The organism is Priestia sp. YIM B13491 (assembly GCF_042787605.1).
GTDB lineage: Bacteria > Bacillota > Bacilli > Bacillales > Bacillaceae_H > Priestia > Priestia megaterium_E.
In genome coordinates this window covers 1-57,671 of sequence record NZ_JBHZOR010000002.1, presented here as the reverse complement: position 1 = coordinate 57,671, position 57,671 = coordinate 1, and the positions used below count along the sequence as shown (strand labels likewise).

The 57,671-nt window shown below is 37.5% G+C and carries 59 protein-coding genes and 2 pseudogenes (1 of these 61 running past the window's edge); 45 read left to right on the top strand and 16 right to left on the bottom strand.

The features are described 5' to 3' along the window. Window positions 1–660 carry the 5' portion of a purine/pyrimidine permease gene (locus tag ACFX4E_RS06475; RefSeq protein WP_034275595.1) on the bottom strand. The gene continues 636 nt to the left of window position 1, outside the view, so 660 of the gene's 1,296 nt are visible here — the first part of the coding sequence; the start codon lies at window positions 658–660; its stop codon lies beyond the left edge, outside the window. 252 nt (window positions 661–912) lie between these two features. On the opposite strand from ACFX4E_RS06475, the gene ACFX4E_RS06470 reads away from it, so the two are divergent. The 12 genes from ACFX4E_RS06470 to ACFX4E_RS06415 all read left to right on the top strand — a co-directional run bounded on the left by ACFX4E_RS06470 (window position 913) and on the right by ACFX4E_RS06415 (window position 14,442). Further along, on the top strand, window positions 913–1,737 hold the full coding sequence (locus ACFX4E_RS06470; RefSeq protein WP_377237749.1) for a M55 family metallopeptidase: 825 nt from the start codon (window positions 913–915) through the stop codon (window positions 1,735–1,737). Between the two features lie 14 nt (window positions 1,738–1,751). After that, window positions 1,752–2,681 carry an ABC transporter permease gene (locus ACFX4E_RS06465; protein WP_028408015.1) on the top strand — a complete coding sequence of 310 codons (930 nt, stop codon included), beginning with the start codon at window positions 1,752–1,754 and terminating at the stop codon, window positions 2,679–2,681. Between the two features lies 1 nt (window position 2,682). Beyond that, complete coding sequence (locus tag ACFX4E_RS06460; protein WP_028408016.1) at window positions 2,683–3,621, top strand: ABC transporter permease; 939 nt, start codon at window positions 2,683–2,685, stop codon at window positions 3,619–3,621. A 4-nt stretch (window positions 3,622–3,625) separates the two neighbouring features. After that, window positions 3,626–4,624, top strand: a complete 999-nt coding sequence (locus ACFX4E_RS06455; protein WP_028408017.1) for an ABC transporter ATP-binding protein — start codon at window positions 3,626–3,628, stop codon at window positions 4,622–4,624. Between the two features lie 23 nt (window positions 4,625–4,647). After that, the gene (locus ACFX4E_RS06450; protein WP_098248325.1) at window positions 4,648–6,291 is read left to right on the top strand and encodes a peptide ABC transporter substrate-binding protein; all 1,644 of its coding nucleotides are present in this window, start codon (window positions 4,648–4,650) and stop codon (window positions 6,289–6,291) included. A gap of 88 nt (window positions 6,292–6,379) precedes the next feature. Further along, the gene (locus ACFX4E_RS06445; RefSeq protein ID WP_377237752.1) at window positions 6,380–7,324 is read left to right on the top strand and encodes a S66 peptidase family protein; all 945 of its coding nucleotides are present in this window, start codon (window positions 6,380–6,382) and stop codon (window positions 7,322–7,324) included. A gap of 31 nt (window positions 7,325–7,355) precedes the next feature. Beyond that, a complete protein-coding gene (locus ACFX4E_RS06440; protein WP_028408020.1) occupies window positions 7,356–8,261 on the top strand; it encodes a C40 family peptidase in 906 nt (301 codons plus the stop codon). Window positions 8,262–8,273: 12 nt separating this feature from the next. Beyond that, window positions 8,274–9,281 carry an ABC transporter ATP-binding protein gene (locus ACFX4E_RS06435; protein ID WP_098333568.1) on the top strand — a complete coding sequence of 336 codons (1,008 nt, stop codon included), beginning with the start codon at window positions 8,274–8,276 and terminating at the stop codon, window positions 9,279–9,281. Window positions 9,282–9,295: 14 nt separating this feature from the next. Continuing rightward, complete coding sequence (locus tag ACFX4E_RS06430; protein WP_377257857.1) at window positions 9,296–10,057, top strand: serine hydrolase; 762 nt, start codon at window positions 9,296–9,298, stop codon at window positions 10,055–10,057. Between the two features lie 341 nt (window positions 10,058–10,398). Further along, window positions 10,399–10,950 carry a hypothetical protein gene (locus ACFX4E_RS06425; RefSeq protein ID WP_013056190.1) on the top strand — a complete coding sequence of 184 codons (552 nt, stop codon included), beginning with the start codon at window positions 10,399–10,401 and terminating at the stop codon, window positions 10,948–10,950. A gap of 109 nt (window positions 10,951–11,059) precedes the next feature. Next, window positions 11,060–11,587 carry a GNAT family N-acetyltransferase gene (locus ACFX4E_RS06420; RefSeq protein ID WP_028408023.1) on the top strand — a complete coding sequence of 176 codons (528 nt, stop codon included), beginning with the start codon at window positions 11,060–11,062 and terminating at the stop codon, window positions 11,585–11,587. A gap of 86 nt (window positions 11,588–11,673) precedes the next feature. Next, the gene (locus ACFX4E_RS06415) at window positions 11,674–14,442 is read left to right on the top strand and encodes a bifunctional diguanylate cyclase/phosphodiesterase (RefSeq protein WP_377238900.1); all 2,769 of its coding nucleotides are present in this window, start codon (window positions 11,674–11,676) and stop codon (window positions 14,440–14,442) included. Between the two features lie 15 nt (window positions 14,443–14,457). Here ACFX4E_RS06415 and ACFX4E_RS06410 read toward each other — a convergent pair whose 3' ends face one another. Further along, window positions 14,458–14,760, bottom strand: a complete 303-nt coding sequence (locus ACFX4E_RS06410; protein WP_153253493.1) for a transposase — start codon at window positions 14,758–14,760, stop codon at window positions 14,458–14,460. 88 nt (window positions 14,761–14,848) lie between these two features. After that, entirely contained in the window at window positions 14,849–15,400 is a 552-nt protein-coding gene (locus ACFX4E_RS06405; RefSeq protein ID WP_377238899.1) for a TVP38/TMEM64 family protein, read from the bottom strand. Window positions 15,401–15,894: 494 nt separating this feature from the next. Between ACFX4E_RS06405 and ACFX4E_RS06400 the strand changes: the two genes are divergently transcribed. The 3 genes from ACFX4E_RS06400 (at window position 15,895) to ACFX4E_RS06390 (ending at window position 17,075) form a co-directional block, all read left to right on the top strand. Continuing rightward, a complete protein-coding gene (locus tag ACFX4E_RS06400; RefSeq protein WP_013056195.1) occupies window positions 15,895–16,212 on the top strand; it encodes a hypothetical protein in 318 nt (105 codons plus the stop codon). A 29-nt stretch (window positions 16,213–16,241) separates the two neighbouring features. Next, on the top strand, window positions 16,242–16,424 hold the full coding sequence (locus ACFX4E_RS06395; RefSeq protein ID WP_060746030.1) for a hypothetical protein: 183 nt from the start codon (window positions 16,242–16,244) through the stop codon (window positions 16,422–16,424). 126 nt (window positions 16,425–16,550) lie between these two features. Continuing rightward, window positions 16,551–17,075 carry a cupin domain-containing protein gene (locus ACFX4E_RS06390; RefSeq protein WP_013056196.1) on the top strand — a complete coding sequence of 175 codons (525 nt, stop codon included), beginning with the start codon at window positions 16,551–16,553 and terminating at the stop codon, window positions 17,073–17,075. A gap of 33 nt (window positions 17,076–17,108) precedes the next feature. Here ACFX4E_RS06390 and ACFX4E_RS06385 read toward each other — a convergent pair whose 3' ends face one another. The 3 genes from ACFX4E_RS06385 to desA form a co-directional block, all read right to left on the bottom strand. Further along, window positions 17,109–17,711, bottom strand: a complete 603-nt coding sequence (locus tag ACFX4E_RS06385; protein WP_013056197.1) for a response regulator transcription factor — start codon at window positions 17,709–17,711, stop codon at window positions 17,109–17,111. After that, entirely contained in the window at window positions 17,708–18,850 is a 1,143-nt protein-coding gene (locus tag ACFX4E_RS06380; protein WP_028408034.1) for a sensor histidine kinase, read from the bottom strand. Before ACFX4E_RS06380 ends, ACFX4E_RS06385 begins: the two co-directional genes overlap by 4 nt. Before the next feature lie 117 nt (window positions 18,851–18,967). Beyond that, entirely contained in the window at window positions 18,968–20,011 is a 1,044-nt protein-coding gene (desA, locus tag ACFX4E_RS06375) for a Delta(5) desaturase DesA (protein ID WP_013082402.1), read from the bottom strand. A 223-nt stretch (window positions 20,012–20,234) separates the two neighbouring features. On the opposite strand from desA, the gene ACFX4E_RS06370 reads away from it, so the two are divergent. The 9 genes from ACFX4E_RS06370 (at window position 20,235) to ACFX4E_RS06330 (ending at window position 29,727) form a co-directional block, all read left to right on the top strand. Further along, on the top strand, window positions 20,235–20,630 hold the full coding sequence (locus ACFX4E_RS06370; RefSeq protein ID WP_377238897.1) for a ribosomal maturation YjgA family protein: 396 nt from the start codon (window positions 20,235–20,237) through the stop codon (window positions 20,628–20,630). A 158-nt stretch (window positions 20,631–20,788) separates the two neighbouring features. Next, window positions 20,789–21,343, top strand: coding sequence for a hypothetical protein (locus ACFX4E_RS06365; RefSeq protein WP_098332317.1), 555 nt, complete (start codon window positions 20,789–20,791; stop codon window positions 21,341–21,343). Window positions 21,344–21,605: 262 nt separating this feature from the next. Then, the gene (gene cls, locus ACFX4E_RS06360) at window positions 21,606–23,108 is read left to right on the top strand and encodes a cardiolipin synthase (RefSeq protein ID WP_060746028.1); all 1,503 of its coding nucleotides are present in this window, start codon (window positions 21,606–21,608) and stop codon (window positions 23,106–23,108) included. A 35-nt stretch (window positions 23,109–23,143) separates the two neighbouring features. Next, window positions 23,144–23,998 (top strand): DUF1206 domain-containing protein, encoded by an 855-nt coding sequence (locus ACFX4E_RS06355; RefSeq protein WP_014460878.1) that lies wholly within the window; start codon window positions 23,144–23,146, stop codon window positions 23,996–23,998. Between the two features lie 84 nt (window positions 23,999–24,082). After that, the gene (locus tag ACFX4E_RS06350; RefSeq protein ID WP_028408039.1) at window positions 24,083–24,304 is read left to right on the top strand and encodes a spore germination protein; all 222 of its coding nucleotides are present in this window, start codon (window positions 24,083–24,085) and stop codon (window positions 24,302–24,304) included. 157 nt (window positions 24,305–24,461) lie between these two features. Further along, window positions 24,462–25,967 (top strand): glycosyl hydrolase family 18 protein, encoded by a 1,506-nt coding sequence (locus ACFX4E_RS06345; protein WP_377238896.1) that lies wholly within the window; start codon window positions 24,462–24,464, stop codon window positions 25,965–25,967. Window positions 25,968–26,255: 288 nt separating this feature from the next. Then, window positions 26,256–27,458, top strand: a complete 1,203-nt coding sequence (locus ACFX4E_RS06340; protein WP_098248315.1) for a macrolide family glycosyltransferase — start codon at window positions 26,256–26,258, stop codon at window positions 27,456–27,458. A gap of 45 nt (window positions 27,459–27,503) precedes the next feature. Continuing rightward, entirely contained in the window at window positions 27,504–28,412 is a 909-nt protein-coding gene (galU, locus tag ACFX4E_RS06335) for a UTP--glucose-1-phosphate uridylyltransferase GalU (protein ID WP_253352506.1), read from the top strand. Window positions 28,413–28,515: 103 nt separating this feature from the next. After that, window positions 28,516–29,727, top strand: a complete 1,212-nt coding sequence (locus ACFX4E_RS06330) for a sugar efflux transporter (protein WP_114324261.1) — start codon at window positions 28,516–28,518, stop codon at window positions 29,725–29,727. Window positions 29,728–29,837: 110 nt separating this feature from the next. On the opposite strand, the gene ACFX4E_RS06325 is transcribed toward ACFX4E_RS06330, so the two are convergent. Next, on the bottom strand, window positions 29,838–31,061 hold the full coding sequence (locus ACFX4E_RS06325; protein WP_252124337.1) for an MFS transporter: 1,224 nt from the start codon (window positions 31,059–31,061) through the stop codon (window positions 29,838–29,840). A gap of 419 nt (window positions 31,062–31,480) precedes the next feature. On the opposite strand from ACFX4E_RS06325, the gene ACFX4E_RS06320 reads away from it, so the two are divergent. Continuing rightward, window positions 31,481–31,852, top strand: coding sequence for a thiol-disulfide oxidoreductase DCC family protein (locus ACFX4E_RS06320; RefSeq protein WP_098791570.1), 372 nt, complete (start codon window positions 31,481–31,483; stop codon window positions 31,850–31,852). A 150-nt stretch (window positions 31,853–32,002) separates the two neighbouring features. Further along, complete coding sequence (locus tag ACFX4E_RS06315) at window positions 32,003–32,923, top strand: oxidoreductase (protein ID WP_377238893.1); 921 nt, start codon at window positions 32,003–32,005, stop codon at window positions 32,921–32,923. On the opposite strand, the gene ACFX4E_RS06310 is transcribed toward ACFX4E_RS06315, so the two are convergent. After that, window positions 32,870–33,136, bottom strand: coding sequence for a hypothetical protein (locus tag ACFX4E_RS06310; RefSeq protein WP_225049654.1), 267 nt, complete (start codon window positions 33,134–33,136; stop codon window positions 32,870–32,872). The genes ACFX4E_RS06315 and ACFX4E_RS06310 overlap by 54 nt on opposite strands. A gap of 274 nt (window positions 33,137–33,410) precedes the next feature. On the opposite strand from ACFX4E_RS06310, the gene ACFX4E_RS06305 reads away from it, so the two are divergent. From ACFX4E_RS06305 to ACFX4E_RS06285, 5 genes are all read left to right on the top strand, one after another. Then, the gene (locus ACFX4E_RS06305; protein ID WP_060746746.1) at window positions 33,411–34,391 is read left to right on the top strand and encodes a DUF3231 family protein; all 981 of its coding nucleotides are present in this window, start codon (window positions 33,411–33,413) and stop codon (window positions 34,389–34,391) included. A gap of 140 nt (window positions 34,392–34,531) precedes the next feature. Further along, window positions 34,532–35,788, top strand: coding sequence for an alkaline phosphatase (locus tag ACFX4E_RS06300; protein WP_377238892.1), 1,257 nt, complete (start codon window positions 34,532–34,534; stop codon window positions 35,786–35,788). 142 nt (window positions 35,789–35,930) lie between these two features. Next, entirely contained in the window at window positions 35,931–36,671 is a 741-nt protein-coding gene (locus ACFX4E_RS06295; RefSeq protein WP_377238891.1) for a DsbA family oxidoreductase, read from the top strand. A 201-nt stretch (window positions 36,672–36,872) separates the two neighbouring features. Further along, entirely contained in the window at window positions 36,873–37,832 is a 960-nt protein-coding gene (locus ACFX4E_RS06290; protein ID WP_028408050.1) for a S8 family peptidase, read from the top strand. Then, the gene (locus ACFX4E_RS06285; RefSeq protein WP_060746750.1) at window positions 37,829–38,632 is read left to right on the top strand and encodes an endonuclease I family protein; all 804 of its coding nucleotides are present in this window, start codon (window positions 37,829–37,831) and stop codon (window positions 38,630–38,632) included. The genes ACFX4E_RS06290 and ACFX4E_RS06285 overlap by 4 nt, the downstream gene beginning before the upstream one ends. A 49-nt stretch (window positions 38,633–38,681) precedes the next feature. Here ACFX4E_RS06285 and ACFX4E_RS06280 read toward each other — a convergent pair whose 3' ends face one another. After that, complete coding sequence (locus ACFX4E_RS06280; protein WP_050690712.1) at window positions 38,682–39,143, bottom strand: MarR family winged helix-turn-helix transcriptional regulator; 462 nt, start codon at window positions 39,141–39,143, stop codon at window positions 38,682–38,684. Between the two features lie 279 nt (window positions 39,144–39,422). Between ACFX4E_RS06280 and ACFX4E_RS06275 the strand changes: the two genes are divergently transcribed. From ACFX4E_RS06275 to ACFX4E_RS06260, 4 genes are all read left to right on the top strand, one after another. Then, complete coding sequence (locus tag ACFX4E_RS06275) at window positions 39,423–40,061, top strand: biotin/lipoyl-containing protein (RefSeq protein WP_013082429.1); 639 nt, start codon at window positions 39,423–39,425, stop codon at window positions 40,059–40,061. Between the two features lie 33 nt (window positions 40,062–40,094). Continuing rightward, window positions 40,095–41,720 (top strand): DHA2 family efflux MFS transporter permease subunit, encoded by a 1,626-nt coding sequence (locus ACFX4E_RS06270; RefSeq protein WP_034275603.1) that lies wholly within the window; start codon window positions 40,095–40,097, stop codon window positions 41,718–41,720. Between the two features lie 61 nt (window positions 41,721–41,781). Then, a complete protein-coding gene (locus ACFX4E_RS06265; protein WP_098333551.1) occupies window positions 41,782–42,210 on the top strand; it encodes a MarR family winged helix-turn-helix transcriptional regulator in 429 nt (142 codons plus the stop codon). A 45-nt stretch (window positions 42,211–42,255) separates the two neighbouring features. Further along, on the top strand, window positions 42,256–42,453 hold the full coding sequence (locus ACFX4E_RS06260) for an XRE family transcriptional regulator (RefSeq protein ID WP_377238890.1): 198 nt from the start codon (window positions 42,256–42,258) through the stop codon (window positions 42,451–42,453). A gap of 29 nt (window positions 42,454–42,482) precedes the next feature. Here the strand turns inward: ACFX4E_RS06260 and ytzI are convergent, their stop codons facing one another. After that, on the bottom strand, window positions 42,483–42,617 hold the full coding sequence (gene ytzI, locus ACFX4E_RS06255; RefSeq protein ID WP_016763550.1) for a YtzI protein: 135 nt from the start codon (window positions 42,615–42,617) through the stop codon (window positions 42,483–42,485). A gap of 128 nt (window positions 42,618–42,745) precedes the next feature. Between ytzI and ACFX4E_RS06250 the strand changes: the two genes are divergently transcribed. Beyond that, complete coding sequence (locus ACFX4E_RS06250) at window positions 42,746–42,913, top strand: YfhD family protein (RefSeq protein ID WP_081085297.1); 168 nt, start codon at window positions 42,746–42,748, stop codon at window positions 42,911–42,913. Between the two features lie 165 nt (window positions 42,914–43,078). On the opposite strand, the gene ACFX4E_RS06245 is transcribed toward ACFX4E_RS06250, so the two are convergent. The 4 genes from ACFX4E_RS06245 to ACFX4E_RS06230 all read right to left on the bottom strand — a co-directional run bounded on the left by ACFX4E_RS06245 (window position 43,079) and on the right by ACFX4E_RS06230 (window position 46,890). Beyond that, the gene (locus tag ACFX4E_RS06245; protein WP_098333550.1) at window positions 43,079–44,086 is read right to left on the bottom strand and encodes a FecCD family ABC transporter permease; all 1,008 of its coding nucleotides are present in this window, start codon (window positions 44,084–44,086) and stop codon (window positions 43,079–43,081) included. Then, window positions 44,083–45,093, bottom strand: coding sequence for a FecCD family ABC transporter permease (locus tag ACFX4E_RS06240; protein WP_098333549.1), 1,011 nt, complete (start codon window positions 45,091–45,093; stop codon window positions 44,083–44,085). Before ACFX4E_RS06240 ends, ACFX4E_RS06245 begins: the two co-directional genes overlap by 4 nt. Before the next feature lie 81 nt (window positions 45,094–45,174). After that, complete coding sequence (locus ACFX4E_RS06235) at window positions 45,175–46,095, bottom strand: iron-hydroxamate ABC transporter substrate-binding protein (protein ID WP_377238889.1); 921 nt, start codon at window positions 46,093–46,095, stop codon at window positions 45,175–45,177. Further along, a complete protein-coding gene (locus ACFX4E_RS06230) occupies window positions 46,096–46,890 on the bottom strand; it encodes an ABC transporter ATP-binding protein (RefSeq protein WP_098332329.1) in 795 nt (264 codons plus the stop codon). Between the two features lie 189 nt (window positions 46,891–47,079). On the opposite strand from ACFX4E_RS06230, the gene ACFX4E_RS06225 reads away from it, so the two are divergent. The 4 genes and pseudogenes from ACFX4E_RS06225 to ACFX4E_RS06210 form a co-directional block, all read left to right on the top strand. After that, window positions 47,080–48,129: an NAD(P)/FAD-dependent oxidoreductase gene (locus ACFX4E_RS06225; protein ID WP_098333547.1), complete on the top strand. Its 1,050-nt coding sequence runs from the start codon at window positions 47,080–47,082 to the stop codon at window positions 48,127–48,129. 155 nt (window positions 48,130–48,284) lie between these two features. Further along, on the top strand, window positions 48,285–49,472 hold the full coding sequence (megL, locus tag ACFX4E_RS06220) for a methionine gamma-lyase (protein ID WP_098333546.1): 1,188 nt from the start codon (window positions 48,285–48,287) through the stop codon (window positions 49,470–49,472). A 213-nt stretch (window positions 49,473–49,685) separates the two neighbouring features. Beyond that, the gene (locus ACFX4E_RS06215; protein WP_043979293.1) at window positions 49,686–50,930 is read left to right on the top strand and encodes a Bcr/CflA family efflux MFS transporter; all 1,245 of its coding nucleotides are present in this window, start codon (window positions 49,686–49,688) and stop codon (window positions 50,928–50,930) included. A 117-nt stretch (window positions 50,931–51,047) separates the two neighbouring features. After that, window positions 51,048–51,167: pseudogene (locus tag ACFX4E_RS06210) on the top strand (aldo/keto reductase); the annotation flags it as partial. Window positions 51,168–51,171: 4 nt separating this feature from the next. Here ACFX4E_RS06210 and ACFX4E_RS06205 read toward each other — a convergent pair. Beyond that, window positions 51,172–51,741: pseudogene (locus tag ACFX4E_RS06205) on the bottom strand (Y-family DNA polymerase); the annotation flags it as partial. A 147-nt stretch (window positions 51,742–51,888) separates the two neighbouring features. Between ACFX4E_RS06205 and ACFX4E_RS06200 the strand changes: the two are divergent. The 3 genes from ACFX4E_RS06200 (at window position 51,889) to ACFX4E_RS06190 (ending at window position 54,166) form a co-directional block, all read left to right on the top strand. Next, a complete protein-coding gene (locus ACFX4E_RS06200) occupies window positions 51,889–52,449 on the top strand; it encodes a hypothetical protein (protein WP_098964589.1) in 561 nt (186 codons plus the stop codon). A 998-nt stretch (window positions 52,450–53,447) separates the two neighbouring features. After that, entirely contained in the window at window positions 53,448–53,804 is a 357-nt protein-coding gene (locus ACFX4E_RS06195) for a DUF4181 domain-containing protein (RefSeq protein WP_060746757.1), read from the top strand. A 167-nt stretch (window positions 53,805–53,971) separates the two neighbouring features. Beyond that, window positions 53,972–54,166, top strand: a complete 195-nt coding sequence (locus tag ACFX4E_RS06190) for a DUF4181 domain-containing protein (protein ID WP_377238901.1) — start codon at window positions 53,972–53,974, stop codon at window positions 54,164–54,166. Window positions 54,167–54,788: 622 nt separating this feature from the next. Here the strand turns inward: ACFX4E_RS06190 and ACFX4E_RS06185 are convergent. Next, window positions 54,789–55,655 (bottom strand): LysR family transcriptional regulator, encoded by an 867-nt coding sequence (locus ACFX4E_RS06185; protein WP_377238887.1) that lies wholly within the window; start codon window positions 55,653–55,655, stop codon window positions 54,789–54,791. Between the two features lie 141 nt (window positions 55,656–55,796). Here ACFX4E_RS06185 and ACFX4E_RS06180 point away from each other — a divergent pair, with 141 nt between their 5' ends. Both ACFX4E_RS06180 and ACFX4E_RS06175 read left to right on the top strand, forming a co-directional pair. Next, a complete protein-coding gene (locus tag ACFX4E_RS06180; RefSeq protein ID WP_114895513.1) occupies window positions 55,797–56,621 on the top strand; it encodes an ATP-grasp domain-containing protein in 825 nt (274 codons plus the stop codon). A gap of 563 nt (window positions 56,622–57,184) precedes the next feature. Then, window positions 57,185–57,559 (top strand): DUF5412 family protein, encoded by a 375-nt coding sequence (locus ACFX4E_RS06175; protein ID WP_377238886.1) that lies wholly within the window; start codon window positions 57,185–57,187, stop codon window positions 57,557–57,559. Window positions 57,560–57,671: the final 112 nt, after the last annotated feature.

Sequence of the window (57,671 nt, the reverse complement as noted above, 5' to 3'; positions counted from 1 at the left end):
GAACACTTTAGGTATGTAAAATAACTGCGCCTGAAACTCGATAGGTTTAGCTAATCCTAGCATTGCAAATACTCCCCAGCCTACACCAATACTAATAATAATGCTGAGCTTATTTAACGTCCGGTGCGATAATAAATAAAAAGTCAGCAGCAAAATCGCAGCTGAAGCCAGCGCAATTGGAAGTTTAATAGCTGAATTCGTTTCTGTAATGCCAAACATTCCTTTTAAAAAGGAACCGCTGAGCTGCGTCACTAATAAAATTAAATATGTACCGGTAACTGTCGGGGTAAAGTATTTTGCTAGTTTATCAATGAGACCAAGCAGGCTCATCAAAATAGCAACTATCCCGCTTATAAGGAGGGTAAACTGCAGCACGCGGAGCGTTTCAGAGTGAGAACCAAACAGAACGGTTCCAAGACTCGCATACAGAGAAAAGACGCCCCACCAAACGCCAGCTGGCCCTTCCATGATTGGGTATTTATGCCCTATAAATACCTGCAAGAGCCCGGATAAAGCTAAAATAAATAACGTTCGCTGTAAAAATTGAATAGAATCCGCTGCGTTTAAATGAAACTGAGAAGCAATTACAATAGGAACAATCATACTATTAGAAATCATAAATAAAAACCATTGTAGTGAAGCAATGGAAACTCGAAACATTCTTAACACCTCAATTAATGCCGACGAGCGGCTGAATGAACCAACAGGCTGCTCTATTATTTTACCATGGGATTTCCAATTTGTAAGCGATATCTTGTTAAAAGGAAGATGAGTAAGGTGTCAAAAAATTCAATATATTGTTGTAAAAAGAAGAAAGATAATTTATAATTTTCTTACAATTATAAATTATAAACATAAGAATAATTTATAATGAACTGACTAACAGTCAAGGAAGGAGGAGGAATAAGACAAATGAAACTATATCTGTCGGTTGATATGGAAGGAATTACGGGACTCGTCGATCACACAAATGTTCTGCGACAGAAAGAAGATTATGAAAGAAGCCGCAAAATAATGACGGATGAAGCAAATGCAGTAATTTATGCAGGATTTAAAAAACAGTGCTCAGAAGTTGTGGTAAATGACAGCCATTCGAGTATGAATAATCTCCTTGTTGAACGGCTTCATCCAGAAACTCAGCTTATTTCAGGAAGTGTAAAACCATATTCAATGGTACAGGGATTAGATCAGACTTTTGATGGTGCTATGTTTCTAGGGTATCATGCTAAAGCATCCATGCCTGGTGTCATGTCTCATTCGATGATATTTGGTGCCCGCAATATGTACATAGACGATACGAATATTGGAGAGTTAGGCTTCAACGCATACGTCGCAGGCTATTACGGCGTGCCAGTTTTAATGGTAGCCGGCGATGACCAAACGGCGCTGGAAGCACAGCAGCTTATTCCAAACGTAACGACTGCTATCGTCAAACAGGCCATTTCACGTTCTGCAGCCAAAACATTAACCCCTAAGAAAGCAGAACAATTACTTCAAGAAAAAACAGCCGCAGCTATTCAACACAAACACCTTGTTAAACCTTTAATTCCACCTAAACATCCAACCTTACGAATAGAATTTGCAAATTACGGTCAAGCAGAGTGGGCGCATTTAATGCCGGGAACAGAAATCGAGCCTGGAACGACGACCGTTCGGTTTCAAGCAAAAGATATTTTAGAAGCTTATCAGGCCATGCTTGTGATGACTGAATTAGCTACACGCACAACATTCTGTTAGAAGGTGGGATAAAGGTGAAAAGTTATATTTTGAAACGATTTTTATCCATGCTTGTCACGCTGTGGGTAATTGTGACCTTAACCTTCTTTTTAATGCATTCGATTCCTGGATCTCCATTTAATGAAGAACGAGCGACAAGCGATGCAGTTCAAAAAAACCTGGAATCATTCTATCACTTAGATGAGCCGCTAGCTGTGCAATATATTCTTTATTTAAAATCCATTGTTACCTTTGACTTTGGTCCTTCCATTAAACAGCCCTCTCAAACGGTTAACGACCTTTTAGGAAGAGGATTTCCTGTGTCATTTGAACTTGGAATAGTGACGTTAATTCTTGCGGTGATTTCCGGTATTACACTAGGCATTATTGCTGCTCTTAGAAGGAATGGAATAATTGATTACATGGCGATGAGCATAGCAGTTATCGGATTGTCGGTTCCAAATTTTGTTATGGCCACGTTGTTAATTCAACAGCTTTCTGTTAATTTGAAAATTTTACCTGCCGCTACGTGGACGAGCCCTTTACATATGATTCTTCCGACTCTAGCTCTTGCCACAGGTCCTATGGCTATTATTGCACGTTTGACTCGTTCCAGCATGATAGAAGTACTAACTCAAGATTATATTCGAACAGCGCGTGCAAAAGGGCTTTCGCCAGTAAAAATTGTATTTAAGCATGCGCTTAGAAATGCTTTAATGCCCGTTATAACAGTTCTTGGAACGATTGCAGCCAGCGTATTAACCGGCACATTTGTTATTGAACAAATCTTTGCTATTCCTGGCATGGGAAAATATTTTGTGGACAGTATTAATACGAGAGACTACCCGGTAATTATGGGCACGACGGTCTTTTACAGTTCGATTCTCATCATTATGCTTTTTTTGGTAGACATTGCTTACGGAATACTTGATCCACGAATCAAACTGTACAAGAAGGAGGGATAATGTGCTGGAAAAACAGGAGTATAAGCAAATTCCTGATGAGTGGTTTGTGCCAAAGAAAAAAAAGAAATCTGAAGCTGAAGCAGTTGTAAGGCCGAGTCTTTCTTATTGGCATGATGCTTGGCGCAGGCTTGTAAAAAACAAGTTAGCCATGCTGGGCCTCTTTTTTTTAGTCATTCTCGTTGTGATGGCTATATTCGGCCCTATGTTTTCACCCTACAGTGTAACGAAAGCTTCTTTTACAGAGCAAAACCTTCCTCCTTCAGCTAGTCATTGGTTTGGAACGGATGACTTAGGAAGAGATATGTACACTCGGACATGGTACGGGGCTAGAATTTCTTTATTTGTAGGGCTGATGGCAGCGCTTATTGATTTTATCATCGGTGTCATTTACGGGGGATTCTCCGGCTACAAAGGCGGAAAAACAGATAATGCCATGATGCGCGTAATTGAAATTTTATACGGTCTTCCTTATTTATTAGTGGTGATTTTACTAATGGTAGTGATGGGCCCTGGGCTTTCTACGATTATTGTGGCACTTTCCGTTACAGGTTGGATTGGGATGGCGAGAATTGTACGGGGGCAAGTATTGCAAATAAAAAACTATGAATACGTGCTTGCATCCAAAACCTTTGGAACAAAAACTAGTCGTATCATTAAGCGAAACCTGCTTCCAAATACGATGGGACCGATTATCGTTCAAATGACACTAACCGTGCCAACTGCCATTTTTGCTGAAGCTTTTTTAAGCTTTTTAGGGCTGGGTGTACAGGCTCCTTATGCCAGCTGGGGAGTAATGGCAAACGATGGTTTATCAACGATTCTATCAGGCTATTGGTGGCGTTTATTTTTCCCTGCGTTTTTTATTTCTCTAACCATGTTTGCTTTTAATGTCCTTGGAGACGGACTGCAAGATGCACTTGATCCGAAATTAAGGAGGTAAGCAAATGGAAAAAATGATCCAAATCAAAAACTTACACGTACAGTTTTCAACTTACGGAGGGCGAGTTCAAGCTGTAAGAGGCGTTAGTTTTGATTTACATAAAGGAGAAACACTAGCGATTGTCGGAGAGTCAGGGTGCGGAAAAAGCGTAACATCTCAAAGTATTATGAGGTTAATTCCGACACCTCCGGGCAGGATCACAAGCGGATCTATTTTATTTAAAGGCCAGGATTTAACGAAACTACCAGAAAAGAAAATGCGAGACATTCGAGGCGCTGATATTTCGATGATTTTTCAGGATCCTATGACTGCGCTTAATCCAACTCTTCGCGTAGGTGAGCAAATTTCAGAAAATATTATGCAACATGAAAACATCTCGAAAGAAAAAGCCAAAGAAAAAGCATTTGAAATGCTGGAGCTAGTCGGAATCCCAAATCCTAAAGAACGCTTAAAGCAATATCCTCATGAATTTAGCGGGGGAATGAGACAGCGTATTGTCATTGCAATGGCTCTTGTGTGCAATCCCGAAGTGCTAATTGCTGATGAACCTACCACAGCTCTTGACGTCACGATACAAGCGCAGATTTTAGAATTGTTTAAGGATATTCAGCAGAAAACGGATGTCTCCATTGTTTTAATTACCCATGATTTAGGGGTAGTGGCTCAGGTAGCTGACCGAGTGGCCGTAATGTATGCAGGAAAAATTGTAGAAATTGGAACAAGAAGAGATATCTTTTATACGCCGCAGCATCCGTATACAAAAGGATTGCTGCGTTCAGTTCCTCGGTTAGATTTATACGAAAGTGAGCTTGTGCCTATTGCAGGATCGCCTCCCGATTTATTTGCACCTCCATCCGGATGTTCGTTCGCACCTCGCTGTCCTTACGTAATGGAAGTGTGTGATCGCATGTATCCTGTATCGACAAAGCTGAAAGAAAGTCACCAAGTGCACTGCTGGCTTCAAGATGAGAGAGCCCAAAAATTTGTAACAACTATAAGCTAGATTTATAGATGAATAGAGAACTTATGAAAGAGGGGGAAATGATGAAAAAAATAGGGTCTTTACTAATGATGTGTGTACTTATATTTGCACTTGCTGCCTGTACGGCCACAAAAGATTCCGGCGCGGAGCCAGAAAAGAAGAGCAGTACAGCAAAAGATGAGGGTAAGGTCCTTTATATGAATAATGGCGCAGAACCTACGTCTTTTGATCCACCTATTGGATTTGATTCATATTCATGGAATATGCTTAATAACTTAATGGAAGGGCTGACTCGTTTAGGAAAAAGCGATGAGCCTGAAGGAGCAATGGCCGAGAAATGGGATATCTCTGATGACAAAAAGGTCTATACGTTTCATTTACGAAAAAATGCTAAATGGTCAAATGGAGATGACGTGAAAGCAAGTGATTTCGTATTTGCTTGGAAGAGGCTGTTAGATCCTAAGACGGGTTCACCAGCGGCATTTTTAGGTTATTTCATCCAAGGTGGAGAAGAATTTAATACGGGTAAAGGCAGTGCTGATCAAGTAGGGGTAAAAGCGCTAGATGACAAAACCTTTGAAGTTACGCTTAAAAGCCCTCAAGCCTATTTCTTAAGCGTAGTTTCCAATCCAGCGTTCTTCCCAATTAATGAAAAAGTAGCAACAAAAAATCCGAAATGGTTTGCAGAAGCAGATTCGTTTGTTGCTAATGGTCCCTTCAAATTAACTCAATGGAAGCATAACAGTAATCTAGTCATGGAAAGAAACGATCAGTACTGGGATGCTGAAAATGTAAAGCTCGACAAGGTAAAATGGGCAATTGTTGAAAATACAAACACAGAATATCAAATGTATCAAAATGGAGAACTAGATGTTTCTGAAATTCCATCGGATTTAAGTGAAAAGCTGCTGAAAGATGGAGATGTTCATATCGAAGACCAAGCGGGAACTTACTTCTATCGCTTTAACTTAAATAAAGAGCCCTTTCAAAACAAAAATATCCGTAAAGCATTTGCGATGGCTGTAGATCAAGATCAAATTGTTAATTTTGTTACAAAGAATAAAGAAAAGCCAGCTCGCGGGTTCGTGTCTTACGGATTTAAAGATGCAGATGAAAAGGATTTCCGGAAAACGGGCGGCGACTTATTAAAAACAGATGGCAAAGAAGCAAAAGCACTTCTGAAAAAAGGAATGAAAGAAGAAGGATATAAAAAGCTGCCAGCTATTACGCTAACATACAGTACAGACGATACGCATAAAAAAATAGCAGAAGCACTGCAGCAAATGTTCAAAGAAAATCTAGGCGTAGATGTGAAGCTTGCCAATATGGAGTGGAATGTTTTCCAAGAAGAACAAAAAGCGTTAAAGTTTCAGCTGTCACGAAGTTCATTTTTAGCTGATTATGCAGATCCAATTAACTTTTTAGAAAGCTTCCAGACGGGTCATTCAATGAACCGTACAGCTTGGAGCAATAAAGAATATGATGAGTTAATTAAACAAGCTATGAACGAAACGGATAATAAAAAACGTTTTGAGCTTATGTATAAAGCAGAAGGTATTTTATTTGATGAGATGCCGATCATTCCTATCCATTTCTACAACTATGTGTTTTTAATCAAAGATAACGTATCTGGAATTGTTCGTCATCCTGTTGGCTATTTAGATTTGAAGTGGGCAGATAAACAATAAAGTGGAACTTTTTGTCAGAGGGGATTTCAATTCCCTTCTGACCCAAGTTTCACTTTCTTCATTTCTTTACCCAAAAGGAGTGTAACAAATGATAAAACCACAACGATTACAAAAAGGTGATACAGTAGCTGTTATTGCACCTGCTAGTCCGCCTAATCAGCACAATCTAAAAAAAGGAATAGAATATTTAAAGGAAATAGGGTTAAACGTAGTAACAGGCGCGCATTTATATAAAAAAAACGGGTACTTGGCAGGGACTGATGAACAGCGGGCAGCGGATATACATGCGATGTTTGCTAATAAGCAAGTAAAGGCAATTATTTGTGCATGCGGAGGGTACGGGACTGCTAGGCTTGCCTCGCAACTAAACTACGATTTAATTAAACGAAATCCAAAGATTTTTTGGGGGTATAGTGATATTACGTTTTTACATACGGCTATTCATCAGCGCACAGGTTTGGTTACCTTTCACGGGCCAATGCTTTCGTCGGATCTCGGAAAAGAAGATGTTCATATAGAGACGAAGCAAGCTTTTTATCAATTGTTTTCTCACCGTTCTTTGTGCTATACGGATCAAATTAGTATGCTCGACACTATTTGTGAAGGAGAAGCAACTGGTCAGCTGATAGGAGGAAATCTTACTTTGCTGGTAAGCACGCTGGGCACACCATTTGAACTAGATACAAAAAATCGAATTTTATTTATTGAAGATATTGATGAAGAACCGTATGAAATTGACCGCATGATGACACAGCTGTATATGGCCAATAAACTGCAGGATGCAGCAGGAATTATTATCGGAGATTTTCATAACTGCTATCCTAAAAAACGTACGGAGTCGCTTTCATTAGAAATGGCATTAACAAGTTACCTGACTTCTTTAAAAAAGCCTGTTATGAAAGGGTTTCGCATCGGACATTGTTCTTCTCAAACAGCTGTGGCGATTGGAAGTTATGCCACGATGTCTACTCATCAACGAACCGTGGAGTTTGAATCAGGTATCGCATTACCAAAAGATAAAATCGAACGCTGAAGGTTAAACCTGAGAGGAGGATAAATAAGTGGTGGATAAAAAAACGTATTACGTTTGCGTAGCTGTGGCGACTGTTTGGACTTCCTATGACTCTAGCAGAGAAATAGATGACAATGCAACAAGTGTCCCAGTAAAACTGGATAAATGGTTAGAACAATTAACGTATACACGCCGGTTGGACCTTTGTGAGAAAAATTTAGTTCAAACGCAGCTGTTACTAGGAGAAGAAGTATATGTAACAGAAATCAAAGGTAAATGGGCAAAAATCGTTATTCCTTCTCAGTTTTCTTCTAAAGATGAAAGAGGATATCCCGGTTGGGTTCCTTTCCACCAACTGATTTCTCAAGCTGAATATTTTCCATTGAATAAACCAACGGCAGTGGTATCAGCAACGATTGCGACCCTGCACCTAGCGGAAGAAGCCTTGCAAATTAGTTATCAAACGCAGCTGCCTCTTTTAAAAGAAGATAAAGAATGGCTAGAAGTTCAAACGCCGGTTGGCAGGGGGAGAATAAAACGTCAAGATGCTGTTGTAATGGAGGATAGAAACCGTAAAGTAAAAGGAACTGGCGATATGATTATTGCAGCAGGAGAACAGTTTTTGAATCTTCCATATTTATGGGGCGGCATGAGTGCCTGGGGATATGATTGTTCAGGGTTTGCCTATGCTACTCATAAAGCAAACGGATATCTTATTCCAAGAGATGCAACCGATCAAGCAAGGCAAGGAAAAGAAGTAGGGTTAGCCTCTATTCAACCTGGAGATTTGCTGTTTTTTGCTCATGAAAAAGGTGAAGGGTCTATCCACCATGTTGGTATTTATTATGGTAAAGGAAAAATGCTTCATTCACCTAAAACAGGTAAAACCGTTGAACTGATTGAATTAAAAGGAACGCTTTATGAAGAAGAGCTGTGCGCAGCCCGGCGCTATTATTAGGAGGTGGCAGTTATGGCAACGAAGCATTTGTTAGAAGTAAAGCAGCTGAGCAAATATTTTTCGATTACGAATAAGCAGGTTTTGAAAGCAGTAGACGGCGTGTCTTTTCATATTTCAAAAGGAGAAACCTTTGGACTTGTTGGTGAATCCGGCTGCGGAAAATCAACTGCCGGACGAACAATCATTGGGTTGTATAACCGTACATCAGGAGAGGTGCTTTATAAAGGGAAAAACGTGCATGAGCTATCAGAGAAAGAAAAATTTGCTTTTCATCGTAATATGCAAATGATTTTTCAAGATCCATATGCTTCACTAAACCCTCGTTCTACCGTGAAGGAGATTATCTCAGAACCAATGGAGGTTCACGGACTTTATTCGAATAAAAAAGAGATGCTGAACCGCGTGTATGAGCTGCTAGAAGATGTCGGGCTAAACCGTGATCATGCCAATCGCTATCCTCATGAATTCAGCGGCGGGCAGCGCCAGCGTATAGGGATTGCGAGAGCTTTAGCACTAAATCCAGAATGCATTATTGCAGACGAACCTATTTCTGCTTTAGATGTGTCTGTACAGGCTCAAGTAGTTAATTTATTAAAAAAACTCCAAAAAGAAAAAGGGTTAACTTATTTATTTATTGCACATGACTTATCGATGGTAAAGCATATAAGCAATCGTATTGGAGTTATGTATTTAGGACATTTAGTAGAATTAACAACAAGTTCGGAGCTGTATCAAAAACCGCTTCACCCTTACACTCAAGCTCTACTGTCAGCTATTCCTATCCCTGATCCTGACGTTGAGGATAATCGGAAGCGGATTGTTCTTAAAGGAGAATTACCGAGTCCAATTAACCCGCCCTCTGGCTGCGTGTTTAATACGCGCTGTCCTCTTGCAGTAGCAGCCTGTAAGACTCAAAAGCCGGAGTGGCAGGAAGTTGAAGACAATCACTTTGTAGCCTGTCACTTATACAATCAAAAGATAATGAGTAACAACTATATGGAAACAGCTGCGACAAAATGATGGAAAGAGCGAGAATGAAAATCGAAGATGCAGTTACTACATGGAAGCGGAGTAATAATGGACTTATACGTATTCATATTGAAGGAAAAGAATCCATACAGATTAATTCTTTTATCCAACAACGAGCAGCAAGTACAATCAAGCTGCTGCTTGCAATAGAAGCGTTTCGTCAAATTGATGCGGGCATCTTGGCTTTGACATCTGTCATTCAAAGAACGGAAAAAAACACGGTTGGCGGAGCAGGCGTACTTAGAGCTCTTCCGCGGTTAACATATATTAAAGTGGAGGAGCTGCTTACCCTTATGATAGTTGTTTCTGACAACACAGCTACAAATGAGCTCATTTCTTTAGTAGGATTTGAAAAAATTAACGAATGTGCTAAAAATCTAGGATTAAAGAAAACCGTTTTAAACCGCTATATGATGGACGAAATCGCTGTTGAAAAAGGGATTGATAATTATACGTGTGCCTCTGACGTAGTAAAGTGTCTAAGGGAAATATATGAAGGAAACCTTTTGCAAAAATCCAGTCGCGAAAAAATAATGAGAATGTTAAAAATACAGCAGTTTCAGCATAAGCTTCCAGCACGTATAGGGTCAGCGTTTCAAGGTGCGAATAAGACTGGAGAACTACAGGGAGCAGAACATGATAGTGCTATTCTCATGCGAGGTAACGAAACGTATTATGCTGTTGTTTTGATAGATGGACTAAGTGACAATGAACAGGGAAGGAGATTAATTGCTGATATTGGATACCTTCTGTCATCTAACATCTAAAAATCTTTTGACCATATACTTCAATAAGCGGGATTGGTTTGGTCTCTTTTATTTAATGTCTTCTATCAAAGAAAAACTCACATTTACTAATAATAAATGCTTGTCTTCTCAGATTTTGGCGAGACCGTTATTTGCTGTGCTGGATTTATGCTAGTAATAGATAAACATGTTCTTTTTCATAAAATTTTATGAAAAAATAATGATAAATCATTCATCCTATACCAACTTATTCATATTTTTTATATAATAGAATAATAGTATATATTTTAAACGAATAGTGAATGTCTATGCAAAGCAGCAAGAAGCATGAAATTATTCGATTCATAAATGGTGGTGTATGTATGGCAAACGAACATGTAATGATAGATATTATAAAAGCATTTAAACGCAATTCAACTGAATCCATTGCCATGGATTTAATTAAGGAAGTGCGAGGGACATTTAGTCCATTACCTAAATATATAGCGGATTTAATTGATGAGCTGAGAAAATTAAATTTAAAAGACGAAGTGATCAGTGTAATCTTGTATCAATCTGTATATGTGGCAGATCATCAATTTAATATTAAAGATACCATTACCAATCGTCAGTTTGTAAAAGATACAATTGAAATGGGCAGAAGATGGGTGCATCAGTACGGCCGAATTGAAACAGTAGAAGAAGCAATCCATATTGCAGAGCAAGTGTCTACAAAAGAGGACTTGCCTCACCATTTGCAAACAGCAACAATTGACGAAAAAATTACGCTTGAGGTGCAGCTTGATCATCAAACGTATGAAATGTTAAAAAACATAGCGGTTTATTATGATCATCATTCCTATGAACAGTCAATGACTGTAGCAATTAATCGTTTATATACGCAGCTGCGTGATGCACAATCAAAAAATAGTTAAATGTCAAATCTCACATGTTCCGTGCACCATGTGAGATTTTTTAAAATGTGAAAGAGGCGCAGATGAAAATGTCTTGCTCCATCATTCACCAAAGGGAGGGAGAACATAGATGAGGGTATATTTATCTCCTCTTCAAAAAAAAGATGCTTCTAAAGTTTTTGCATATTGGTCGGATGAAGAGGTTACTAGATATATGAATATTGAGCCCTTTACGACGCTTTATCAAGCGGAAAGCATGATTGCACTTCTCCAGAGTTTGACGAAAGAAGGCAAAGCAACACGCTATGCTATTCGATTAAAGACTTCCGATGAAATCATTGGAACCTGCGGTCTAAACCGTATTGATTATGTTAAAAAGCAAGCAGAGATTGGGTATGATTTAGGCAGACCTTTTTGGAAAAAAGGTCTCATGACAGAAGCGCTCTGCCTTTTGCTAGAAAAAGCTTTTGAAGAGTTTCATATACAAGAAATTGAAGCAAAAGTTGATCCTAATAATAAAGATTCAATTACTCTTTTAAAAAAATTTTCGTTTCAACTAGAAGAGGCGTATGAGTCAGATGATTGCACTTGTTTATACACCGTCAACAAGGAAAAAGTGAGCGCGATATTGTCAGGACGTTCAAAAGGTAAGAAGTAAATCAAGCATAAGTTCTTTTGAAATAGTAAATATTTTTAGGCCTTAACCGATAACAAAGAAAAGAACGAATTGAAGGAAGGTCATGAATGAATCATCATACACATTTACTAGAAGGGACGTACAATGAGTTACTCGTTACACTCTCTTTCCTTATCGCTATTACTGCGGCGTACGCTTCTTTTGGGTTAGCTAATCGTGTGAAAATTTCCCGGGCAAAATTTATTCAGTTTTGGTTAATCAGCGGGGCATTTACATTGGGAATAGGCATTTGGTCAATGCATTTTATCGCCATGCTTGCTTTTCACTTGCCCGTAGATGTTTCATATAATTTATGGTTTGTTCTTCTCTCAATCTTGGGAGCGATAACGGGATGTTATATAGGCCTCTACCTCATTCACAAACAAAAGAAAAGTATAAAAGCACTTATCATTGCAGGGAGCTTTATGGGAGCTGGAATTGTTTTTATGCACTATTTGGGCATGATGGCTATGGAGCCAATTATGATTTCATATGATCCATTTATCGTTTTTCTCTCTATTCTTATTGCTGTTGCTGCTTCTAATACAGCTTTGTGGCTTGGTTTTTATTCAAAGCTAAATGAAGGCAAGCTTACCGTTTTTGCTAAGGTTATTTGTTCTACTATTATGGGCATTGCTATTGCAGGTATGCACTATACGGGCATGCAGGCAGCTTCTTTTTCAGGAATGTCAATGTCTGAACACTCAAACGGTTTTGCCTTAAATCCAATATATTTATCCGTCGTTATTGTTTTTTTTATTGTCTGCCTATTTACGGCTGTGTTTTTAACCATTTTTATGGATCGACGCGTACAAAAACAAGAAGTTTTAAAATGGGCTTTTTTTGAATCCGCCCTGGATGCTATTTTGGTGATCGATGAAAAAAGACATGTTTTATCGCTCAATTATGCAGCGGAAACGCTTTTCTCTCTTAAAGCATCAGATGTAATCGGGAGTAATGTTGTTAAGCTGCTCCCCTTCTATGAATTTTCTTCTCTACAAGATGGACGAACTGAGCACTCCCTTTTGATAAGTAATAGAGAAGTTACGGTTGAGATAACGGTGATGGCGGTAGCGATTGAAGAGACGGTTGAGTATATGCTGTATATCCGCAATATGACGCAAGAGCGCGAAGCGGAAAAAACGTTGATTGAAGCAAAAAATCGCTATGAAAACTTGTTTTACTCCTCTCCATTGGCCATTATGGTCCATCGAGAAGAAGAGGTCGTGTCTGTGAATGATGCTATGATTCAGCTTTTAGGAGTAACGGAAGACCAGCTCGTTGGTAAATCGTTATATGATTTCTTTTCATCTGAACAAGTTCCTGATATTAAAAAAGGATTGAAGGCAGTAAAGGATAGAAAAGATGAGCCAAGATCTCCATTAGCTCAGTTGAAAATGTTTAATGCGTTAGGTAAGGAACTCTTCTTAGAAGTAAAATCTACGCTCATTCAAATTAATGGAGAGACGCTTTTTCAGACAGTAACTAGAGATGTAACGGAACAGAAAAAAGCTCAAGAATCGCTTCAATATATGGCTTTTCACGATATGCTAACAGATTTACCAAATCGAAGTATGTTTTCAAGCATTGTAGAGAAATCCATTGATTCAGCAGCTGATTCAGGAAAAAAACTTCATTTCTTATTTTTAGATCTCGATCGTTTCAAACAGGTAAATGACACGCTTGGTCATCATGCTGGAGATCAGCTTATGCTTCAGGTTGTTGATCGAATGAAGAGCTGCCTAAGAAACCAAGATGTGCTTTCGCGTTTTGGAGGAGATGAGTTTTTAATTTTACTGCATGAGAGGACGGATGAAGAAGTGGAAAAAATCTGTCAATCATTAAATGACTGCTTATCCACTCCTTTTGTAGTGCTATCGAGAGATGTTTATTTAGGGGTAAGTATCGGAGTTAGTTTGTTTCCTAAAGATGGAAATTCACTTGAAGTGCTCGTTCGCCATGCTGATTTAGCGATGTATGAAGTCAAAAAACAAGGGCGTAATCATTATCTGTTTTATCAAAAAGAAATGCAGGTTCATACTACGCGACGAATGAGAATTGAAGATGGGTTACGCAAGGCTTTTGAGCTGGGCGAAATGGAGCTTCACTATCAGCCGAAAGTCAATATTCAAAGTGGCCATATTGTTGGAGTGGAGGCTTTAATCCGGTGGACTCATGCCGAGATGGGCGTCATTTCTCCCGCAGAATTTATTCCGATTGCTGAAGAAACAGGGGTTATTGTTACACTGACGAAATGGGTATTAAAAAAAGCGTGCCATCAAAATAAGTATTGGCAGCTTCAAGGACTTCCTCCCTTAAAAATGAGTGTGAACATATCAAGCGTGGATTTTGGTACAACTGATTTTGTTGATTATGTGTTAGGTGTCTTGCGTGAAGTAGAGTTAGAACCACGATATTTAGAACTTGAAATTACAGAAAGTGTAACGATGAAGCATGTTGAGCAAACAATCGAAAAGCTACAAATCTTAAAAGATGCAGGAGTATTTATATCGATTGATGATTTTGGCTCAGGATACTCCTCGTTCAGCTATATTCAGAAGCTACCTATTCATACGCTGAAAATTGACCGGTCTTTTATTAAAGATTTAGATCCTAATACAACGGAAGTATCGATTGTCAGAGCCATTATTACACTAGCCAAAAGTTTGCAGCTATCCGTCGTAGCAGAAGGTGTAGAAGAAGTTGAACAAGTAGAACTTCTTCATAAAGAAAAATGTGATGAAGTGCAGGGATACTATTTTTCCAAACCGATTTCAGCGGAGGAATTTTATGAGAAATTTCATAAAATCGAAGAAAAAATGGAATTTGTTCATTAATGTAAAAAGCCGTTCTTATTTAAAAGAACGGCTTTTTACATTTAAGGTCAGAGCTAACAGTCTATACAATACATAGATTCCAAGGTATGCACCGGTTAATAAAAAAGCTGAATTTAAAAAGATTGCATGGATGCTCGTCATAAAAACAGTATGGTTTTTTAAGATACGATAGATAGAAGCAGCAGCTATATTTCCAAATACTAGCGCTGAAAGAAGGGCTAGCGTATTAAAAACTAGCTCTGCTCCTTTCCATTTGAGTGAGAAAAAGAGCATGATAATAGGAACAATAATACTTCCAGAAACCAGCAGGAAAATCAATGGACCATCTCCAATACGTTAGCTTATTACAGTTACATAAGATAATGTTTTTGCTTATTTTTAGATAGTCTTCCCTTTTTATAATCCGTTAAGCTTTTTTCTTCCATTTTTTACTTATATAAAAAAGTAAAATAATAGATAAAGCCACTAAAATGATTTTGCCTTGCATAGATCCTTGCGTAATATGATAAACGGAATAAACTTCAATAAAAAGCGCTGGAATTTTTCCAAGTGCGCTAGCAGAAATGAATACCGCAAAGGAGCCTTTTCCTACAGCGCTGAAGAATGCAACGAGGCCTGATGGAACAAAGGGCAGTAATCGCAAAGAAAGAATCAATATAAAACTTTCTTTCCCTTGTACGCGCAGCAGCTTTAGCCACTTGGAGTGAGAAGGTGTTTTGGTATGAACAAGTGTACGGAACCCTTTTCGATACAGCCAAAAAGAGAGAGCTGCACCTAAAACTTCTCCAATAAAAGAAAGTAAAAATCCGTTCCAAAAACCAAATAACTTTACGTTTACGAACGTAAGGGGTGCGCTTGGAAATACGCCCGTAATGCTAATAAGAATGTTCAAAAGAATGCTGATAAACCCAGCTGCTTCTAAATGTTCAAGCAGAAATGTTTGAAGATAGTCAGTCATGGTTATACTCCTATTTATGTTTTACCTGTAGGGCTATTTTAGATGATTTTCTACTATTATATAATTTTTGGCATGAAATAAGTAGGTAGGCAGTTTATAAAAAACGAAACAGGGTAACTACTTACTAATGAAAGATGACTCACTGATTTGAAGGGATGGACAACTCATGTTGAAATTTTTGCTTGTTATTGTAGTTATATTATTAATTATTATGATTTTTAAACGCTTTATCCGAAAATAAAAATGCTAACTAAGCAGCTCGTGAGATCTTTCTCACGAGCTCTTTTGCGGAGCTATTCAGTAGCTCAACAATACATTTTTTACCTGTGATGAATATCACTGCAGCTAGAAAAATGAAGGGGTAAGATAGAAATGGGAGGGAGGTATATGGAATTATTATTCTATCTCAGCACTTATTTATCAGGGGGAGCTATCGCATTATGGCTAATTAATGCAGCATTTAATGGATTATTAAAATAATAGAGGGAGAGAAAATGAACGATTCTAAAGGTATATTTAACGATAAAGAAAGAAAGCTTGCTCGCTATTTGGAGACGTACACAACTGAGCAGATTTTAACTGAAGCAGGCATGTCTTCGTCTGCTGCGCTATATGAGTTGAAAAAAATAAGATTACCGCGGGCAGTTGCTAATACGATTGTTTATTACGTACTGGCAACAAATAATCAAAAGCTGGTTATGTACAAACTGCTCATGTTAGCTGGCGTTTGTAAAAAGCTTGGCATTCAAGATGCACAGGCAGCCCTCACTTTTATCAAAAAATATTACGTTTGTCATCAGCATTTACACTAAAAAGTACATCTGTCTGAGGGGGAAAAGAGATGAATATTGTCCCGTTTAAGCAGCGTTCATCTGCAAAAAATGTTCAAGGCAAAGAACAGCCGTTTCAATGTTTCATTGAGGGAGATCGATTTCAGTTAGATTTGTATATGACATATTTATTTCATCGCTGCCATTCTAGCAGGTATAGATATAGCCCTGCTAACAGAAAGGGTAGGATGTAATGATAAGATACGGGTGGTAAGCGGCTTCATTTTTCCTGATGGAATAATGAAGCCGTTTGTTGTGTTAGAAAGAATGATTTACTATGATGTAGTTAATGATAAAAGAAAAAGAAGGGAAGGAACGTAATGGATTTACATAAGTGGGAATATTGGATTTCAAAGCTCGAGCTTCAGCCTCATCCAGAAGGAGGGTTTTATAAACAAACCTATCGCTCCAATGATGAAATTTCTGATAAAGAAGTGTCATCGCAGTTTGATGATAAACGATTTCTATACACGAGTATTTACTTTTTATTAAGATCTCAAGATGTATCGCATTTCCACCGGCTGCAATCAGATGAACTATGGTACTATCATGGGGGAAGCCCTTTAACCATTCATATTATTTACCGCGACGGAACCTATCAAGAAGTAAAACTAGGTACAAACTTAGAAAATGGAGAAGTTCCTCAATTTTTAGTTCCAAGAGATACGATTTTTGGTTCCTCTGTGGCAAATGAGAATACATTTTCTCTCGTTGGATGCATGGTCGCACCAGGTTTTGATTTCCGTGACTTTGAATTATTCACAAAACAGCAGCTGCTTGATGAATTCCCTGAGCATGTTGTGATCATCGACAAATTAGGGTACGATAAATTGCCAAATGATTAAAAAGCATGCATCTCGGTTTGATGCATGCTTTTTTTATTTGAACCAGCCTTTTTCCTTAAAGCGAGTAATGGCTTCAATGCGGTTCTTTACTTCGAGTTTGTCCAGAATGGTAGAAATATAATTGCGCACCGTTCCAGTCTTAATAGATAGTTCGTCAGCAATTTCTTTTGTGTTTTTTCCATCAGCTACTAGAGCTAATACTTCTTTCTCTCTAGCTGTAAGAGGACTAGTAGATTCACTATATAAGTCATCCACTAACTCTGGAGCGTAGAGGCGTCTGCCTGCCATCACGCTTCGAATGGAATTTGCGAGTTCTTCACTCGGACTATCTTTTAGCAAGTATCCGCTTACGCCGGCTTTCAAAGCTCTTTGAAAATAGCCGGAGCGAGCGAACGTTGTCAAAATGATGACTTTGCAGTTTAAATCTTTCAGTTCCTCTGCAGCTTCAAGCCCAGTTTTAAGAGGCATCTCGATATCCATTACGCATATATCTGGCTGGTGCTGCTTAGCAAGTGATACCGCTTGTTCCCCATTTGAAGCTTTTCCGACAACTTCCATGTCATCTTCTAAATTTAACAAAGAGCCTAAAGCCCCTAACATCATTTGCTGATCTTCGGCAATAACAATTCGAATCATAATTGTTCCTCCTTAATATGTTTAACGATGTTTGGAACTGTAATATGAATAATCGTCCCCCCTTGACTGGAGATATCAAGATGGCCGTTTACAAACTCCAGCCGTTCTTTCATTCCTAAAAGACCGTTTCCTTTCCAGCAGGTTTTCTTCGTATTAATACCAACTCCATTGTCTTCTACCCTTATGCCTACTTCTTTTGCAGACTGATGTAAAGTAATCGTGCAAACGGTGGCTTGACTATGTTTGACCACATTGGTTACGGCTTCTTTTAAGCACATGCTAAGAATATTTTCAATTAGCAACGACACATTCTCTAATGAAATGGCCTCTTCTCCTACAAACTTAATTTCGGCAGCTTCTAAAAGCTCTTGAACGCGTTTTAGTTCTTCACTAAGGCGGATTCCACGCATTTGAGAAACCATGTTTCTCACTTCATTAAGAGCCGTGCGCGCTGTTTGCTGGACATCTTTTAATTCTGATTTTGCTTTTTCAGGATCTTTTGTAATAAGTTTTCTTGCTAAATCACTTTTTAGACCGATAAGAGACAGCTTTTGTCCTAACGTATCGTGCAGATCGCGAGCTATCCGCTGGCGTTCTTCCTGTTTTACAAGCTCAGAAATACGTTTGTTTGCATCTTCAAGCTGTTCTTCCAGCCGGTCTCGCTTCTTTCGATTATAAATGCTGAATGGCAGTACAATCACACTGATGGAAATTACAAAAATGAAAGGCAGCTGTTTTAAAAAGATCTCTTCTTGCATAACAACGTTAAAGTTTACCGAAATAACGGTGCTAATTAAATGAACAGCATACAAAGTGAAGAAAGCGAGTCGTTTTTGGATATTTCCAATAAAATAAGCGATAAAAAAAGCAAAGTAAAAGGCAAAGTAAATATAATTAAAAATAGTTGTCAGGGCTAAGGAAATAACGATTAACAAAGCTGTCCATACGTAAACGGACTTGCCTGTTGAAACAAACGCAAAACGATAGAAAATAAAAAATAAGATGGTGAGTAACGAACCAACAATAATGTGATTCATGGATGAAGACTGTAAAATAAAATAAAATGGTAGAATGACAAATACCGTCCATATGTACGGAGATAGCCCAGTGATTTTTTGGAAAAACGTATATTTTTTCATAAAGAACCTCGTTTACTTGTTAAAATACACTATTAGTTTACCACAAAGTAGAACGAAATAAGTTTAGAGAGATAGATAAAACAGTCAAGCTTCTGAAAGCTTGACTGTTTTGTTTTATTAAAGTTCTGCTTTTGTTTGAGATGAAATTCTGCTTGCTTTTGGTGCAGCTGAGCGTGTTTTTATTTCTTTAAAGCTCACAAACATTTTGTTTTCTTCATCCCATAGACGGAACCGAAGAGAGCGAAGACTTGTTGCGAGTGTAATGGTTGGTACATTTTGAAGAGGCTGTGTGTGTTGATGAACAGCTTCAAGCTTATAGTTGGGCACTCTTGGGCTTAAATGATGTACATGGTGAAACCCAATATTGCCTGTTAGCCATTGCAATAGTTTTGGAAGCTTGTAAAATGAACTTCCTTCAACGGCTGCTTTTACATAATCCCAGTGCTCATCTTCTTCAAAATAGGAATCTTCAAACTGATGCTGTACATAAAACAGCCAAATTCCAATGGAACCTGAAATGAAGAAAATCGGTCCTTGAATTAATAAGAATGCCTGCCAACCTACCAACCAGCAGGTCGCTGCTGCTAATGCAACGATCAATACATTTGTAAGATACGTATTCATTCTTTCTTGTTTCTTCGCATTTTTTTGATTGAATCGGTTTGTAATCAAAAATACATATATAGGTCCCACGCCGAACATAATGAACGGGTTACGATAGATACGGTAAGCAATTTTTTTCCAAATAGAAGCTTCTTTATATTCTGTTACGGTTAAGACCCAAATGTCACCCGTACCTCTTTTATCTAAGTTGCTGCTTGTTGCATGGTGAATTGCATGGCTATGTCCCCATTGACTGTAAGGGAACATCGTTAAGACACCGGTAATGGTTCCGAGAATTTTATTGTGTTGTCTACTTTTAAAGAAAGAGTAGTGACAACAGTCATGAAAAATAATGAATATTCTTACTAAAAATCCTGCTGCGATAACAGTTAGCGGAAATGCTAAAAAATAAGAAATTGAAAGGCTCTCATAAGCGAGAAACCACAGTGTGAAAAAAGGTAAAAAAGTATTAATCAATTGTCTTATGCTGTCTTTCATTACTGCTTTTTCAAAAGGTGCAACTTGTTTTCGTAAATTCTTTTGTTTTTGTATAGTCATATGAAATTCCTTTCATCACCGTATATTACCCTCAGTATAAAGAGATTTTTCTGACTATTTAAGACATACGTGTCATATAGAAACTATGACACTTGTCATATATACGTAGGGGGAAGCTGTAAAAAATGAAAAAAAGCGGTATTTAACAGTCTGCGGTTCTGATAAAATTATACAGTGAAGGCTTAGTGCTACGGAGTATTTAAGAAGAAAAAAGGAGTTTGAAATGAATAAAAGAAATAGATGGGTATATCTTCTTCTAGCTTTTGTGATCATGGGAGCAGGCCTTTTATCAAGAAAACTTACCGCGTATCTTCCTCACATCGTAAATATATATGCGGGAGATTCGTTATGGGCCTTAATGATTTTTGTCAGCGCGGGTTTTTTGTTTCCTGCATGGAAGACAAAAATGATTGGTATGTTTGCTATAGTGTTTTGTTACTTTATTGAATTTACACAGCTGTATCACGCTCCGTGGATTGATGACATAAGAAAGACTGCGCTAGGAGCGCTCATTCTGGGGTATGGCTTCTTATGGAGCGATATACTGGCTTATTCGATTGGAGTCGGAGTAGGAATGAGCTGGGAATATTGTAGATATCGATTTAAAAGATCCGTCTAGCAAATACGGTTCAACGAATCTTAGAACTCAGCTGAGGATGGAATAAGCCGTAAGGTTATGAAGCAGGATGTATATACATAAAAATAAACTTATGCATAAAAATTTTTTACTTAAAACCAATTGTTTATTCGTTGAACGAGAGGAAGAGAGGGGATTATTTGAACTTAATAGCCTGGATGATTATTGCATGTGAAATCGCTTTTTGGATAGTCATCGTTTTAGGATTAGCAACAAGGTATATGTTTAAAAAACAAAAGCTCAGTTTTTTTATTTTAGCTCTAACACCTGTTGTTGATTTTTTTCTTCTGATTGTGACGAGCGTAGACCTTTACGGAGGTGCTACAGCGACGTATGCTCACGCTATTGCAGCCGTGTATATTGGAATTTCGATCGCTTTTGGAAAAAGTATGATTCAATGGGCAGACGAACGCTTTCAATATTATGTGATGAAAAACGGAGAAAAACCTCGTAGACGCTATGGAAAAGAATATGCAAAGCATTATTTTAAGTCATGGATACAGCATCTTGTTGCTTACGCCATTGGAGCAACTCTTTTAGCGGCGATGATGTATATAGTACCAAATGGAAAAACCAACGTGCTGCAAAATGTAGTGGAATTTTGGACAGTTATTGTAGGAATTGATTTCTTATTATCTCTTTCTAATTTCGTTTGGCCTAAAAAAGAAAAAGAGTCCGGTTATACCAACTCATAAAAAGGCATCTTCATGTGTGAAAAATCAGCGAAAAAACCTCCCCGCAAGGAGGTTTTTTGTTTTACCATCCAGGGTATAGGTATATGAATGATGCTTGTCTGAGGTAGTTCAGTTTAGTTGCTTAAGCGGCTAAACTGCTTTTTGTGCAAATATATGTACATTTTATGTAGCATGCATGATAAGAATTCTGTGTATTCCATATACTACCTCATATGAAAGATAGACAAGTGATACAATACAGTTTGTTTTTAGGAGAGCTTTTATGAAAAAACGCCGGTTGGACTTTATTTTTTTATTTATTATTTTACTTTCAATTTATGCTTTCTTTTTTACCTCTATTGATGTTCATTGGAAGTATGCCTTAGTTGGATTATATGGTGTGATCATTTTCATTTGTATGTATTCACTTATGCTTGAAAATCGAACGCCTGAAAGTACGTTGGTTTGGATGTATGTCCTCTTTTTCTTTCCTGTTGCAGGCTTTTTCTTTTATTTGTATTCAGGACAGCTCTATTTAAAGGGGCATATGTTCAAAAAAAAGCGTATGCATAACCGAGAGATGCTTAGAAAGATGGCAGACAAAGAAACGACGCCTGATCTATCGCCGCTTCAATCTCATCAGCGTTACTTTGCTCAGTATCTTCAATGTGTATCTTTGACGAAGATGAATGTTCATACAAAAACCTACGTCCTTAAGAACGGGCAAGAAACGTTTAATGAAATCAAAAAGCATTTGCAATCAGCAAAACAGTTTATTCATATGGAATACTATATGTTTCACTCGGATTCTCTAGGAAAAGAAATCATTGATATTCTAATAAAAAAAGCAAGCGAAGGTATAGAAGTGCGCTTTACATTCGACACAATGGGAAGTTTTACACTATCGGGTTCAGATATTAAACGAATGAAAAAAGCGAATATTAAAGTGCATCCTTTCTTACCTATTAAGTATGGATTTTTCAACCAAAAATTTAACTTTCGAAACCACCGTAAAATAGTCGTAATTGACGGGGAAGTAGGTTTTGTAGGGGGATTGAATGTTGGGGATGAGTATCTAGGAAAAAACAAAAAAATTGGTTTTTGGAGAGATACTCATCTGATGCTAAAAGGAGAATCTGTTCAAACCTTGCATTCGATCTTTATGTTCGATTGGGAATACGTTTCTGGAGAATGCTTAATTAACAATGAAGCATATACAAAGCCTCATCCTGTCGAAGGAGAAGGCTTTGTGCAAGTGGTGGCGACGGGGCCGGATACGCAGGAAAATATGAGTGATTATTACTATACTATGATTACAAGCGCGACGAAATCAATCTGGATTTCAACCCCTTATTTTGTTCCAAATGAAGCCATAAGAACCGCCCTTCGTATTGCAGCTAGAAAAGGCGTAGAGGTACGAATTATGGTACCAGAAATTAATGATGGCTTTCTGACTCAATATGGAACGAGGTCATATTTTGCTGAACTTCTTCGATGTGGAATTGAAGTATATTCGTATAAAAAAGGGTTTTTGCATCAAAAAATTGTGATTATAGACGGAGATATGGCTTCGGTCGGTACTGCAAATATGGATATGAGAAGTTTTCATCTGAACTTTGAAGTTAATGCATTTTTAATTGAAGGAGAGACGATTCAAACGCTCATCAAAAATTACGAAGAAGATATTGAAGACAGTCATTTGATCAAACCAGTAGCATTTTACAAGCGAAGCTTAGTAGAACGTTCGAAAGAGTCATTTGCACGCTTATTTTCAGGTGTTTTATAAAATAAAGTTTGTTTTCAAAAAGCAGGAGGAAACGTATGGGTGAATCTCCATTTGTTAAAAAAGATACGTTTGGTCGAAAGTTACATCGCTTAAAAGAACGTACTAAGCCATTTGTCGTGCGTTTTTCACGGTTTGGTCATGTGGCTCAAGGTGTGGTCTATTTTATCATCGGTATATTAGCGATTCAGACGGCTTTCGGATTAAAAGGCGATTTAGTTACTTCTCAAGGAGCCCTACACACAATTGCAAAGCAGCCGTTTGGCTTTTTAATTTTAATTGTTTTAGCAGTAGGTTTAAGTGGATATGCGTTTTGGCAAATCATTTCTGCTATTTTTGATCCTCACCACGTCGGGCATGGGGTAAAAGGCGTTTTTACTCGTTTAGGCTATTTAGTTGTAGCCACGTTTTATATTAGCCTTTGTGTGAGTTCGGTAAAAATTTTGCTTCATGCTCACGTTCATACGTCAGGTAAGCATTATCAAACGGTATCAGCCAAGCTGTTATCTTATCCCTTTGGGCAAACCATCATTGCGCTTACAGGTATCGGCGTTATTATCTTTGGGATTGGACAAGTATATTGGGCTCTTTCAGGACGATTCCTAAAAAAACTAAAGAAAAACGAAATGTCAAAAGAAGAGTGGCGATGGAGCGGGCATATTGGAAAAGCAGGTATTATTGCTCGAAGTATCGTCTTTGGCATTATTGGTTTCTTTCTTATTCGCACGGCTCTTCAAGCGGATCCAGACGAAACGAAAGGGTTAGATGGAGCCCTTGCTGAAGTAGCACAGCGTCCTTTTGGGTCTGTACTGCTGGCTATCGTATCAATCGGACTTATGGCATACGGAGTATATATGTTTGCAGAATCAAGGTATAAACGAATCGATCCTTAATAAAATTAAAAAGATGAAAAAGCTACTTTTTATCTATCTGCTCATATCCTATAGCAGATAGATAATGAACAGGAGGAGAGGCAGATGCCATCGGTAGTAGGAGCCGTAAATATCTCGAATGTATTGGTTTCATCTTCAGTGGAGTTTGGTGATTGTCTGGCTATTAAGCCAAAAAGTACAGCTTTTACAACAGTCGGTTCTGGCAGCGGGAACACGGGGAATTTTATGAATATTACAAGCAGTTCCAGTACCGCTAATACAATTGATATGGATATTAAGGATCAAAATCTAGTGGGAAATGCATAAGAAACGAAAGCTTATCGTCATCGGACGGTAAGCTTTTTTATTTGAATTTTACGTATACCCAGACGTTTCTTTACCACAATGTACCTCTAGGATTCTATCTTATAGGAGTAGTAAACTAGACAGGTGATGTCAAAAAGTGGGGAGGCGAAATTATAAAATGAAGAAAATATGTATGAGCCTGATCGTTCTCTGTCTTTTCAGCGGAGGATTGGCCCCGATGAGTAAAGGAGCCGCTGCTTCTTCAGTGGGCACTGTCAAAGGTGACAACGTAAACGTATATCGTTCTCCTTCCTTGCATTCTTCTGTTATGCAGACAGTGAAAAAAGGAGAAGAATTTCCTGTCATTTCATCTGAAGCTGGAGATGCAGCTCAGGTTACTACTCATACGGTAGTGCCGGGAAATACACTATGGCTACTAGCTAAGCAATACGGTGTAACAGTCAGTGATCTAATAAAACAAAATCAGCTAAAAAAGACGGAGCTGATTCCAGGGCAAACGCTGAAAATACCGCCAAAAGGCTTGTTACATAAAGTAGTATCAGGAGATACGCTTTGGAAAGTCTCCGTAAAGTACGGTGTAAAAGCGAATGAATTAACAAAGTTAAATCAGCTATCCTCAACAAATATTAAGCCCGGACAAATGCTTATTATTCCTGATTACTATGTACAAGTACAGCTTTTGGAAGGGAAAAAGGGCTGGATCAAAAAATCTGATTTAGCGCAAAAGAAGCATCAGCCTGTAGTTATGGGTTGGAGCTTTAATGAAAAAACAGCAGGCTACACAGAATCGATGAAACAAAAGAATTTAGACGTTGTTTCACCTCGTTGGTTTACGCTAACGTCGAATGACAAAGTTGTTTCATCTTCTATAAATGAATCATATGTTCAAACGGCTCATAAAAACGGCAAAAAAGTCTGGCCGCTTATTGGTAACAATTTTGATGATGTACTTACAAGTGATGTGCTGAGCAACAAAGCAAAGCGGCAAAAGCTTGTATCGTCAGTAGAAAGTTCGCTAGTAAAAACAAACAGCGATGGGATCAATGTTGACTTTGAAAATATTAATATTAAAAACAAACAAGATTTTGTTTTATTTATTAAAGAATTAAAAGCAGCGTTAAAACCTCATGGTATGACTATTTCAGTAGACGTAACAAGAGAAAATAATGATCCTTTTTGGTCGGGAAGCTTTGATAGGAAACAGATTGGTCAAGTGGCAGACTATGTGATTATGATGGGATATGAAGAACACTGGGGAGGAAGTCAAGTTCCAGGATCTGTTGCTTCACTGCCTTGGGTGAAAGAAGGTACACAACTTCTTATGAAAGATGTACCTGCACACAAAATCCTGCTGGGAGTTCCTTTTTATACGCGAGAATGGAAAACGGACCTATCGACCAAAAAAGTTGTCACAAAAGACTTAACGATGAAAGAAGCAGAAGCTGTTATCTCTTCTAAAAAGTTAACTAAAAAATGGGATAGCCAATCCTCACAGTACTATGTAGAATACACGGAAAATGGTACGAAGCATCAAATATGGCTCGAAGACAAAGCATCTATGCAGCGCCGGGTTAATTTGATTAAGGACTATCATTTAGGCGGAGCGGCAGCTTGGTATATTGGTTCAGAAACATCAGATATATGGGAGTTATACAACTTTTAAATAAAAAACACACCTCTTGCTTGATTTATCGAGGTGTGTTTTTTTATTTGAATCATATTGAAACGCATACATCTATTTACAAACGAGATAAATTTTACAATATTTGTTTTTCTTGAGTTAATTTATAACTATATTCCAAAATGAGCCTATTTAACCTTTTTTTAGTTGAAAACGCTTAATGACTTTACGATAAAGATAATTTATAGTAAATTCAGTTTCTATACAATAAATTTACTAAATGAACAATTAAGTGATTTAATTATTAACTAAGTGAAAGGAATGAATGTTATGGGAAATGTATTAGTAATAGGATTTCCAGGTGAAGGGCATGTGAATCCTTCTTTAGGAATTGTAAAAGAATTGATGGCTCAAGGGGAAAAGGTCGTCTATTACGGTATTGAAGACTATGCTGAAAAAATTCGAAAATCAGGCGCGGAATTTCGTGAATATGAAGATTTTCGTCCAAGTCTTGATATGAGCAATCGAATGACCAAAGAAGAGTCTTATGATCGCTATGAAGTAATGAATTTGTTTTTAAATGAATCTGAGAATATTATTACTAAAATCATGAGTGAAACAAAGCACGAAACATATGATTATGTACTTTACGATTATCACCTTTTAGCAGGTTCCGCTGTGGCCGACCTTCTTCAGCTTCCGAAGGTTTCTCTGTGTACGACATTTGCGTTAGATAAGGAATTAGCAACTTGTATGATGCCAAGTGGTCAAACAGAACCTGACCAATCTTCCTTTTATCCTCAATTCGAAAAATCATTAAATAAGTTCAACAACCAATATAATACTGAGTTAAAAGATTCCATTGACATTATGTCGAATCCAGGGGATATTACGCTAGTATTTACGTCAGAATTCTTTCAGCCAAACGTAGCTGAATTTACGAGTGAGTACAAGTTTATTGGTCCTTCAATTGTTAAACGACTAGATATTGAAGATCCTTCTTACTTACAAAATGAAAATGAAAAAATTATTTTTGTTTCTATGGGAACTATTTTTAATCAGCAGCTAGAAATCTATAACTTATGTGTAGAAGCATTAAAAGATTTTAAGGGTAAAGTTATTTTATCTATTGGTAAAAATACAGAACCTGAAGAATTAGCACACATTCCAGAAAACTTCGTTGTGAAACAATATGTGCCTCAGCTGGAAATTTTAAAACGCGCGGATTTATTTATTACTCACGGCGGAATGAACAGCAGCAGTGAAGGTTTATACTACGATACGCCGCTTGTCGTTATTCCAATGGCAGTGGATCAATTTATGGTTGGCGATCGCGTGCAGAAGTTAGGAGCAGGTGTAAAATTAGACAAAAATAATGTATCTGCTGAGCTAATCAAAAATACAGTTAACGACGTTTTAACTACTCACACATATAAACAGCACGCACAACAAATTGGAGAATCACTTCGCTCAGCGGGAGGATACAAGCAAGGCGTGAAAGAAATTTTCAATGTGGTACCTGTTAAAGCGTAATAGATGTAAGGCAGCTAGATAACTAACAGAGAGGAGTAAATAATTATGAAGACTATAAAAAAAGCAGTTATACCAGCAGCAGGGTTGGGCACTCGTTTTTTACCCGTTACAAAATCTATCCCAAAAGAAATGCTTCCAATTGTAAATAAACCCGTAATTCAATTTATTGTAGAAGAAGCCTTAAAATCAGGAATCGAAGATATTTTAATTGTGACAGGAAACGGGAAACAAGCAATTGAAAATCATTTTGATCACAATATTCAACTAGAACACTTGCTTCATCAAAAAGGAAAAACTGAACTATTAGAAGAAATGGAGCAAATCTCTGAACTAGCGAACATTCATTACGTGCGTCAAAAAGAAATGAAGGGGCTTGGCCACGCGATTAACTGCGCTCGACAGTTTATTGGAAACGAACCGTTTGCAGTTTTACTTGGAGATGACTTAACAGATCCAGACCAGCCTTGTTTAAAACAGCTGATTGACCAGTATAACCAAACGGGATCGTCGGTTATCGGCGTACAGCGCGTCGAGGAAGAATCCGTTCACCGCTACGGGATTATAGATCCAAAAGCAAATAAAAACCGATTATACGAAGTGAATGGTTTTGTAGAAAAACCATCAGTCGAAGAAGCTCCGTCTAATTTAGGAATTATTGGACGCTATGTATTTACACCTGACATTTTTGATTATCTTGAAACACAGGAAGTTGGAAAAGGCGGGGAAATTCAGTTAACGGATGCTATTCAGCGTATGAATATAGACCGTTCTATTTATGCTTACGAATTCGAGGGTGAACGTTATGATGCAGGGGAAAAATTAGATTTTATTTTTACGACTCTTGCTTTTGCATTAAAAGATGAAGAATTAAAAGTACCTCTTTTGACCAAATTCAAAGAACTTATCAGCAAAGAAGAACAAAAAGAAAAAATTGCTGTACAAATTGGAAAATAACCTTCATTTACACACCTTTCTTCTACTTTTTCTTGAAGAAAGGTGCATTTTTTTGCGGAAATTGAACGTTTGACAGCTGGATAGAAAGGGTTGAAATGAGTTTATGTCGAAAACAGAAAATTCGTTTGTATCAGGCATAAAGATTGTATTTACAGACCGGGATTTTCGAACGATTTTTATTTCATTATTTATTATTGGATTATCTGTTGGCGGCTTTATGCCTTATTTAACGGTTTGGGCAACAAATACATTGCATGCCACTTCTTTTCAAGCAGGATTTTTATTTGTGCCAATGAGCATTATTGGTTTAATCGTATCGTTTTATTTAGCTTCGTTATCAGACAAATGGGGGAAACGAAAGCCATTTATTATTTGGGCGTTACTGATTGGAACCATTTCAAGAGTGCCGTTAGCGTTTACGCATTCTTACACAATAGCACTCATTTTACTTGCTATAGGAGGGTTTAATGCGTTTTCTTTTTTCTTTGCCCTGCTGAATGATTTTATTGTTAAAAAGCAAGAAAGCAAATCGCAGGCAGGTACGATTACTGGTACCGTGCGAATGGCTTTTTCACAAGGCTATATTTTTGGACCTATGCTTGGCGCTTTAATTATTGACCACGGAGGGTATACTCTTTTATTTTTATTATCAGGGTTGTTATCGCTAGCAACTTTAGGGTGGGTTCTTTTTGCACTTAAAGAAGACAGTATGCCCCAAACTTCAGCTCATGCATCTTCAAAAGCGCCAGCCGGTATACCTTCTGTGTTAATAGCTGTATTCGTAGCAGCTCTTTTCATTTTTGCGGGTGATTCCGGGCGTTCTATGTATTTGCCGCTCTACATAACGGATACGTTAAAACAATCCGTTTCGATTGTAGGGATTCTCTTTACCGTTACATCTGTTTTTGAGCTAGTATTTATGCCGTTAGGGGGCTATTTTTCTGATAAGATCGGAGTTAAACGATTCTTTGTTATTGGAATTGCTTGCCAAGTGCTTTATTTTGTTTTAACGAGCCTTCATTTACCACTGAGTGGGTTAATTGCGCTTCAGGTATTTTATGCCTTTATTCTGTCCGCTACGATGGGAGTGGGAATGGTGTATGCTCAGTCACTGGCTCCGCGCCAAATTGGACTAGCCACGACGGCGTATATGACCGCTATACAAACTTCAGCAGTTGTCAGCAGCTTAGCTATGGGGTCACTAGTTAGCGTGATTCCTTTGCCTTCTACTTTTTACATTTTAGCTGTTTTTGCAGTTGTTTCAGGTGTGATGTTTCTATTTATGAAGCAAAAACCAGCTGAGGAAATGAGTTGAGAAGTTAAGAAGAGAGTGAGACATACGTTCACCACAACAAAAAAACGAACCATTGATCAATGGTTCGTTTTTTTACTTTTTCTAAAATACTTTTGCCCCAGCTTCTTTTTTTATGATGCTGTTTCTTGAATTTGTTCGCTGCGATTTTTATTTAAAATTTTGCGGTAGCGGTAATTAACAAAAGCGGCAGCCGCCATACCTACTACTGAAAGCATTGCATCAAAAATAAAGATGATTGAAATATGTCCCGTTTTAGACATGAGCCCTGTTGCTAAAGGCAATAAAATTGCAGCTAATCCAGCAGCGGTCGCTACAATTCCCGTAACCGTTCCTTTTTTGTTCCAGAAAAGCTCGGTCATAACGGTAATCGCTAATTGAAAGACCCCAGCCGTAGAAAATCCCATGAAAAAAGCAGCTGCAATTGCAATAGCAGGTACTTTAACAAACAGAAGCGTAAGTACGGCTATAAGGGTAATCATCGGGTAAACGAGAATAACCGTTACAGGACGAAGCACTTTGCTTAACAATACAGCTAATACTAAAACAGAGATTAACGCTCCGATGCTGTAGTAGCTTAAAAGGCGGACCGAGGTGCTTTCGGCCATACCTAATACTTGTTGACCATAAGTAGGGAGCCAAATTTGAGCCACCGTAAAAAGCGCTGTAGAAGTAAATCCAATCACAATAAGAGCAATTCCTTCTTGTTTCATTTTAGGAGCAGAGATAAATTTATTCTCTGCTGTATTTTGCTGTTGTACTGTACTCTGTTCGCGTTTATGATTGGGAAAAGGCAGTTTGAACATAAAGATCATATTTAGTAAATAAATAAGAGCAGGAAGAAAAAAAGCATACCCATAAAATAAATCACGATCTGCAAAAAAAGCAATCATAAACGGAAGAAGCGCTGCTCCTGCTGAAATAAATGCTTTTACAAGAACACTGGCTGAACCTGAAGATTTAGGAAAGACCTCAATCAAAGCAGGGTACGTTCCAGCATCCATAGCAGAGTTTGCAATACCAGCAATAATGGCAAAGATAAAGGCTGTTTGATAATTTGGCGATAATGGAATGCCGATTAAAAAAATAGCCATCGTCAGAGATGAAACAATAATCAAAGGCTTTCGTCCGAATTTATCAGACAAGACGCCTGATAGAGAATACGAAAGCAATTTTCCAATTCCAATAGCAGAAATAATATAGCTGATTCCAGCACCGTCGGTATTTAATTGTTTTGTCAAAAATGACATATTTGATGCAAGCATGATATTTACCATGCCAAGTAGAAAGTAGTTAATATACATACCTGAAGCTGACAGCATGTACTTATTTTTCATCGTTTACACATCCTTACGTAAAAAAAGCTTATATGAAAGGGATAAAAGTAACACCCGTTCCTCCTTTTTTCTTCGTTATTTATAAACCTACTTCCATGATAAGTTTACGAAGACATTACCTTTACCTTTTATCATTATATTTATTTAGTCCTTTTTAGTATGTGACTAAATGCGTGCACCTAGTGCTTCAAATCAATATGAAATCTATTCTAACATGTTTTTAGCGCTTTAAACCAAAAAAGTGATATTTTATAAAAAAATCCTGTCTTCTTTCGCGGCTTCACAAAAGAAACCCCACAAAAAATGTTTGTTTTAAAGCCAGGATGCACAAGAAGTGCCTCCCAATAGTGGTTATTAAAAAGGAGAAAAGGGTATTTATAAATTAAGGAAAAAGAAACAAAAGAAGAAAGGTGGAAACAATGAAACACAAAGTATTTTTTGATGCGCAATGTCCTTTATGTTACAACGTAAAAAAAATAATTAAAGCGCTGGACTGGACGAACCAAATTCAGTGGATTCCAGTTCAATACATTGAACGAACGGAGTATAGTTACTTAAAAGAAGAGGGAAGAGACTTATATGATCAAATTCATATGGTGACCAAAAAAGGAGAAGTTCTAGCAGGATTTGAAACGGTCAGACGTCTTTTAGCTGTTTTGCCTCTTACATTTCCAATAGGTGTGCTTTTGCATTTACCATTAATGAACAAAACGTTTAGTCCGCTATACAAATGGGTCTCCACAAACCGATACGACTGGTTTGGACGCTACGATTCTCCGCGAACCACATAAACAAAAGGGACAAGCTTTGAAAAAGCTTGTCCCTTTTGTTTTGAAGACCTTATACTTTATACATACTTTAATTTTAAAAAAACGTTAATTTAGTGTGATTTAGACGCGTGAATTTTAGAAAAACAGCTATAGCTGAAAGGGAGAACTTATATGATAACAAAATGGACAGCTGAACGAATGCCTGATGTAATAGGAAAAACAGCCCTTATAACGGGAGGAAACAGCGGCATTGGATTTGAAGCAGCAAGGGCTCTAGCAGCTCGAGGAGCAGAAATCATTCTTGCTGTGCGTAATGAGGAAAAAGGGAAAGAAGCTGAGAAAAGAATTAAAGCGGATAACGGAAATGCTAAAGTGACTATTATGTCATTAGATCTCAGTGACTTGAGCTCTATTCGGCATTTTGCCAATCAATTTCTTCAACAATACCCGTCTTTGGATCTTCTTATTAATAATGCAGGCGTGATGATTCCGCCTCACAGCAAAACGAAAGACGGCTTTGAACTGCAGTTTGGCTGTAATCATTTAGGGCATTTTGCGCTTACGGGTTTGCTGCTTCCTTTACTAATGGCAACTCCACATTCAAGAGTCGTAACGGTAAGCAGTATAGCTGCTAATTCTGGAGAGATCTATTTTGATAATCTAGACGGGGAAAAAGGCTACAGTCCAATGAAGTTCTATAGACAAAGTAAACTTGCCAACCTATTGTTTGCTAAAGAACTGCAAAACCGCTTAGAAGCAGCTGGATCGACGACAATTAGTGCTGCGGTACATCCGGGTATTTCAAATACTAACCTATTATCACGAGGTTCAGGTAAAGAGCCAAACGGCTTGCTGAAATTTTTAGTCAAGCTATTTAGTCAATCTGCAGAAATGGGCGCGCTGCCTACTCTTTATGCAGCCACTGAATCAATAGAAGGCGGTACATATATCGGGCCGGATGGAAAAGATGCTAAAAAAGGATATCCTGTAAAAGATAGGATGGGAGATGTTTTATTTAAACCGAACGTAGCGGAAAAACTATGGAGCGTATCCGAGAAATTGACAGGTGTTATGTATTCGTTCCGTGCGTAAGGTAAAAAAGAGGTTGAGACATAACGAGATAAATCCAATTGAAAGGCGAACAAATGGGATACATAGCTGAACCGCTCGTGAAACCGCCGTTGATTTCCGTGCGAGACTTCGCTTTCCGCGGGCGGCCGCTGAGCCTCCTCGTCGCATACGCTCCTGCGGGGTCTCACCTGTTCCGCTTTTCCCGCAGGAGTCTTCGTCTTTCCCTCGAATCAACTGCTAGAAAGACTTACACACATTAAACCTACGTTTACCATAACCAACAAAACGAACCACGAATCAAACATCTTGATTAATGGTTTGTTTTTTATTTCGTCTAAAATACTTTTGTCCTAGCCTCTTTTTTGTTGCCCAAAAGCTATAGGTAAGCGGGTTAAATAAAAAAAAGAATGTTGGATAGCATAATGATAAGTAAATGTACAATGAGGATGCTCTCTTTTCAAAGAAGTAGACGTACTCAACAAAGCTGAAGAAGCGGAGGGAAGTAACAGTGCCTGACAAACCTAGTATTACCTCAAGCGAAATTGGGACGCTGTGGATGACATATCAGCAGAAAACGTTAATTATTTGCTTGTTAGATTATATGATTGAACATGCGGATGATGAAGATGCTAAAACAATTATGACGGACTTGCGTGAGCAGCTTATTATATACATACGAAAAATAAAAACAATATTTGAAAAAGAGGGAGCGGTAGTGCCAACAGGGCTTTCATCTCAAGACGTAAACGTACAGGCTCCAAAACTATTTACTAATGGATTTGATATTATGTTTCTTCGTGTCATCAAAGAAATTAGTATGGGGATGTATACATTAAGTTTAGGCAAGGCCTACAGAGAAGATGTGGTGAAATTTTATCAAGATTTAACAAAAATTACGCAAGAGTGCTACGATTCCTGTACGCAGTACTTATTGAAAAAAGGAATTTTATCACGTCCACCCTATATTCCGATGCCAACCACCGTTGAGTTTGTTTCGGATAGAAAATATCTGAGCGGCTTAAATGTATTTGCGGACAAAAGAGTATTAAATACGATGGAGCTAGCGCAAATTTATCATGGAGTCGAAACAAACATTGTCGGGATGAAGTTAATGAAGGCTTTTTCTCAAACGGCGAAAGATGCCGAAGTGAAAAAGCATTTTTTGAAAGGAAAAGAGCTCAGTAAAAAAATTATTACGCGACTTGAAGAAATAATTATACAAGACGATATTTCACCTTCTGTTGCCTCAACAGGAAGCATAACGACTTCTGAAACGCCTGCTTTTTCGGATCGTTTGATGCTGACATGCGATATTTTACTAAGTAACTTCAGTATCGGAAGTCAGGCGTTTGGAGCAGCATTTAGTTTTCGAAGAGATATTGTCGCTAAAATGATGCTGATAGGAGAAGATGCGTTTCAATATGCAAGCGAAGCAACGGAAATTATGATCAAAAAAGGCTGGCTTGAAGTTCCGCCAAGTATTGATTAGCTAAAAGGAAAGCCTCTTTCATGCATTGTAAATGGAAGTTTATATATCTTTACACACCTTTAACCTTTTATTCAAGTTGATTTAACAGACTGCGTGTACAGTTAAGTTATGTCAATAATAAACAGTAAAGGGTGTAAACAATGAAAAAACGTGCAATTGGAGCGGCAGTATTATCAGCGGTAACTGTAGCAGCGCTGGCATTTGGAACAAATTCACCAACAGATGCTAAAGCAGCTAAAGGCGTAAATAACCAAAAAGCTAAAAATGTTATTCTTTTTGTTGGAGACGGTATGGGTACCGATCATCGTGATGCGATCCGACTGGCCGCCGTAGGTGCAAATGGAAAGTTAGCAATGGATGATATGCCAACAGTAGGAAGAGTCCATACATCTTCAGGAAATTCATTTGTTACGGATTCCGCTGCAGCTGCTACAGCTATGGCTTCAGGAGTTAAAAGCTATAATGGCGCTATTGGCGTAAATATGAAAGGAAAGCCAGTTCAAACGGTTTTAGAAAAAGCAAAATTAGCTGGGAAAACGACGGGGCTTGTGACAACAAGTCAAGTAACAGACGCAACTCCAGCTGCTTTTGGCGCACATGTTAAAGATCGAAGTGCTCAAAGTGACATCGCGAAGCAGTATCTTGAAAATAGTAAAGTAGATGTGATTCTAGGTGGCGGAGAAGATTATTGGTACCCAAAAGGAAATGAAGGTGCACACTCAGATGCCCCGCCAGAAGATAAAACTGAAGGAAGCAAAGGAACGCAAGGGAACTTAGTAAACAAAGCACAAAAACTTGGATATACGTACGTTAATAACGAAAATGAATTAAAATATGCTAAAGGAACAAAATTGCTTGGTCTGTTTGCTAATGAAGAAATGTTTCAACAAGCTCCTGAAGGCCAAGGTGATGTGTACAACCCTCAAGTATCTCTAAAAGACATGACAAAAAAAGCAATCAATACGCTATCACAAAATAAAAAAGGGTTCTTTCTTGTAGTAGAAGAGGAAGCCATTGATGAAATGGCTCATAATAATAATGCTGAACTCATGATTAAAGCAGGTAAGCAGCTTGATGATACGGTGAAGATGGCTAAAGCTTATGCTAAAACACACCCAGACACTCTCGTATTAGTAACAGCTGACCATGCAACCGGAGGTTTAGCACTTGAAAAAGTAGACAATAAAGATAACGGTGAAAATGAAGCATCAAAAGAAGACGGGCCATTTGCAATCGCTCATTCAAAAGAGCAGTTCGTTGCGGATTGGACAACTGAAGAGCATACGTCATCAGACGTTCCTTTAAATGCAATGGGTGCCGGCTCAGAAAGATTTACCGGAGTATATGAAAATACGTATTTACATGATGCTCTTCTAAAAGCAATGAATTTAAAATAAGTGAGATAAAAACACGGTGTTGATTTAATACACTTAGTATGTAAATCAACACCGTGTTTTTGCTTTATTTGAGCAAGTTATGATGGAATTTCTTCAAAGGTATGCTACGATAAGAATTATCTTGAATTGAAGAGGTGTCACGATGAAAATAGAAGTTTGGTCAGATTTTGTCTGTCCTTTTTGTTATATTGGAAAGCGCCGATTAGAGCAAGCGCTTCAGCAATTTGCACACAAAGATGATGTGCAGGTTGAATTTAAAAGCTTCGAGCTAGATCCAAACGCCCCAGTTAATACTGGCAAAACGATTAATGAAGCTCTTGCTGCTAAATATGGAATGACGATTGAACAAGCGAAGCAAGCAAATGAAGGAATCGGACAGCAGGCAGCTAGTGTGGGCTTATCCTTTAATTTTGACGATATGAAGCCAACTAATACATTTGATGCTCACCGCTTAGCTAAATTTGCAAAAGTTCAAGGAAAAGAAGCAGCCATTACAGAAAAACTCTTATATGCATACTTTACTGAATCAAAACATCTAGGTGAAGAAGAGACGCTGGTTGCTGTTGCAGAAGATGCAGGTCTTGACCGAGAAGAAGCACGTCAAATTCTCGCAGATAAAAACGCATACGCAAATGAAGTCCGCAGTGATGAAGCAACGGCTCAGCAATATGGTATTAGCGGTGTTCCATATTTTGTTGTTAATCAAAAATATGCGATTTCAGGTGCACAGCCAGTCGAAACATTTGTAGGGGCTCTCCAACAAGTATGGGAAGAAGAAAATCCGACTCCCGCTTTGAAGAGTCTTTCTCCAGAAGGCGCAGATGATGCCTTTTGTGCAGATGGGCAATGTGCCGTTCCTGATTCCTCTAAAAACCAACAATAAACAAAAAGCAGAGGCGGAAATTTCGCTTCTGCTTTTTGTTTATTTGTAAAAAAAAATTTAAAAAATACAAACATGTGTTCTGTTTTTGTGTTATAATAAGTTTAGAAGCAACAAACCTCGATGAGTAAGCTCCAAAAATAAGCGATTAAAAGTGATCCCACCATGAACTAGCTTCCATTTAATCCTGCAGGGGGAATCTGAATGAAGAGCAAAGTGCGCATTATCCCATTTCAAGTAGTTGAACAATGGAATCAATTTAATGAAGTCCCAGAAGGAGTCGCTCTAATTGGAGCAGAGCAAGTATGGAAGCAAACAAAGGGACGGGGAATAACCATAGCAGTTTTGGATACTGGCTGTGATGTTACACATCCAGATTTGCAGGAACGAATTATTGGAGGAAGAAATTTCACACACGATGATCAACAAAATCCAGATATTTTTCAAGATTATAATGGTCACGGTACTCACGTAGCAGGCACAATTGCAGCAGCTCATAATGGTACAGGTGTTGTAGGAGTGGCTCCCGAAGTGAATTTACTTATTCTGAAAGTACTTGATGAAAATGGTTCAGGTCAATATGAGTGGATTATTGAAGGTATTACCTACGCTATTAAGCAAAAAGTAGATATCATTTCGATGTCGCTTGGAGGTCCGGCCGATGTGCCTGAGCTACATGAAGCGATTCAAGATGCTGTTGATCAGAATATTTTAGTTGTCTGCGCAGCGGGAAATGAAGGAGATGGAGAAGGCTCCACAGATGAGTTTGCGTACCCAGGGTCATATAATGAAGTGATTAGCGTAGGAGCTGTTGATTTAGAGAAACGATCTTCGGCATTTTCCAACTCAAACAACGAAGTAGATGTAGTGGCTCCGGGAGAGAAGATTGTATCAACTTACTTGAACGGAAAGTATGCCGCACTGAGCGGAACCTCTATGGCAACACCTCACATAGCGGGGGCCTTAGCATTGATAAAAGTTCTTTCAAATGAAACGTTTGGAAGGACACTTACGGAACCAGAGCTTTATGCACAGTTAATTAGAAGAACGCTTCCATTAAATGAATCACCAAGAGAAGTAGGAAACGGATTTGTGCACTTGACCGTTGTTGAAAAGCTGTTGCGTGAAATTCAACGTCAAATGACTTCAGAGGTGATCGGATGAGAAGCAGTTTAGATATGTTAATGATGGAAAAGCAGCAGGCAAAAGCTCTTTATCACGAATACGTAAACAATCGAAGTTATTATGATGAAAAGATGGATGAAGAAAATAAAAATCTTTATTATCAAGATACGCTCTTTGAAAGAGAAGCCATGCAAACTTTGTTAACGGAAACGCATCAGCATTTGCTAAGTTATTCGCCCCATAAATATGTATATCCATGGGTGGATCTACAGGAGAATGGGGAGCTGAAAAGTCTATACTCAGGGAAAGGGATGGATCCGTTAGAAACTATACAGCAAGATATTGATCAACTTCAGGCGCTTAGTAACTCATCTTTTTCAAGCAATGATATACTGCTGAACTGTGAGCACGTTGTCCCGCAATCTTGGTTTGGGAAACAAGAGCCTATGAGAGGTGATTTGCATCATTTATTTGCGTGTGAACCTTCTTGTAACAGTCGAAGAGGTAATTCTTCTTATATTGACTTCCCGGATTATACGCCGGAAGTAAAGCAATCAGATGTGAAAGAAGGATGTGGCAAAGCAGAAAAAGGTAAGTTTGAACCTGAATATGGCAAAGGAATTGTGGCTCGGGCTACGCTTTATTTTTTTATTCGCTATCATAATAAAATTGACTCTTCGCGAGTAGATCTTCCTCTTTTACTAAAATGGCATGAAGAATTTACTGTTTCACTTTATGAAAAACATCGCAATGCAGCAATCTTTGAGTTGCAAGGCAACCGAAATCCTTTTATCGATTTTCCTGACAAAGCAGGTGCGTTAATGAGTTCTGCTTTCTAAAATAGCGAAGAGCTCCGCTTCGAATTGAAGCGGAGCTCTTTTGGATAATCTAATATGAAAATCCATATTTATCACTTAAAAGGGCATCCATTTTATTTAATAAGCGAAAATATTCTTCTTGTTCTTCTACAGTTAGAGCTGCTAGCATATCTTTTAAAAATCCATTTCGCTTCTCTGTAATCATTAAAACAAGTTTCTTTGATTCATCGGTCAGTGAAACCCACACGACTCTCCGGTCTTTTTCGTCTCGCACGCGTTGAATGAGAGATTCTTCTTCCAATTGATTTAATAAGCTAGTTGTAGCGCCCGAGGTTAAGTGAAGTTTATTTGAAATATCTGCTACCATATACTTTGTGCCGCTGGCAATATAGTTTAAGATATAAAATTTAGTGGGTGTTAAGTGATAAGGCTGTGTTTTTAACGTTTCTTCGACTAAATGCCGCATATATTGAAAAAAAGATGTGTTAATTTGATAAAGGTGTTCAATTTTTGAATCTAAATTGTTATCCATGCTAGCTTCCATCTCCTTGTACACTACGGACGTATATAAACTAACTCTAAAATAAAATGAAACAATTGTAAAGGATGGCAATGATTATCTTTAACCACCATTATTATTTTTAAATTAATATCTTTACGAAAAAATATCTTTATGATAAAGTTATTTAGGTGGTTAACCAAATAGATGATTGTAAAGAAACATATCTCATAATAGATGGAGATAATATCTTTATGAAAAAGCTATATAAAAAAGTAATTTCATTAGTGAAGTATTAAGGAGGAGTAATGAATGTCTAGAAGTCGCTTAATGGTAACAAATTTTATTGGAATTATCGTTATTTTAGCTTTATTAATTGGAGGAGGATATTATTACGTTCAAAAATCGAACTATATTACAACGGATAACGCTAAAGTATCCGGAGATGTATACAATGTAGTTGCACCTGCAGCAGGTAAAGTAGCAAGCTGGACAGTAGAAGAAGGAAATGATGTATCAAAAGATGCTGAAATTGCTAAAATTCAAGCTGAAAAAGGGTCTGTAGCTGCTAAAGTACCAGCCGATGGAAAAATTATTCAAACAAACGTAAAAGAAAATCAAATGGTTCAAGCTGGACAGCAAATTGCAACGGAAGTAGATATGAAAGACCTATTTATCGTAGCAAATATTAAAGAAGATCAGCTTAAGGATATTAAAGAAGGCGACGATGTAGATGTAACGGTAGACGGAGACAGCAGTGCAAAAATCGACGGCAAAGTCGAAGAAATTGGATATGCAACCAATTCACTTTCATCTTTAACATCGAACTCAAGCTCAGATGGAAACTACACAAAAGTGTCTCAAACGGTTCCTGTGAAAATTTCTATTTCTAATTATTCAGAGCATGTACTGCCAGGTATGAACGCCGAGGTAAAAATTTCGAAAGACTAATTCTTACTACAACAGTTCAAGAAAGGAGGAAATATGATGACAGCCAGTATAGAAAACACAAGTGATGGATCCATCAAAAAGCATATTCCGCTATTGATTGTTTTAATGCTTGGTTTGTTTCTTGCGATATTAAACCAAACGTTACTGAACGTAGCCATCCCGCATTTGATTACTGAGTTTGGCGTAACGGCAAATACAGCTCAGTGGTTGTTAACAGGATATATGCTTGTGAACGGGGCGTTAATTCCGCTTTCAGCTTTTTTAATTGAACGATTTGGTGTGCGTCGCTTGTTCTTATTTGCAATGTTTTGTTTTACAGTAGGGTCATTGATTTGCGGAATTGCACCTACGTTTTCGATTATGCTTACCGGCCGTTTAATTCAAGCTATTGGCGGAGGTGTCTTATCGCCTCTTGTTATGACCATTATTGTGTTTATTTTCCCTCCTCACATGCGAGGAAAAGGGATGGGGATTTTTGGTTTAGCCATGATGTTCGCACCGGCTATTGGACCAACGTTATCTGGATGGGTTATTCAAAACTATGATTGGCACATCCTTTTTAACGGCATGGTGCCATTAGGTGCCATTGTATTAATTATTGCTTTCTTTCAATTAAAAGACATTCAGCCTCCAAAGGATGTAAAAGTTCACATGCCTTCTGTTGTGACATCACTTGCAGGTATGGGATTATTGCTTTATGGATTCAGTGAAGCTGGAAATGACGGCTGGACGGATTCAGTTGTTCTTTCTACAATCATTGGTGGAGCAGTTCTTTTAATTATATTTGTTCTTCAACAAATTAAATCTGAAAAGCCGCTATTGGATATGCGTGTGTTTAAATATAATATTTTTTCACTATCAAATATTATTAGTATTGCGATTACAATCAGTATGTACGCAGGTATGTTCTTGCTTCCAATTTACTTGCAAAATATCCGCGGATATTCTGCTTTTGATTCAGGACTGCTCTTGCTTCCTGGCGCACTTGTTATGCTGGTTATGTCGCCGATTTCAGGTACATTGTTTGATAAGGTGGGACCTCGTCCGCTAGCAATCGTTGGTATGCTCATTACATCTATTTCAACGTTTGAATTTACGAAGCTGACGATGGATACACCGTTTAATCATATTTTAGCGATTTATATTATTCGCTCGTTCGGTATGTCACTGTTAATGATGCCGATTATGACAGCGGGTTTGAATCAGCTTCCGCAGCGACTAAGCAGTCACGGAACATCAATGTCTAATACGCTTCGTCAAGTAAGTGGTTCAATTGGTATTAGTTTAATGACGACCATTTTTACGAACCGTACAACGTATCATGTAAATGAAATCAGCAGTTCCATGAATACGTCTGATCCATTCTTTATGAACAGCTTTCATTTATTTGTACAAAAAGTAGCTGCTACTTTGCATTTATCACAAGATCAGGCTCAGCAGCAAGCGCTGAAGGTTTTATCTGGAAAAATGACGCAGCAAGGTACGATCCAAGGTATTAACGATGCCTTTTACTGGGCAACAGCAATTTCTGTTATTGGTTTAATTTTAAGTTTCTTCCTTCGTGACGTACGTAAAGATAAAGTAGTCGAAGAAAAGAAATCAAAAGCTCAAGAGGAAGATATTCGTATGCTTCCAGCTCCAAAAAGTATAAATTCATAAGGAGCTATAGAAATCTAAAGTTCATCATAAAAATGTTGGAGAGAAAGGGGCAGTGAGGCGGATGGATCCATTGATATTTGGTGAAGAAATTCAAAGAATTTCAATATCTTTAAACAAAAAAGTAATGACAAATGTAAAAAGCCTTTTACAGCATTACGGAATTACCCCTTTTCAATATCATATTTTACTGATTGTTGAACGTGCAGATACAATGCCTGTCACCAAATTGGCAGACGAGATAAAGGCGAGCCCAAGCGTTATTACAGCATCGATTACACGTTTGTATGAACTGAATCTTGTGGAGCGCTACCATTCAAAAAGAGATCGGCGTAAAGTTATGGTCGAGCTTACAAACAAAGGGAAGCAAGTGATTCAAGCTGCTGAAAAAGACATGCAGCAAGGGGTTGAAAAACTGTTTGCTTGCTATAAAGAAGAAGAACAGCAGCAATTTCTCACGCTCTGTCGACAGCTAGATGAACATGTGACTTGAAGTTGAGTAGAAAAAAGTATATTGAGTTAAGCGAAGTGAGTGTAAATGAATAAAGAAACGGTAAAAAATATTCGAAAAAACTACAATATGAATCAGCGAAACTTCGCTCAAGCAGTAAACTGCAGTTTTTCTTTAATTGCACTGGTTGAAGTGGGGAAGCGAAGAGTAACAAAAAACTTGGAAGACAAAATTAAGCAAGCATTTCAATTGAACGATCACGATTTAGAAACACTGCAAGGGTAATACAAAAAGTAGGTGTGAAACGAGCGCACCTACTTTTTTTCGTCTTGTTTTTTTGTAAGCGGATCTACCGTATGTTTATAATCGTAAGCTTTCGAAGTAGTAACTATGCATAGCAGTAAAATAACAAATACAATGATAATAGAGAGCGTAATAATGATGATCATATAAAACGTCCTTTCTTTTTCTTATTACATATGCTTTCGGTCTTATTGGTAAAATTCCTTCTTTCTCCACATAGTGCAGAAACGACAAACGCATACTAGTAACAGCCTAAAATAAAGGAGTGTTTATAATGAATGAAAAAGAGTTGAAAAAACAATTAAAAAAGGTAGCGGATTATCCTTCATCTAAAGCAGATGGAGTAGACGAAGAGTTTTCTCGTGAATTAGCAGACCAAGACGATTTAGAAGCTCAGGCTAGAGCGAACGCTGCAGATGAAAGACAAAAAAAGCAAAACTAAAGCTGAGATAAAAGTATTTTAGCCCAAGTGAAAAACGAACCGCTAATCAAAATGTTTGATTAGCGGTTCGTTATTTTTGTTATGGTGTAACGAGCGGTTCAGCTCATACATTCAATTGGTTTGTCTTTAGATTGGATTGACGTTGTTATTTCTCAGCCTCGTTTATTATTTTTTCAAAAGTAAATAAACAAAGTAAGGAGTACCGATTACGGCGGCAATAATTCCTGCTGGTACACCGTTAGGATCGGCAATGTTATGTCCTATTGTATCTGCAATCAGCAAGAGCCAGCCGCCAAGTAAAATGGCAACGGGAATAAAAAGCTGGTTTCTCGGTCCGACTAAGCCTTTGGCAATATGAGGAGCAAGAAGCCCAATAAAGGCCACGCCGCCTGTAACTGAAACTGCGGCTGCCGCTAATGCAACCGCGGCTAGAAGCAATGTGATACGCTCTTTCTCCATAGCGATACCGACTCCAATAGCTGCAGCTTCATTTAAGTTAAAAATGTTTAATGAATTTGCTTTGTACAATATAAAAGGAATCAAGACAAGCAGCCAAGGTAGAAGTGCCCATATAAAAGGCCAGTCTGTCCCCCAAATGTTTCCTGCAATCCATTTAGCAATAAAATCAACTTTAGCACGATCAGCTGATGACATAATCACCACCATCATTCCAGAAAGAGCCATCGAAAAACCTACGCCTGTTAAAATAAGTTTTACAGGCTGCAGTCCTTGGCTTTTACTATATGCACAAAGGTAGATAAGACCAGCTGTAAACAAGGCACCGATGAACCCTACTAACGGAAGAGCATACACGAAAGAGCCAGCTTCAATTGGAAAAAATAAAAAGAATACGGCAATTGCGACGCCTGCTCCTGAATTAATTCCTATAATTCCAGGTTCCGCTAAGTCATTGCGCGTAACCCCTTGTAAGATAGCGCCTGATAAAGCTAGAGCCATTCCTGCTAAAAGAGTAATGATAATTCGCGGAAGTCGAATTGAAAAAAGAACAAACTCATCTGCAAAATTCCCTTTGCCAAACAGAGTAGGAAATACTTTATTATAAGGAAGGGAGGCATCCCCAAGCCCCATCCCTATTACAATCGTTCCAAGAATCAAAACAGTGAGCAGCATCATAATTATTCGTTGTTTTCTAATAAGCGCTGGGTGGATCATGAGAATGCTCTTCCTCCTTTACGAACAATGACTAAAAAGAAAGGTAAACCAATCATGGATACAACTGCTGCTATCGGTGTTTCATAAGGCGCACTTACGGTTCGGCCCAACGTATCAGCGAGCAGCATAAACGCTGCGCCAGTGACAGCGGACATAGGGATAATATAACGATAGTCGGTTCCTACAATTCCTCGTACAATATGAGGAATCATCAAGCCGATAAACACCATGTTTCCGACTAGCGCAACAGAAGCACCTGCAAGAAGAATCATCACAACAAATAAAATGGTTTTGACCTTTGTTGTTTGCTGACCTAACCCCACAGCGACTTCTTCGTTTAAGCTTAAAATAGTAAGCTGCCGGGAAAGCAAAAGGGCAATGAATATACCTCCGACAATAAAAGGAACAATGATTTGAAGCTGTTCCCAAGAAGTGCCTACCATTCCGCCAGCAGTCCACATCGATACATCTTTTGAAATTTTAAAATAAATACCGACGCCTTCTCCGATCGCATAAAGAAACGCTGAAACGGCAGCCCCGGCTAGTACAATTCGAAGCGGAGAAAAACCGCCTCTTTTTATAGCAGCAATTCCAAATACCAAAATTGCGCCAACCGCAGCTCCGATAAAGCAAGCAATCGTAATACCTAAATAATTTACAGAAGGGATAAAGGCAATGGTTACAGCTAAAGCTGCATTTGCGCCAGAAGTTAAGCCTAAAAGTCCTGGATCTGCAAGAGGATTTCTTGTCATACCTTGCATAATCGCCCCTGATACTGATAAAGCAGCGCCAACAAAAACAGCGGCGATTTCACGAGGTAAACGAATATCTCGGATGATCGAAATCTGTTCGTTTACACTGCTTGATGAAAGCGCTAGCCACACATCTTTTATCGATATATCAGCAGCGCCAAAAACCATTGAAGAACCAAACATTATGATGAATACGAGCAGCATACCTATCAATTTATATAAAAAAGGAATGAAACGCTGATTGTCTATTTTCATAAAACACCCATCTTTTCATGTAAGAATAAATGTAGTAAAACAAAGCAAGAGGAATTCTAAAAAGAATTCCTCTTGAATGAATTACTTGCCAAGAAATTTTTGAGTAAAGAAATCTAGTTGATAATCTAATGTGATTGGATCATTAAAATAAAATTCTTTTGCATTTGCTTCAAATACGTGATTATTCTTTACAGCAGGAATATTTTTGTACGTATCTGTTTTCTCAAATGATGTATCTCCATCTTGGTTTTTGCTGAAGATTAAATAATCTCCGGCATATTCAGGAAGAACTTCTGGTGAAATTGCATAGTAACCATCTTTCAAAGCCATGTCTTTTACTTTCTCCGGCATTTTTAATTTCATTTCTTGATAAAGAATTTCTGTTCCGCGTCCCCAGTTATCGCCAAACACATAAAGCTGCTTGTCAAAGTTTTCAATAACTGAAACCGTGGTATCGTCGCCAATTTTAGCTTTGATGTCAGAACCAAATTTTGCCGCACGCTTTTTAAAATCGTTTACCCATGACTGTGCTTCTTTTTCTTTATTTAATAGTTTGCCGATTTCTACATGCTGAGTAAGGTAATCTACTTTATCGTATGTATACGTAACGGTAGGAGCAATTTTTTTCAATTTATCAACGTTTTTTGTAGTAGATAAGCCAATAATTAGGTCAGGCTTTAATTTAATGATCTTTTCTAAATTTTCATCTGATACTTCTTCAACGCCTTTTAATTTCTTTTCAAAGCGGGGATTCATTTTAGACCATGAATCAACTCCGACAATATTGACACCTAATGACATGACGTTACCTGCGTAGGAGCCTAACACTACAACACGTTTCGGGTTAGCCGGAACTTTTACAGGGCCGTCTTCAGATTGATATATGATTGTCTTAGATTCGCCATTTTTGCTAGAATCATTTTTGCTTTCAGTTGAACCGCTGCTGCAGGCACTAATAAGTAGTACGAATATGAGCATGAATGGAAGCAGTAATTTTTTCATTTAGTTATCTCCTCTTAATAAGTTATACGTGATGCACATTGGTTTATTGGTTCTCGGGTCTCGTCCGATTTCAGCGTCGATATGAAACACTTTTTTTAAAACGTCATGCGTGATGACTTCGTCACACGTTCCGGCTTTAACAATTTCTCCATCTTTTAAAGCGATAATATAATCTGCAAAACGAGCGGCTTGATTTAAATCGTGAAGCACCATTACGACGGTACGTCCTTGCTCTTTGTTTAGCTTTTGAAGCAGCTCAAGCACTTCTAACTGATGAGCCATATCCAAGTAGGTAGTCGGCTCATCGAGGAATATAATATCTGTTTCTTGAGCTAAAGCCATTGCAATCCACACTCGCTGACGCTGACCGCCTGAAAGAGAGTCAACGAGACGAAATTTGTAATCTTTTGTTCCGGTTACTTCAAGCGCCCAGTCAATCGTTTGATAGTCTTGTTTCGACAGACGCCCAAACCCTTTTTGATAGGGAAATCGCCCATAAGATACAAGTTCTCCAACAGTTAAGCCGCTGGCACTTTCAGGGGTTTGAGGGAGAATGGCCATTTTTTTAGCGAGTGCTTTTGTATGTTCTGTTGAAATATTTTCGCCATCTAAAATGACGGAACCGGATTGATGAGAAATAATGCGGGTGACGGCTTTTAAAAGCGTTGATTTGCCGCATCCGTTTGAACCAATAATCGTGGTAATCTTTTTATCTGGAATGTTAACGCTTAAATTCTTTACTATTGGACGTTCACCATAACTAATATGTAATTTCTCTGTATATAGGCGAACCATATCTGACCCTCCGTTTACGTTTAATACAACAAATACTTGATAATGATTATCAGTATCGTTTACTTTACATACTATAATTCGAACGTTTCGGGATGTCAATAGTTATTTTTATTGTCAAAACGGTGAAGAAGATGTATATTCAAATGAGAATGATAATCAATAACAATTAATTGCGAGGAGTGGGTGTTCATGACACATAACGAACTGTTCGACGTGACAATTATAGGAGGGGGACCTGCTGGCCTATACTCTGCCTTTTATAGTGGACTAAGAGAAATGAAAACAAAGCTGATTGATTATCAGCCAAAATTAGGCGGAAAACTACACGTTTATCCTGAAAAAATGATTTGGGATGTAGGAGGGCAAACGCCTATTGCTGGTGCAAAGCTTATTGAACAGCTTATTGAACAAGGGCTGACGTTTGATCCAACTGTTGTTTTAAATGAGAAGGTTGAATCGATTTCTCGCTTAGAAGATGGTATTTTCCAGCTGACGAGTTCTTCAGGTGAACATCATTACTCTAAAACCATTATCCTTGCTGTCGGAGGAGGTATTTTAAATCCGCAAAAACTCAAAATTGAAGGGGCAGAACGATTTGAAATATCAAATTTAAACTATACGGTTAAATCTTTGCAGCATTTTAAAAATAAAACGGTGATTGTTTCCGGGGGAGGCAATTCAGCCATTGATTGGGCAAATGAGCTAGAGTCTGTTGCTAAAAAAGTATATATTACGTATCGAAACAGTGAACTAAACGGTCATGAAGCACAAGTGAGACAATTAATAAATAGTTCAGCTCGGTGTCTGCTTAACACATCTATTACAAAATTAGTGGCTGATGCGACGCATGAATTTATTGAAAAAGTTGAGCTGACTAATCATCAAACCGGTGAAATTTCTTATTTACCGATTGACGAAGTCATTATTAATCACGGTTATGAAAGAGATACAGAGCTGTTAAAAAACAGTGAATTACATATTAAAACCATTGATGACTGCTATATTGCAGGTAACGCAGCAAGCGAAACGTCTGTAGAAGGCGTGTATGCAGCGGGAGATATTCTCATGCACGAAGGAAAAGTCCATTTAATTACAGGTGCTTTTCAAGACGCTGCTAATGCCGTAAACAAAGCAAAACAATTTGTTCAGCCCTCCGCGGCTAAGACAGCTATGGTTTCTTCTCATAATGAAGTATTCAAAAAGCGCAATTCAGCACTAATTAAACAAATGATGACGTAAAGCGAGGTGCAGTGTGCATGTCGCTTCTTTTTCTAGGGTGGAATTATCTAAGCAGGGAGGCAGGGAACGAAAAAAGAAAAGAGAAATATAATAAAAGAAAACGCTTACATTTTAAAAAAATGACATAGTGCTTGTGTGCATAAGGGGGAAGCCGTATGAACGAAAAAGAGAAATATCAGTTTGAAACAAAAGCCATTCACGCAGGGTATGAATCAAAACATCATTTTGATAGCTTAGCTCCACCTATTTATCAAACGTCTACATTTACATTCTCATCTCTAGAACAAGGTGCAAACCGGTTTAGCGGAGCAGAAGATGGTTATGTATATTCCCGGTTATCGAATCCAACGGTCACCATTTTAGAAGAGCGTATGGCACAGCTTGAAGAAGGAGAAGCAGCTTTGGCATTTGGATCGGGAATGGCTGCAGTATCGGCTGTATTGATTGGACTTACAAAAGCAGGCGATCATATTTTGTGTTCTAAAGGAGTGTATGGATGCACGTTTGGTCTCTTAGAAATGCTTGAGGAAAAATATCAAATCCATCATTCTTTCTCCAACTTGGAAACTGAAGAAGAAATTCTTGCTGCTATCAGAAAAGATACAGCATGTATTTATATTGAAACACCGATTAATCCGACTATGACTTTAGTAGATTTAGAGTTAGTTGCTTCTATCGCCAAACAAAAAGGAATTCCTGTGGTAGTAGACAATACCTTTTCAACTCCTTATTTGCAGCAGCCGCTGAAGCTTGGATGCGACTTAGTCATTCATAGCGCAACAAAATTTATTGGTGGACACGGAGATGTTGTTGCAGGAATTGTAGTAGGGAACAAAGAGGTTATTTCTGTACTGCGCAAAACGACGCAAAAAGATATCGGAGGCATTCTTTCCCCGTTTGATGCGTGGCTGTTACTCCGCGGGTTAAAAACACTGGCCGTTCGGATGGATCGTCACTGTGAAAATGCTGAACACATCGCAAAACAATTAAGTCTCCACCCCAAGGTGAAAGCCGTTTATTATCCGGGTGATAAAAAGAGCCCTGCTTATTCTCTCATGCAAAAGCAAATGAAAAAAGGAGGGGGGCTTCTCTCTTTTGAAGTGGAAGGCGGTTATGAAGAAACCGTAAAAGTGGTTAATCAGCTTAAGCTCATTTCCATTGCGGTGAGTCTTGGAGATGCTGAAACACTTATTCAGCATCCTGCCTCGATGACGCACGCAGTCGTGCCGGAAGAAGCTCGAAAAGAAATGGGAATCTCAAATGAACTCCTTCGCTTATCAGTTGGACTGGAAGCGTGGGAAGATATTATGAGAGATTTACAGCAGGCATTAGATAGTATATAACAAACGCTCAAACAGCGCTTGAAGTATCTTAAGGATATTTCAAGCGTTGTTTTTTGAATATCAACTGCATGTCATCACTCATAGATCTTTTTTTGCGAGTGGAACTTTACCTACATCTTTAGACAAATGTCCTAGACAGAAGAGATGCCTTTCAATAGACTAAAGGTTATCTGTAAAAATACAATATTTAGGTAAGGAAGGTGCTCTGCTATTATGCTTCATAATCCAACTGGAAAAAAACGTCTAGGATTGGCGTTTCTCCTCAGCACGCTTGCGATATTAGGTCCGCTTAATATCGATATGTATTTGCCAAGTTTCCCTGCTATTGCTGATCATTTAGATGCGCGAGCTTCACTTGTACAGCTTAGTTTAACATCATGTTTACTAGGCCTTGCCATTGGTCAAATCGTGATCGGTCCAATCAGTGATGCGAAGGGACGAAAACGACCTTTACTCATTTCCATCTCTTTATTTATGATATCGTCCTTGCTCTGTGCTTTGGCTCCTACTATTACAGCTTTAGTCATCGCACGCTTTTTACAAGGGTTTACCGCTTCGGCAGGAGTTGTTCTTTCTCGCGCGATTGTCAGAGACGTTTTTAGTGGAAGAGAGCTTACGAAGTTTTTTGCTCTGTTAATGGTTATTAATGCCTTTGCGCCAATGATAGCACCAATGGCCGGAGGTGCTATTTTACTTCTTCCTTTTGCAAGCTGGCATACTATTTTCTTGTTTTTAAGTTTAATAGGCCTTTTAATTGTCTTAACAATTTCAATGCGTTTAAAAGAAACTTTGCCAATTGAAAATAGAACGCCAAGTTCAATTGGTCATTCCATTCGCACGATGGGCAGTTTATTACAAGACCGTTCTTTTATTGGGTATGCCTTAATTGTCGGACTGGTCCACGGAGGTAGCTTTGCTTATGTATCAGGCACTCCATTTGTCTATCAAGGGATCTACCATGTTTCTCCGCAAGTTTTTAGCATTTTGTTTGGCATTAACGGCTTGGCCATTGTGACTGGAAGCTTTATTATTGGGCGCTTTAGCGGAATTCTTCATGAAAGAAGTCTGCTTCGCATTGCCGTGATTACGGCTGTAAGTGCTACTAGCGTACTTCTTATCATGACCATGCTTAAAGGGCCGCTGGCTACGATTGTTATTCCCATTTTTATTTACATGATCTCTATAGGAATGACGATCACAGGCTCGGTGACATTGGCAATGAAAAATCAAGGACATAGAGCAGGAAGTGCGAGTGCCGTGTTAGGCATGCTTCCACTAACTTTAGGATCCATTGTTTCTCCTTTAGTGGGTATTAACGAAACCACAGCGATTCCGATGGCTGCTATTTTATTTAGTACGGCGCTTTTAGGTTTTGTAGCTTTCTTTACGTTAACTAAAAACAAGAAAGAAACAGAAAAGTGCGAAGTTAACGAGTTTAAAACGGAGGTTTCTCCGTAATCACTTTTTTGAATGTTTGAAAGCATCACTCCTTTGTAAAAATGAGTGATGCAAATTTATTTAAGTATTGAATAATATATGCTAACCTTAGGGCGTGATCGAAAGGAGTGGATAATAATGAGTAAAGTAATTCCTGAAATAACCCTTAATGACGGGGTAACCTTGCCTGCTATAGGTTTTGGCACATACAAGCTTAACGGAAATGAAGGAGTCAACGCTATAACGAGTGCGATTGATGATGAATAGCCCACAATTTAAAGGGAATATCCTCATATCGCCAATAAGCCACTCCTGTTGGGCTATTCTTAGCCTCATGGTCTAAGCTTACCTTCGCCAGTAAGAGATTAGGGCCTATGCCTGCCGTAGCTGTCAGGCGTGTCTTATGATAAATTTCGTCGATAATATTGTGGGCTAATTCTTCTGGTGTACGAGCGAATAGATGCAACGAAGCTGTCGCATCAATAAACAACTCATCAATACTATAGGCATGAAAATCCTCAGGAGCCACATACTGTAACACCAAGCTCGAAATATAGGTCGAAGCCTTGATATACCTCTCAATGGATGGATTCACCACATGGATATCTTTCCTTTTAGGAATGTCGAAAAGACGACTTCCTGTTTTGACCCCTTCTTTCTTTAATAAGGGTGTGGCAGCTAATACAACGGATCCCGACCGTTTGATATCTCCGACTACCGCAAGCTTTGTTTTCAACGGGTTTAATCCTCTTATGACAGAAGAAACTGAAGCATAGAACGCCTTCATGTCGATACATATAATGATTCTGTTTGGTAACTGTTCATCCTCCATTGAAAATACTCCTAAAATAAAAACTCTACATTTTTCCCAATCATTGCTATCACTTGCATAGAATTTATTGTTACATTAACAGAAGTAACTACTACATAACGTAATGGTAAGAGTTCAAAAAGAATAAACCCTAAAGGGGGATAAATGTTGAAAAAAGAATATTTTGTGCAATATTCAGACCAAAGTATAATTGATAGTTTTGACTTTCCAGAAGATAAATTTGTATCTATTACTGTAGGGATTAGGGACATTAATCATGATCTGATCATCTCTTTAGTTCGAAAAATGTTTGGTTTACCTGTTTTTTTTGTTTTAGACTCAATGCTCTCTGGACATGAAAAGGAAACATTGATTAAAAATAAAACTCCTTTTTATGAGCATTCATCAGATGGTGCTATTATTAAAGTTGATTCTGAAGAAAAATTGAGCCATGTTAGTGGATTAGCAGAAGAATTAGTTAATAATGGGCTGAGTATATTCATTTTCTACGGAGAAGGTATTGTAGAGCAGGATTTAATTCCTTCGAGACAATGGAATAAACCTATAGAATTTAAAAATGTCGATATAGATAAAGTCGATACATTTGTGGATGTGGAAGAGGTTGGATTTACGATATTCAGTAAGAGTGATCTATTTAACTCACCTGGAAAAGTCAAAAATTATATACCTCGTAGCTACTCACTTGATATTAATAGCAGCAATATTTAACATTTCTAAATTAAAAGGAGGAGGGTTTGTAGTCAATGAAGTATAAAAATAATAAGAGTATACTAAAAATGTTAGCTATCATCCTTCTTTCTATAGATCTATTCTTTTATCTTTTAGCACTAAAGAGCCTATACGTTTTCTCTTCAAAGGTTTCGATATATTTTCTGATATTTGTTCTACACTTTATCTATTTATATATATAGTCCTTATAACCGTTAGCAAAACAAAAGAGTCTAAAGTTTTTTGGGGAGTAATTGGGCCGTTTTTTATTGTACCTATAGCCATCGTTGGGTGGTTCACGTTCTTTTATACTAATAAAGTTGACTATTATGATCTAAGTTCCCCTAAGAATACCCAAAAAATTATTATTGGTTATTCCAATTGGAGTCTTGGAGAAACTAACCATTACTATGATTTTTATAAACAAACGGAATTCCCTTTGGTGAAAAAACGAATAAATCAAGAACCTCTTCATGTCATGACACGAAATACGGATATGAGCGATTTAAATGTTTTAGGAGCTCATGATGCACAATAGGGAAATGAACAAACAGTAACTTTTACATCTCCATATCTAAATAAGGAAGTAACCTTTAATTTAAAGTAAGTACTTTTTTCTACTTAAACAACAGAGTTGAGAAAAAGCCTGTATCTAAGGAGATCCAGGCTTTTTATTTTCTAGTTTAGTTACCATAAGTTTGATTTTAGGAACCATACAAAAATATGAGCTCTTGATATACAAGGGCTCTTTAACCTTCCATATTTTTCGTCACACAGTTATTTTTGTTATTGCGTCATCTTCCCAAGTAACATATATTTTAAATCTTTGTAAAACGCAGTTTTATCACTTTCAATTGCTACTATATCTTTATTCACAAGTGAAGCCTCTTCTTACTGCTCAATGAAACCTGCCTTAAATCATATAATTAATTCTACAATAATTGGATTAATTTAATTAAAATAGAAAAAAAGATATTATTGGACATTAGGAGGTATTTATGTACAAATTTTTGATTTTTATTATAGTAGCGTTTTATATCGCTCATTATGTTGAAAAATACTTAAGAAAAAAGATGCACTTAGAAACCGATCCAGAGATTTACAGAAAAAAAGTAAACAGGTGGCACTCAAGAATAGAAGTTGTACTATACATAATATTTTTATTTTCCCTAAGCTATTATAATCAAGTCCCTATGTGGATTATTTTAGCTGCTTTTTGTATTGTTTATCAGGGATTTAATATATTTATGGAATGGAAATTTGCAAGAGAAACGAGGGAACACCTTTTAGCCGTTATTTTCTTCTTCTTTTATTTAGCTTCTATAGGAGTTGGCACTTTATTAAATGTATTTTAAATAGGAGTTGAATATTATTGCTAAAAACATTTTTATACCTCTTACTATTATTGTTAGTAGCATCTCTTATTACAAAGTATCTTGCTATAAAATTAAATGTTAAAGATGACCTCGACACTGAAAAAATTATGTGAACAAGTGGCATAAATGGGTAGAAAAAAGTTTTTATTATACTCTTTATTGCTTTTGAACAGGTTCCTATGTGGGTCATGTTAATTATTTTCTGTTTATGTTATTTAAGTTTCGGAACCTTTATGGAGTGGAGATATAACAGAGAAACGAGGGAATATTTACTGTCATTTAGTCTCCTGATATATTTTTTAATAGCAATTATTATTGGAGCAATATTGAATGTTTTCTAATGATTTATTTATACATACACAAAGAGCTATGTACGTTATAAAAAGCATAGAAAATAAATACACTATAATACATAAAAGCAGGTGGAAATAATTTTTATACCTATATTAGTTTTACTAGTTGGTTTGTATCTATTAATCTCGGGAATTTTAATCATTGTAAAAGATAAAAACACAAAAGGAAAGACTAAAAAAACTTTAGTTTTTTTAGCAGTAGCATCCGATATAGTTACTGATCCAGTGTCGTCTTCTGGGTTCCGTATTATGCTTGGTGCTGTTCTTATAATAGGTGGATTAATTTTATTATAAGAAATACCTATTGGTATATAACTATGTTTCAAAAGGACTCATATCAATTAACCGGTATGAATCCTTTTTTATTACTAAAAACGTTCGTAAAAGTGCATGGATTCCAGAAGACGTTCATAATTGTTTTTATAACTTAAGCGAACGATAAAGATGATAGATTTCTCATGAAAAAGAAAAGTTCGTAAAGGTATACTTTTTCGAACGATGTATTTGATTCTGTCTCACAACGTTAAAAGAATAAAGTCAAATATTTTTATCTAGAAATCCTTTTTTTCTTCCTGAAAAATCTGTTATGGTAACTTTCAGGTATGTTGATCTACCTTAACTCTGTTTTTACATATTCAATAAATTTTTTTGAAACAGGAGAAATTTCTGTTGAATTTGGTGTAGCAATTGCGATAGTACGATACTGTTCTGGTTCTAACCTAAGAATGCTACATTTAGGTGATAATCCTTGGAGTACTAGTTCGGGAATGATGCTTACACCTAAGTTATTTTCCACCATGGCTATAATAGCTTGGTCGTCTGACATTTCAAATTTATTTTTCAAAGTAATACCAGTCTCTTTAAATAGACGGTTTATATCATTATCATAACCGGATTTTTGAACAATAAAGGATTCTTCTTCTAGTTGCTCAAAACGGATTCGCCCCTGATTAGAAAGAGGATGATTGGATGGAACTATACAAACTAATCTGTCTTCTTTTAAGGGTGTAATTGTAAAAGATTCTGCTGTAGGTAAAGAAACAAAACCAAAATCTATGGAACCATTAGTAATCCACTGTTCAATGTCCCGATATCCTCCTTGTAGAATTTTAATTTCTATAGAGGGATGGTCTTGTTTAAACCTCTTCATTAGTCTAGGTAACCATTTAATACAAACACTTGTAAATGCGCCTATTCGAATTGTACCAACTTCCAGCCCAGTGATAGAAGCAGCTTCTTGTTTCATTTTCTCTTCTGCATGTAGAATTGCTCTTATATATTTTAATATTCTTTCTCCATCGTTGGTCAAACTGACACCAGATCGATGCCTAATCAGTAAAGAGAAGCCTAGTTCGGATTCTAGATTTGAAATAGAATAACTAATCGCAGACTGGGTTAAATTTAAAGCCTCTGCAGCTTTAGTTAAGCTACCATACTCAATAACTGCGTTAAAAACCTCATATTTTATTAAACTCACTTTTATCCTTCCTATCCATAAAATTTATTCATACTACTATTTAAAAATTGAATTTTATTTATTTGTATTTTAACCCTATAATTTGTTTCATAACAAATGTATTAATTATTTATAAAAAATTAAAGTAGGTGGATCTGTGTAATGAAAACACTATTATTCGTAACAGACTTATACTATGAAGCAAAGGATCGTGCATACTATGAGGAAGACTTGTTCCTCACTTCAAAGCTTAGAGAAGAGTTTCAGTTGGTAATTTGCCATCCTGAAGACATAGAAACCTTCGAAAAAGATTTTGATTTAATTGTATTTCGGAATGCAGGTCCAATAGTGAAATTTAAGGACAAGTATCAGGCATTTCGAAATAGAGTAGTTTCAAATGGTTTGAAAACATACAATTCATTTGACGGAAAGGCTGATATGAATGGAAAAGAATACTTGATTGAGTTAACAAATTCTAAATTCCCTGTCATTCCAACAATTGATAACCTCAATTTTTTAGACAAATTACCTAATGTAGAAACCTATATTGTGAAACCGAAAGATGGTGCAGATTCAATCGGTATGGAACTTGTCTCTAAAAGTGAATTACCTGTAAAAATAAACTCAAATAATAAAAATATTTTAGTACAGCCCTTTATTAACTTTAATTATGAGGTTTCTTTCTATTTCATTGACCACGAATTTCAATATGCCCTTTACGCGCCAGATAAGAGTAAACGTTGGGCTCTAAAAGAGTATATTCCTACTAAAGAAGACTTGGCCTTTGCAGAGCGTTTTATTGAATGGAACGGCCTTAATTGGGGAATTCAGCGAGTTGATGCTTGTCGAACTGAAGAAGGAGCGCTTTTGTTAGTCGAATTAGAAGATTTAAATCCTTTTCTTTCTCTCTTGGAATTATCGGATGAAACAAGCCATACATTTGTAGAAACAATGAAAAAATCATTAAAAAAAGCTCTTCAACCTTAGACTTAATTCAATATTTTACTAAGCTTATAATTAATTGAGGATGCATTACGTGATTTATGGAATTATAAGTAACTTTTTTAAAACATTCTTTTACTAAATGCATACTTTTAAGAACGAGACATTTAAACCTATTACAAGGTATTAGAGTAATTTTTATTGATAAAAAAATAAAAGAGCAACCTCGATAGTGGACGGGAGGTTGCTCAAAAATAGGGTTACGTTGAAATTTGTAAAAAATAGTCTGACTTTTAATATATCACATTTGTATACAAAATCAATTACTTGAAACGTTCTGCATATGTATAAAACATGCGCTTTTTATACATGTCTCTTACCTCCGTCTACCAGAGAAACTTTGTGAGATCAACGATGTATAAAAAGCTGCATAGCTCATATGCTTTTCTGGCTAAGAACCCTTACTCCCAGAAGGGTTCTCTTTTTTGATGTCTTCCGGAAAGAGTGTTTATGTAAACTGATTTTGTATATGATATTCATGATCTTTTAAATCAATTCTGATATATAATCAGATGGGAACAAAATTATAATTGAGTCGAGGTTAGAAATTGAAAAAACGATATATAGTGTGTTTGGTTGCATTAAGCTCTCTTCTAGTTATAGGGTTTGTTTGGTGGTTTCTTTTTGCGCCTAGCTATCTACGATTTGCTCCAAAGGGAGAATATATTTCTCAAAGTAAATCTCCTAACGGTGATTACATAGTAAAGATATATCGTTCGAGTGGTGGAGCGACTACACCTTTTGCTATTAGAGGAGAAGTGACGTATACAAATAAAGTTTTTAATAAAAGGAAAAACATCTATTGGAATTACCCTCAGGAAACAGCTAAAGTTAAATGGGTAAATAACAAAACAGTTAACATTAGTGGTCATATATTAAACGTTACAAAAGATACGTTTGATGCTAATGATGTAGATAATTAAATTCTACTCTTAAACAACAAAAGCTCTTATGAAAGTGGAGTTAGTATAGTTTCATGGACACCATTTAATTAAGTCCTTACAATGACTTTTGAGAGGATGTGTCCGAAATGGA

What these genes read in the sequence shown, in the direction of transcription:
- ACFX4E_RS06340 (WP_098248315.1), top strand. Translation starts at nt 26,256, where the DNA reads ATGGGAAATGTATTAGTAATAGGATTTCCAGGTGAAGGGCATGTGAAT.
- ACFX4E_RS06240 (WP_098333549.1), bottom strand. Translation starts at nt 45,093, where the DNA reads ATGAAAATAGACAATCAGCGTTTCATTCCTTTTTTATATAAATTGATA.
- desA (WP_013082402.1), bottom strand. Translation starts at nt 20,011, where the DNA reads ATGACTATACAAAAACAAAAGAATTTACGAAAACAAGTTGCACCTTTT.
- ACFX4E_RS06245 (WP_098333550.1), bottom strand. Translation starts at nt 44,086, where the DNA reads ATGATCCACCCAGCGCTTATTAGAAAACAACGAATAATTATGATGCTG.
- ACFX4E_RS06400 (WP_013056195.1), top strand. Translation starts at nt 15,895, where the DNA reads ATGAACGATTCTAAAGGTATATTTAACGATAAAGAAAGAAAGCTTGCT.
- ACFX4E_RS06325 (WP_252124337.1), bottom strand. Translation starts at nt 31,061, where the DNA reads ATGAAAAATAAGTACATGCTGTCAGCTTCAGGTATGTATATTAACTAC.
- ACFX4E_RS06350 (WP_028408039.1), top strand. Translation starts at nt 24,083, where the DNA reads ATGCCATCGGTAGTAGGAGCCGTAAATATCTCGAATGTATTGGTTTCA.
- ACFX4E_RS06435 (WP_098333568.1), top strand. Translation starts at nt 8,274, where the DNA reads ATGGCAACGAAGCATTTGTTAGAAGTAAAGCAGCTGAGCAAATATTTT.
- ACFX4E_RS06235 (WP_377238889.1), bottom strand. Translation starts at nt 46,095, where the DNA reads ATGAAAAAATTACTGCTTCCATTCATGCTCATATTCGTACTACTTATT.
- ACFX4E_RS06250 (WP_081085297.1), top strand. Translation starts at nt 42,746, where the DNA reads ATGAATGAAAAAGAGTTGAAAAAACAATTAAAAAAGGTAGCGGATTAT.
- ACFX4E_RS06275 (WP_013082429.1), top strand. Translation starts at nt 39,423, where the DNA reads ATGTCTAGAAGTCGCTTAATGGTAACAAATTTTATTGGAATTATCGTT.
- ACFX4E_RS06320 (WP_098791570.1), top strand. Translation starts at nt 31,481, where the DNA reads ATGAAACACAAAGTATTTTTTGATGCGCAATGTCCTTTATGTTACAAC.
- ytzI (WP_016763550.1), bottom strand. Translation starts at nt 42,617, where the DNA reads ATGATCATCATTATTACGCTCTCTATTATCATTGTATTTGTTATTTTA.
- ACFX4E_RS06260 (WP_377238890.1), top strand. Translation starts at nt 42,256, where the DNA reads ATGAATAAAGAAACGGTAAAAAATATTCGAAAAAACTACAATATGAAT.
- ACFX4E_RS06300 (WP_377238892.1), top strand. Translation starts at nt 34,532, where the DNA reads ATGAAAAAACGTGCAATTGGAGCGGCAGTATTATCAGCGGTAACTGTA.
- ACFX4E_RS06430 (WP_377257857.1), top strand. Translation starts at nt 9,296, where the DNA reads ATGAAAATCGAAGATGCAGTTACTACATGGAAGCGGAGTAATAATGGA.
- ACFX4E_RS06315 (WP_377238893.1), top strand. Translation starts at nt 32,003, where the DNA reads ATGATAACAAAATGGACAGCTGAACGAATGCCTGATGTAATAGGAAAA.
- ACFX4E_RS06470 (WP_377237749.1), top strand. Translation starts at nt 913, where the DNA reads ATGAAACTATATCTGTCGGTTGATATGGAAGGAATTACGGGACTCGTC.
- ACFX4E_RS06355 (WP_014460878.1), top strand. Translation starts at nt 23,144, where the DNA reads ATGGGTGAATCTCCATTTGTTAAAAAAGATACGTTTGGTCGAAAGTTA.
- ACFX4E_RS06270 (WP_034275603.1), top strand. Translation starts at nt 40,095, where the DNA reads ATGATGACAGCCAGTATAGAAAACACAAGTGATGGATCCATCAAAAAG.
- ACFX4E_RS06285 (WP_060746750.1), top strand. Translation starts at nt 37,829, where the DNA reads ATGAGAAGCAGTTTAGATATGTTAATGATGGAAAAGCAGCAGGCAAAA.
- ACFX4E_RS06195 (WP_060746757.1), top strand. Translation starts at nt 53,448, where the DNA reads ATGTACAAATTTTTGATTTTTATTATAGTAGCGTTTTATATCGCTCAT.
- cls (WP_060746028.1), top strand. Translation starts at nt 21,606, where the DNA reads ATGAAAAAACGCCGGTTGGACTTTATTTTTTTATTTATTATTTTACTT.
- ACFX4E_RS06215 (WP_043979293.1), top strand. Translation starts at nt 49,686, where the DNA reads ATGCTTCATAATCCAACTGGAAAAAAACGTCTAGGATTGGCGTTTCTC.
- ACFX4E_RS06455 (WP_028408017.1), top strand. Translation starts at nt 3,626, where the DNA reads ATGGAAAAAATGATCCAAATCAAAAACTTACACGTACAGTTTTCAACT.
- ACFX4E_RS06405 (WP_377238899.1), bottom strand. Translation starts at nt 15,400, where the DNA reads ATGACTGACTATCTTCAAACATTTCTGCTTGAACATTTAGAAGCAGCT.
- ACFX4E_RS06445 (WP_377237752.1), top strand. Translation starts at nt 6,380, where the DNA reads ATGATAAAACCACAACGATTACAAAAAGGTGATACAGTAGCTGTTATT.
- ACFX4E_RS06390 (WP_013056196.1), top strand. Translation starts at nt 16,551, where the DNA reads ATGGATTTACATAAGTGGGAATATTGGATTTCAAAGCTCGAGCTTCAG.
- ACFX4E_RS06330 (WP_114324261.1), top strand. Translation starts at nt 28,516, where the DNA reads ATGTCGAAAACAGAAAATTCGTTTGTATCAGGCATAAAGATTGTATTT.
- ACFX4E_RS06450 (WP_098248325.1), top strand. Translation starts at nt 4,648, where the DNA reads ATGAAAGAGGGGGAAATGATGAAAAAAATAGGGTCTTTACTAATGATG.
- ACFX4E_RS06395 (WP_060746030.1), top strand. Translation starts at nt 16,242, where the DNA reads ATGAATATTGTCCCGTTTAAGCAGCGTTCATCTGCAAAAAATGTTCAA.
- ACFX4E_RS06280 (WP_050690712.1), bottom strand. Translation starts at nt 39,143, where the DNA reads ATGGATAACAATTTAGATTCAAAAATTGAACACCTTTATCAAATTAAC.
- ACFX4E_RS06370 (WP_377238897.1), top strand. Translation starts at nt 20,235, where the DNA reads ATGAATAAAAGAAATAGATGGGTATATCTTCTTCTAGCTTTTGTGATC.
- galU (WP_253352506.1), top strand. Translation starts at nt 27,504, where the DNA reads ATGAAGACTATAAAAAAAGCAGTTATACCAGCAGCAGGGTTGGGCACT.
- ACFX4E_RS06290 (WP_028408050.1), top strand. Translation starts at nt 36,873, where the DNA reads ATGAAGAGCAAAGTGCGCATTATCCCATTTCAAGTAGTTGAACAATGG.
- ACFX4E_RS06420 (WP_028408023.1), top strand. Translation starts at nt 11,060, where the DNA reads ATGAGGGTATATTTATCTCCTCTTCAAAAAAAAGATGCTTCTAAAGTT.
- ACFX4E_RS06180 (WP_114895513.1), top strand. Translation starts at nt 55,797, where the DNA reads ATGAAAACACTATTATTCGTAACAGACTTATACTATGAAGCAAAGGAT.
- ACFX4E_RS06265 (WP_098333551.1), top strand. Translation starts at nt 41,782, where the DNA reads ATGGATCCATTGATATTTGGTGAAGAAATTCAAAGAATTTCAATATCT.
- ACFX4E_RS06295 (WP_377238891.1), top strand. Translation starts at nt 35,931, where the DNA reads ATGAAAATAGAAGTTTGGTCAGATTTTGTCTGTCCTTTTTGTTATATT.
- ACFX4E_RS06380 (WP_028408034.1), bottom strand. Translation starts at nt 18,850, where the DNA reads ATGAAAAAATATACGTTTTTCCAAAAAATCACTGGGCTATCTCCGTAC.
- ACFX4E_RS06385 (WP_013056197.1), bottom strand. Translation starts at nt 17,711, where the DNA reads ATGATTCGAATTGTTATTGCCGAAGATCAGCAAATGATGTTAGGGGCT.
- ACFX4E_RS06415 (WP_377238900.1), top strand. Translation starts at nt 11,674, where the DNA reads ATGAATCATCATACACATTTACTAGAAGGGACGTACAATGAGTTACTC.
- megL (WP_098333546.1), top strand. Translation starts at nt 48,285, where the DNA reads ATGAACGAAAAAGAGAAATATCAGTTTGAAACAAAAGCCATTCACGCA.
- ACFX4E_RS06345 (WP_377238896.1), top strand. Translation starts at nt 24,462, where the DNA reads ATGAAGAAAATATGTATGAGCCTGATCGTTCTCTGTCTTTTCAGCGGA.
- ACFX4E_RS06425 (WP_013056190.1), top strand. Translation starts at nt 10,399, where the DNA reads ATGGCAAACGAACATGTAATGATAGATATTATAAAAGCATTTAAACGC.
- ACFX4E_RS06230 (WP_098332329.1), bottom strand. Translation starts at nt 46,890, where the DNA reads ATGGTTCGCCTATATACAGAGAAATTACATATTAGTTATGGTGAACGT.
- ACFX4E_RS06225 (WP_098333547.1), top strand. Translation starts at nt 47,080, where the DNA reads ATGACACATAACGAACTGTTCGACGTGACAATTATAGGAGGGGGACCT.